This is a genomic window from Staphylococcus sp. HMSC072H03, assembly GCF_001809305.1.
Classification (GTDB): domain Bacteria; phylum Bacillota; class Bacilli; order Staphylococcales; family Staphylococcaceae; genus Staphylococcus; species Staphylococcus hominis.
Window position 1 is genome coordinate 72,242 of record NZ_KV796900.1, and the last position, 57,671, is coordinate 129,912.

General features: G+C 32.0%; 57 protein-coding genes, 3 pseudogenes, 1 riboswitch and 1 other annotated feature (1 of these 62 cut by a window edge). Of the genes and pseudogenes, 38 read left to right on the forward strand and 22 right to left on the reverse strand.

Annotation, left to right across the window (positions count from 1 at the left end):
* From HMPREF2578_RS08295 to HMPREF2578_RS08320, 6 genes are all read left to right on the forward strand, one after another.
* On the forward strand, positions 1-375 hold a 375-nt coding region (locus HMPREF2578_RS08295), incomplete at its 5' end, for a GNAT family N-acetyltransferase (RefSeq protein WP_070492145.1).
* Positions 376-952: 577 nt separating this feature from the next.
* Positions 953-2,065: a glycerol dehydrogenase gene (locus tag HMPREF2578_RS08300; RefSeq protein ID WP_017175656.1), complete on the forward strand. Its 1,113-nt coding sequence runs from the start codon at positions 953-955 to the stop codon at positions 2,063-2,065.
* Positions 2,066-2,259: 194 nt separating this feature from the next.
* Positions 2,260-3,222 carry a dihydroxyacetone kinase subunit DhaK gene (gene dhaK / locus HMPREF2578_RS08305; protein WP_017175657.1) on the forward strand — a complete coding sequence of 321 codons (963 nt, stop codon included), beginning with the start codon at positions 2,260-2,262 and terminating at the stop codon, positions 3,220-3,222.
* Between the two features lie 31 nt (positions 3,223-3,253).
* Entirely contained in the window at positions 3,254-3,835 is a 582-nt protein-coding gene (gene dhaL, locus HMPREF2578_RS08310; protein WP_017175658.1) for a dihydroxyacetone kinase subunit DhaL, read from the forward strand.
* Positions 3,832-4,206: a dihydroxyacetone kinase phosphoryl donor subunit DhaM gene (dhaM, locus tag HMPREF2578_RS08315; protein WP_017175659.1), complete on the forward strand. Its 375-nt coding sequence runs from the start codon at positions 3,832-3,834 to the stop codon at positions 4,204-4,206. The genes dhaL and dhaM overlap by 4 nt, the downstream gene beginning before the upstream one ends.
* A gap of 200 nt (positions 4,207-4,406) precedes the next feature.
* On the forward strand, positions 4,407-4,736 hold the full coding sequence (locus HMPREF2578_RS08320; protein WP_017175660.1) for a hypothetical protein: 330 nt from the start codon (positions 4,407-4,409) through the stop codon (positions 4,734-4,736).
* Positions 4,737-4,811: 75 nt separating this feature from the next.
* Here the strand turns inward: HMPREF2578_RS08320 and HMPREF2578_RS08325 are convergent, their stop codons facing one another.
* On the reverse strand, positions 4,812-5,171 hold the full coding sequence (locus tag HMPREF2578_RS08325) for a magnetosome magnetite crystal formation protein family (RefSeq protein WP_029376801.1): 360 nt from the start codon (positions 5,169-5,171) through the stop codon (positions 4,812-4,814).
* 306 nt (positions 5,172-5,477) lie between these two features.
* Between HMPREF2578_RS08325 and HMPREF2578_RS08330 the strand changes: the two genes are divergently transcribed.
* From HMPREF2578_RS08330 to HMPREF2578_RS11240, 3 genes and pseudogenes are all read left to right on the forward strand, one after another.
* Positions 5,478-7,073 (forward strand): xylulokinase, encoded by a 1,596-nt coding sequence (locus HMPREF2578_RS08330; RefSeq protein WP_017175662.1) that lies wholly within the window; start codon positions 5,478-5,480, stop codon positions 7,071-7,073.
* Positions 7,074-7,112: 39 nt separating this feature from the next.
* Positions 7,113-7,435: pseudogene (locus HMPREF2578_RS08335) on the forward strand (MFS transporter); the annotation flags it as partial.
* 33 nt (positions 7,436-7,468) lie between these two features.
* Positions 7,469-7,579, forward strand: a pseudogene (locus tag HMPREF2578_RS11240) (RimJ/RimL family protein N-acetyltransferase); the annotation flags it as partial.
* A 109-nt stretch (positions 7,580-7,688) separates the two neighbouring features.
* Here HMPREF2578_RS11240 and HMPREF2578_RS08340 read toward each other — a convergent pair.
* The 5 genes from HMPREF2578_RS08340 to HMPREF2578_RS08360 all read right to left on the reverse strand — a co-directional run bounded on the left by HMPREF2578_RS08340 (position 7,689) and on the right by HMPREF2578_RS08360 (position 14,824).
* Entirely contained in the window at positions 7,689-8,435 is a 747-nt protein-coding gene (locus HMPREF2578_RS08340) for a cyclase family protein (protein WP_017175665.1), read from the reverse strand.
* A gap of 78 nt (positions 8,436-8,513) precedes the next feature.
* Entirely contained in the window at positions 8,514-10,760 is a 2,247-nt protein-coding gene (gene metE, locus HMPREF2578_RS08345; RefSeq protein WP_017175666.1) for a 5-methyltetrahydropteroyltriglutamate--homocysteine S-methyltransferase, read from the reverse strand.
* Positions 10,757-12,595 (reverse strand): bifunctional homocysteine S-methyltransferase/methylenetetrahydrofolate reductase, encoded by a 1,839-nt coding sequence (locus HMPREF2578_RS08350; RefSeq protein WP_002454538.1) that lies wholly within the window; start codon positions 12,593-12,595, stop codon positions 10,757-10,759. Before HMPREF2578_RS08350 ends, metE begins: the two co-directional genes overlap by 4 nt.
* Complete coding sequence (metC, locus tag HMPREF2578_RS08355; protein ID WP_017175667.1) at positions 12,549-13,724, reverse strand: cystathionine beta-lyase MetC; 1,176 nt, start codon at positions 13,722-13,724, stop codon at positions 12,549-12,551. The genes HMPREF2578_RS08350 and metC overlap by 47 nt, the downstream gene beginning before the upstream one ends.
* Positions 13,721-14,824 (reverse strand): PLP-dependent transferase, encoded by a 1,104-nt coding sequence (locus HMPREF2578_RS08360; protein ID WP_017175668.1) that lies wholly within the window; start codon positions 14,822-14,824, stop codon positions 13,721-13,723. The genes metC and HMPREF2578_RS08360 overlap by 4 nt, the downstream gene beginning before the upstream one ends.
* A gap of 67 nt (positions 14,825-14,891) precedes the next feature.
* Positions 14,892-15,282, reverse strand: a binding site (T-box leader).
* 225 nt (positions 15,283-15,507) lie between these two features.
* On the opposite strand from HMPREF2578_RS08360, the gene HMPREF2578_RS08365 reads away from it, so the two are divergent.
* From HMPREF2578_RS08365 to ychF, 4 genes are all read left to right on the forward strand, one after another.
* Positions 15,508-16,332: a ParB/RepB/Spo0J family partition protein gene (locus HMPREF2578_RS08365; RefSeq protein ID WP_017175669.1), complete on the forward strand. Its 825-nt coding sequence runs from the start codon at positions 15,508-15,510 to the stop codon at positions 16,330-16,332.
* Positions 16,333-16,461: 129 nt separating this feature from the next.
* Complete coding sequence (locus tag HMPREF2578_RS08370; protein WP_017175670.1) at positions 16,462-17,340, forward strand: mechanosensitive ion channel family protein; 879 nt, start codon at positions 16,462-16,464, stop codon at positions 17,338-17,340.
* A 20-nt stretch (positions 17,341-17,360) separates the two neighbouring features.
* Complete coding sequence (locus HMPREF2578_RS08375; RefSeq protein ID WP_002448008.1) at positions 17,361-17,564, forward strand: DUF951 domain-containing protein; 204 nt, start codon at positions 17,361-17,363, stop codon at positions 17,562-17,564.
* An 11-nt stretch (positions 17,565-17,575) separates the two neighbouring features.
* Positions 17,576-18,673 carry a redox-regulated ATPase YchF gene (ychF, locus tag HMPREF2578_RS08380; RefSeq protein ID WP_019834710.1) on the forward strand — a complete coding sequence of 366 codons (1,098 nt, stop codon included), beginning with the start codon at positions 17,576-17,578 and terminating at the stop codon, positions 18,671-18,673.
* A gap of 69 nt (positions 18,674-18,742) precedes the next feature.
* Here ychF and HMPREF2578_RS08385 read toward each other — a convergent pair whose 3' ends face one another.
* Positions 18,743-18,934 (reverse strand): hypothetical protein, encoded by a 192-nt coding sequence (locus HMPREF2578_RS08385; protein WP_017175672.1) that lies wholly within the window; start codon positions 18,932-18,934, stop codon positions 18,743-18,745.
* A gap of 247 nt (positions 18,935-19,181) precedes the next feature.
* On the opposite strand from HMPREF2578_RS08385, the gene rpsF reads away from it, so the two are divergent.
* From rpsF to HMPREF2578_RS08405, 4 genes are all read left to right on the forward strand, one after another.
* Positions 19,182-19,478 carry a 30S ribosomal protein S6 gene (gene rpsF, locus HMPREF2578_RS08390; RefSeq protein WP_017175673.1) on the forward strand — a complete coding sequence of 99 codons (297 nt, stop codon included), beginning with the start codon at positions 19,182-19,184 and terminating at the stop codon, positions 19,476-19,478.
* A gap of 21 nt (positions 19,479-19,499) precedes the next feature.
* Complete coding sequence (gene ssb, locus HMPREF2578_RS08395) at positions 19,500-20,012, forward strand: single-stranded DNA-binding protein (RefSeq protein ID WP_017175674.1); 513 nt, start codon at positions 19,500-19,502, stop codon at positions 20,010-20,012.
* Between the two features lie 41 nt (positions 20,013-20,053).
* Positions 20,054-20,296, forward strand: coding sequence for a 30S ribosomal protein S18 (gene rpsR, locus HMPREF2578_RS08400; RefSeq protein ID WP_002447994.1), 243 nt, complete (start codon positions 20,054-20,056; stop codon positions 20,294-20,296).
* A 182-nt stretch (positions 20,297-20,478) separates the two neighbouring features.
* The gene (locus HMPREF2578_RS08405) at positions 20,479-21,423 is read left to right on the forward strand and encodes a hypothetical protein (protein ID WP_017175675.1); all 945 of its coding nucleotides are present in this window, start codon (positions 20,479-20,481) and stop codon (positions 21,421-21,423) included.
* A gap of 58 nt (positions 21,424-21,481) precedes the next feature.
* On the opposite strand, the gene HMPREF2578_RS08410 is transcribed toward HMPREF2578_RS08405, so the two are convergent.
* Complete coding sequence (locus HMPREF2578_RS08410) at positions 21,482-21,739, reverse strand: helix-turn-helix domain-containing protein (protein ID WP_017175676.1); 258 nt, start codon at positions 21,737-21,739, stop codon at positions 21,482-21,484.
* 320 nt (positions 21,740-22,059) lie between these two features.
* Here HMPREF2578_RS08410 and HMPREF2578_RS08415 point away from each other — a divergent pair, with 320 nt between their 5' ends.
* Together HMPREF2578_RS08415 and HMPREF2578_RS08420 are read left to right on the forward strand one after the other, a co-directional pair.
* Positions 22,060-22,308: a GlsB/YeaQ/YmgE family stress response membrane protein gene (locus HMPREF2578_RS08415; RefSeq protein WP_002447983.1), complete on the forward strand. Its 249-nt coding sequence runs from the start codon at positions 22,060-22,062 to the stop codon at positions 22,306-22,308.
* 277 nt (positions 22,309-22,585) lie between these two features.
* Positions 22,586-23,164: a histidine phosphatase family protein gene (locus HMPREF2578_RS08420; RefSeq protein WP_017175677.1), complete on the forward strand. Its 579-nt coding sequence runs from the start codon at positions 22,586-22,588 to the stop codon at positions 23,162-23,164.
* Between the two features lie 96 nt (positions 23,165-23,260).
* On the opposite strand, the gene HMPREF2578_RS08425 is transcribed toward HMPREF2578_RS08420, so the two are convergent.
* From HMPREF2578_RS08425 to HMPREF2578_RS08440, 4 genes are all read right to left on the reverse strand, one after another.
* The gene (locus tag HMPREF2578_RS08425) at positions 23,261-23,890 is read right to left on the reverse strand and encodes an NDxxF motif lipoprotein (protein ID WP_017175678.1); all 630 of its coding nucleotides are present in this window, start codon (positions 23,888-23,890) and stop codon (positions 23,261-23,263) included.
* 248 nt (positions 23,891-24,138) lie between these two features.
* Positions 24,139-25,662 carry an alkyl hydroperoxide reductase subunit F gene (gene ahpF, locus HMPREF2578_RS08430; protein WP_017175679.1) on the reverse strand — a complete coding sequence of 508 codons (1,524 nt, stop codon included), beginning with the start codon at positions 25,660-25,662 and terminating at the stop codon, positions 24,139-24,141.
* Between the two features lie 14 nt (positions 25,663-25,676).
* The gene (gene ahpC / locus HMPREF2578_RS08435; RefSeq protein WP_002447989.1) at positions 25,677-26,246 is read right to left on the reverse strand and encodes an alkyl hydroperoxide reductase subunit C; all 570 of its coding nucleotides are present in this window, start codon (positions 26,244-26,246) and stop codon (positions 25,677-25,679) included.
* 402 nt (positions 26,247-26,648) lie between these two features.
* On the reverse strand, positions 26,649-27,428 hold the full coding sequence (locus HMPREF2578_RS08440) for a 2-keto-4-pentenoate hydratase (RefSeq protein ID WP_017175680.1): 780 nt from the start codon (positions 27,426-27,428) through the stop codon (positions 26,649-26,651).
* 155 nt (positions 27,429-27,583) lie between these two features.
* Here HMPREF2578_RS08440 and HMPREF2578_RS08445 point away from each other — a divergent pair, with 155 nt between their 5' ends.
* A complete protein-coding gene (locus HMPREF2578_RS08445) occupies positions 27,584-28,339 on the forward strand; it encodes an NADPH-dependent oxidoreductase (RefSeq protein ID WP_048762491.1) in 756 nt (251 codons plus the stop codon).
* Between the two features lie 56 nt (positions 28,340-28,395).
* On the opposite strand, the gene HMPREF2578_RS08450 is transcribed toward HMPREF2578_RS08445, so the two are convergent.
* The 4 genes and pseudogenes from HMPREF2578_RS08450 to HMPREF2578_RS08465 form a co-directional block, all read right to left on the reverse strand.
* A complete protein-coding gene (locus HMPREF2578_RS08450) occupies positions 28,396-29,787 on the reverse strand; it encodes an L-cystine transporter (protein WP_017175682.1) in 1,392 nt (463 codons plus the stop codon).
* A 356-nt stretch (positions 29,788-30,143) separates the two neighbouring features.
* Positions 30,144-30,642: pseudogene (locus tag HMPREF2578_RS08455) on the reverse strand (DNA-binding protein); the annotation flags it as partial.
* Positions 30,643-30,770: 128 nt separating this feature from the next.
* Complete coding sequence (locus tag HMPREF2578_RS08460; RefSeq protein ID WP_037541624.1) at positions 30,771-31,430, reverse strand: hypothetical protein; 660 nt, start codon at positions 31,428-31,430, stop codon at positions 30,771-30,773.
* A 215-nt stretch (positions 31,431-31,645) separates the two neighbouring features.
* On the reverse strand, positions 31,646-32,053 hold the full coding sequence (locus tag HMPREF2578_RS08465; RefSeq protein ID WP_017175179.1) for a YflT domain-containing protein: 408 nt from the start codon (positions 32,051-32,053) through the stop codon (positions 31,646-31,648).
* A gap of 213 nt (positions 32,054-32,266) precedes the next feature.
* Positions 32,267-32,369, forward strand: a riboswitch (purine riboswitch).
* Between the two features lie 207 nt (positions 32,370-32,576).
* On the opposite strand from HMPREF2578_RS08465, the gene xpt reads away from it, so the two are divergent.
* The 4 genes from xpt to guaA all read left to right on the forward strand — a co-directional run bounded on the left by xpt (position 32,577) and on the right by guaA (position 37,616).
* Positions 32,577-33,158: a xanthine phosphoribosyltransferase gene (xpt, locus tag HMPREF2578_RS08470; protein ID WP_017175180.1), complete on the forward strand. Its 582-nt coding sequence runs from the start codon at positions 32,577-32,579 to the stop codon at positions 33,156-33,158.
* Positions 33,155-34,423, forward strand: coding sequence for a xanthine permease PbuX (pbuX, locus tag HMPREF2578_RS08475; RefSeq protein ID WP_017175181.1), 1,269 nt, complete (start codon positions 33,155-33,157; stop codon positions 34,421-34,423). Before xpt ends, pbuX begins: the two co-directional genes overlap by 4 nt.
* A gap of 38 nt (positions 34,424-34,461) precedes the next feature.
* Complete coding sequence (guaB, locus tag HMPREF2578_RS08480) at positions 34,462-35,928, forward strand: IMP dehydrogenase (protein WP_017175182.1); 1,467 nt, start codon at positions 34,462-34,464, stop codon at positions 35,926-35,928.
* A gap of 146 nt (positions 35,929-36,074) precedes the next feature.
* Positions 36,075-37,616: a glutamine-hydrolyzing GMP synthase gene (gene guaA, locus HMPREF2578_RS08485; RefSeq protein WP_017175183.1), complete on the forward strand. Its 1,542-nt coding sequence runs from the start codon at positions 36,075-36,077 to the stop codon at positions 37,614-37,616.
* 100 nt (positions 37,617-37,716) lie between these two features.
* Here guaA and HMPREF2578_RS08490 read toward each other — a convergent pair whose 3' ends face one another.
* Positions 37,717-38,244 (reverse strand): phosphatase PAP2 family protein, encoded by a 528-nt coding sequence (locus tag HMPREF2578_RS08490; protein WP_228451900.1) that lies wholly within the window; start codon positions 38,242-38,244, stop codon positions 37,717-37,719.
* A gap of 788 nt (positions 38,245-39,032) precedes the next feature.
* Here HMPREF2578_RS08490 and HMPREF2578_RS08495 point away from each other — a divergent pair.
* From HMPREF2578_RS08495 to HMPREF2578_RS08525, 7 genes are all read left to right on the forward strand, one after another.
* On the forward strand, positions 39,033-40,532 hold the full coding sequence (locus tag HMPREF2578_RS08495) for an NADH dehydrogenase subunit 5 (protein WP_017175185.1): 1,500 nt from the start codon (positions 39,033-39,035) through the stop codon (positions 40,530-40,532).
* Between the two features lie 15 nt (positions 40,533-40,547).
* Entirely contained in the window at positions 40,548-43,109 is a 2,562-nt protein-coding gene (locus HMPREF2578_RS08500) for a DUF2309 domain-containing protein (protein ID WP_017175186.1), read from the forward strand.
* A gap of 68 nt (positions 43,110-43,177) precedes the next feature.
* Positions 43,178-43,540 (forward strand): Na-translocating system protein MpsC family protein, encoded by a 363-nt coding sequence (locus tag HMPREF2578_RS08505; RefSeq protein WP_002447992.1) that lies wholly within the window; start codon positions 43,178-43,180, stop codon positions 43,538-43,540.
* A 363-nt stretch (positions 43,541-43,903) separates the two neighbouring features.
* Positions 43,904-44,575 carry a phosphatase PAP2 family protein gene (locus HMPREF2578_RS08510; RefSeq protein ID WP_017175187.1) on the forward strand — a complete coding sequence of 224 codons (672 nt, stop codon included), beginning with the start codon at positions 43,904-43,906 and terminating at the stop codon, positions 44,573-44,575.
* Positions 44,576-44,619: 44 nt separating this feature from the next.
* A complete protein-coding gene (locus HMPREF2578_RS08515; RefSeq protein ID WP_017175188.1) occupies positions 44,620-45,351 on the forward strand; it encodes an alpha/beta hydrolase in 732 nt (243 codons plus the stop codon).
* A gap of 12 nt (positions 45,352-45,363) precedes the next feature.
* Positions 45,364-45,612: a hypothetical protein gene (locus tag HMPREF2578_RS08520; RefSeq protein ID WP_017175189.1), complete on the forward strand. Its 249-nt coding sequence runs from the start codon at positions 45,364-45,366 to the stop codon at positions 45,610-45,612.
* A gap of 163 nt (positions 45,613-45,775) precedes the next feature.
* The gene (locus HMPREF2578_RS08525; RefSeq protein ID WP_037541620.1) at positions 45,776-47,104 is read left to right on the forward strand and encodes a sodium-dependent transporter; all 1,329 of its coding nucleotides are present in this window, start codon (positions 45,776-45,778) and stop codon (positions 47,102-47,104) included.
* Positions 47,105-47,178: 74 nt separating this feature from the next.
* On the opposite strand, the gene HMPREF2578_RS08530 is transcribed toward HMPREF2578_RS08525, so the two are convergent.
* Positions 47,179-47,709: a pentapeptide repeat-containing protein gene (locus tag HMPREF2578_RS08530; protein WP_017175191.1), complete on the reverse strand. Its 531-nt coding sequence runs from the start codon at positions 47,707-47,709 to the stop codon at positions 47,179-47,181.
* A gap of 255 nt (positions 47,710-47,964) precedes the next feature.
* On the opposite strand from HMPREF2578_RS08530, the gene HMPREF2578_RS08535 reads away from it, so the two are divergent.
* The 6 genes from HMPREF2578_RS08535 (at position 47,965) to HMPREF2578_RS08560 (ending at position 54,264) form a co-directional block, all read left to right on the forward strand.
* A complete protein-coding gene (locus HMPREF2578_RS08535; protein WP_017175192.1) occupies positions 47,965-48,861 on the forward strand; it encodes a PLP-dependent cysteine synthase family protein in 897 nt (298 codons plus the stop codon).
* Between the two features lie 2 nt (positions 48,862-48,863).
* The gene (locus tag HMPREF2578_RS08540; protein WP_017175193.1) at positions 48,864-50,012 is read left to right on the forward strand and encodes a bifunctional cystathionine gamma-lyase/homocysteine desulfhydrase; all 1,149 of its coding nucleotides are present in this window, start codon (positions 48,864-48,866) and stop codon (positions 50,010-50,012) included.
* 219 nt (positions 50,013-50,231) lie between these two features.
* A complete protein-coding gene (locus tag HMPREF2578_RS08545; protein ID WP_070508387.1) occupies positions 50,232-51,254 on the forward strand; it encodes a methionine ABC transporter ATP-binding protein in 1,023 nt (340 codons plus the stop codon).
* Positions 51,255-51,914 carry a methionine ABC transporter permease gene (locus HMPREF2578_RS08550; protein ID WP_017175194.1) on the forward strand — a complete coding sequence of 220 codons (660 nt, stop codon included), beginning with the start codon at positions 51,255-51,257 and terminating at the stop codon, positions 51,912-51,914.
* A 41-nt stretch (positions 51,915-51,955) separates the two neighbouring features.
* Entirely contained in the window at positions 51,956-52,798 is an 843-nt protein-coding gene (gene gmpC / locus HMPREF2578_RS08555) for a dipeptide ABC transporter glycylmethionine-binding lipoprotein (RefSeq protein WP_002448016.1), read from the forward strand.
* A 476-nt stretch (positions 52,799-53,274) separates the two neighbouring features.
* Positions 53,275-54,264: a LysM peptidoglycan-binding domain-containing protein gene (locus HMPREF2578_RS08560; RefSeq protein WP_017175195.1), complete on the forward strand. Its 990-nt coding sequence runs from the start codon at positions 53,275-53,277 to the stop codon at positions 54,262-54,264.
* A 229-nt stretch (positions 54,265-54,493) separates the two neighbouring features.
* Here the strand turns inward: HMPREF2578_RS08560 and HMPREF2578_RS08565 are convergent, their stop codons facing one another.
* Positions 54,494-54,763 carry a hypothetical protein gene (locus HMPREF2578_RS08565; protein ID WP_029376773.1) on the reverse strand — a complete coding sequence of 90 codons (270 nt, stop codon included), beginning with the start codon at positions 54,761-54,763 and terminating at the stop codon, positions 54,494-54,496.
* Positions 54,764-54,913: 150 nt separating this feature from the next.
* On the opposite strand from HMPREF2578_RS08565, the gene HMPREF2578_RS08570 reads away from it, so the two are divergent.
* Positions 54,914-55,297, forward strand: coding sequence for an NUDIX hydrolase (locus tag HMPREF2578_RS08570; RefSeq protein ID WP_017175197.1), 384 nt, complete (start codon positions 54,914-54,916; stop codon positions 55,295-55,297).
* A gap of 66 nt (positions 55,298-55,363) precedes the next feature.
* Here HMPREF2578_RS08570 and HMPREF2578_RS08575 read toward each other — a convergent pair whose 3' ends face one another.
* From HMPREF2578_RS08575 to gltC, 3 genes are all read right to left on the reverse strand, one after another.
* A complete protein-coding gene (locus HMPREF2578_RS08575) occupies positions 55,364-56,170 on the reverse strand; it encodes a YibE/F family protein (RefSeq protein WP_017175198.1) in 807 nt (268 codons plus the stop codon).
* Positions 56,167-57,288: a YibE/F family protein gene (locus HMPREF2578_RS08580; protein WP_017175199.1), complete on the reverse strand. Its 1,122-nt coding sequence runs from the start codon at positions 57,286-57,288 to the stop codon at positions 56,167-56,169. Before HMPREF2578_RS08580 ends, HMPREF2578_RS08575 begins: the two co-directional genes overlap by 4 nt.
* Positions 57,289-57,404: 116 nt before the next feature.
* On the reverse strand, positions 57,405-57,671 hold the end of the coding sequence (gene gltC / locus HMPREF2578_RS08585) for a glutamate biosynthesis transcriptional regulator GltC (RefSeq protein WP_017175200.1). The gene runs 630 nt beyond the window's last position; 267 of the gene's 897 nt are visible here — the last part of the coding sequence; its start codon lies off the right edge, out of view; it ends in the stop codon at positions 57,405-57,407.

Sequence of the window (57,671 nt, forward strand, 5' to 3'; positions counted from 1 at the left end):
GCCTTACAACAATTTGCGCGTGGAGATGGATTCCATTGTGGCATTTGGTATGACCAAAAACTTGTAGGAGTCATTGGCTTACATTATTTAGACTTGGTTAACAAACGCACGTCGATTGGTTATTATTTAGCTGAAGATTTCCAAAAGAAAGGCATCATGACTAGATGCACTAAAGCACTTATTCAATATGTATATGAAGAATATGATATTAATCGAATCGAAATACGAATGTCTACTAAAAATAAGAAAAGTCGAGCTATACCAATAAGACTTGGATTCACACAAGAAGGTATATTGAGAAGTGATGAACGTGTACAAGGGAAATTCTCAAATAGTTATGTGTATAGTTTGCTTAGAGAAGAATATGATGATTAATTCTATTGTAAATACACATTCAAATTTATCTTCAAGACGATTTTATAATTATTTTTTAAGTAATCAATAAACGTATGATATCCACTTATAGATTCATTCCGAACATAATAGAGAATAGAATCATCTCTTTCTATTTTAAGCTTATTGTTTAGTAAACCTATATATAATAAATTAAAAAAACCACTTTCAATTTACGCTCCAGAATAAATTGAAAGTGGTTAAAATTTTTATGTTAGATTAAGAGTAATACAAGCATAGGATAACACAATAAAACCTATTGTAAAGATAGAGTCAATTATAGGTTATAAATTATAATATTACAATATTTAAGTTTTAAAGTGATAATTTAATGAAGTTTTAGCTAATATGTGGACAATTATATTTAATAGATTAATAATGGAAGTGTAGAGAGAAATCAATTTTTTAAGCAACTTAATCTTTCTTTTGATTCTTATTTTTCGTATTGTAATGGTAAATACGCTAATATGTATTTTCTATATCATATATTTGTGAGCGTAATTTACTGAAGAGTTATTAAATGATGCAGTATAAATATTTATTATGGAGGGAAAGCTCTATGGCAAAAATTATTTATCAATCTCCAGGAAGATATGTACAAGGAAAAGGAGTTATCGAATCTATCGCAGATGAAACACAACGTTTAGGTTCACATGCATTAATAATCTCAGATGAAGTTGTTTGGAATATAACTAAAGATCAAATTGATCAAAGTTTTTCAAATAATTCAGAAGTTAATTATGATTACGAAACATTTAAAGGCGAATCTTCAGAAAATGAAATTAATCGTATCGTTGATGAAGCTAAGACAAAAGGCATAGATGTAGTCATTGGTTTAGGTGGTGGAAAGGCACTTGATACAGGTAAAGCAGTAGCCAATGCTTTAAATGCAAGTGTTATCGATTTCGCTTCTACTGCATCAATGGATGCACCTACGGCAGCCGTATCTGTTATTTATGATGATAATGGCGTATTTAGTGGTTATGAATTTTACCCTAAGAATCCTGATACAGTAATGGTGGATTCACAAATTGTTGCGCAAGCGCCTGTACGTTTATTTGCTTCAGGGATGAGTGATGGATTAGCTACTTTAGTTGAGGTAGAATCTACGTTACGTAGACAAGGAAAAAATATGTTTAGTGGAAAACCATCATTAGCTAGCTTAGCGATTGCGCAGAAATGTGAAGAAGTAATTTTTGAATATGGACATAGTGCATATGAAGCAATTAAAAATCATATTGTATCTCCACAAGTTGAAGCAGTGATTGAAGCGAACACATTACTTTCAGGTTTAGGATTTGAAAATGGAGGACTTGCAGCTGCTCATGCAATTCATAATGGTTTTACAGCACTTGAAGGCGATATTCATCATTTAACGCATGGTGAAAAAGTGGCCTATGGTATTTTAGTCCAATTAGTATTGGAAAATGCGCCAACAGAAAAATTTGTAAAATATCAACAATTTTTAAGTAGTATCCATATGCCAACGACTTTAGAAGAACTCCACATTGCCGATAAAAGTTATGAAGATTTGGTTCGCGTAGGTGAGCGTGCTTTAGAACCAAATGATACTTTTGCAAATTTAAGTGATAAGTTAAATGCAGATGACATTGCAGACGCTATTTTAACAGTAAGTGAATTATCTAAAAGTACGTTGAATTCCAAAGGTTAATTTTCGTAAAGAAGATAACTAAGAATAGATAAGTAATTAGAAGGATAAAGATAAAACTTATGTCTTTATCCTTTTTTGAAAGAGTATTTTTATATTTACTAATATGAAAATTCCAAGTTTAAATAAAGAAAATGATGTTGATATTTAATCTTAGATAAACTTACTTTGAATATGCCAAAAGGAGTCGCTTTTTGATGAAAAAATTAATTAAAGAAAAAAATAATATTTTAACAGACATGTTAGAGGGTCTCGCTTTAACGAATGATAATATTGAAATTATTTCAGAAACAGTTGTTGTTAAAAAAAATAAAAAAAATTCAGGAGTTGCCTTGGTATCAGGCGGTGGTAGTGGTCATGAACCAGCACATGCGGGTTATGTAGCTAATGGTATGCTTGATGCGGCAGTATGTGGTGAAGTTTTTACATCTCCGACTCCAGATAAAATTTTAGATGCTATTAAAGCAGTCGATACAGGCGACGGTGTATTATTAATCGTTAAAAATTATGCTGGAGACGTTATGAACTTTGAGATGGCTCAAGAAATGGCACAAATGGAAGATATTAAAGTTGAACGTGTCATTGTGAATGATGATATTGCTGTTTCAGATGTAGAAAAACGTCGTGGCGTGGCTGGTACGGTATTCATTCATAAATATGCAGGTTATTTAGCGGACCAAGGCCTATCTTTAAAAGATATTAAAAACAAAATTGAAGCGTTTATTCCTAAAATTAAAAGTATTGGGATGGCGCTTACTTCACCAATGGTGCCAACAACTGGGAAATATAGTTTCGATATTGATGATAATGAAATGGAAATAGGTATCGGCATTCATGGTGAAAAAGGGTTACACCGTGAAGCGATTCAATCGGTTGATGTTATTATTGAGCGTTTACTAGATGAGTTGTTAAAAGAAGTGAAAGATCAATCATTAATTGTTATGGTAAATGGTATGGGAGGCACGCCTTTATCTGAATTAAGTATTGTGGCGAAGTATTTAAATCAACAATTCCAAGAACATGACATAGCTGCTAAACAATGGTTTGTTGGTGATTATATGACATCACTTGATATGCAAGGTTTCTCCATTACAGTGGTTCCTTATAGTGAAGAAATAGAAAAAGGTCTTTTAGCTCCAACAACAAGTCGTTATTTTTAAATAAAAATAGAGATAATGAGGTGACTTTTCAATGAATGTACAAGACATGAAAACAAGACTACTTAGTTTAGTTGAAACTTTTAAAGAAAAAGAAAGTGAATTAACTGATTTAGATCGTGCCATTGGTGATGGCGACCATGGAGTGAATATGGTCAGAGGATTTGAAGCGTTAGAACAAGGTCTGGATGACACAGATATGAAGTCATTATTTAAATCAACAGGAATGACATTAATGTCTAAAGTGGGCGGTGCCTCAGGTCCTTTATACGGTTTTAGCTTTGTTAAAATGGCAAATGTCGTTAAAGATGATATTGACAAAGAAAATTTAAAAGAGATGATTGCTGCTTTTTCAGAAGCCGTTAAACAACGTGGAAAAGTAGAATTAAATGAAAAAACGATGTATGACGTAATTGAACGTACAAGAGAAGCATTAGATAATGATGAAAACATTGATTTTAACACATTACAATCATATGCTGATGAAACTAAAAACATGATAGCTACGAAAGGACGAGCATCATATTTTAAAGAAGATTCAAAAGGTTATATCGATCCAGGTGCTCAAAGTAGTGTTTACATTTTAAATGCGATGATAGGAGGAGAGGTAGAATGACTTCAATAGTAATTGTGAGTCACAGTTATAAAATTGCTGAAGGTGTCAAAGATTTAAATTTACAAATGACAGATAATGACGTCAATATTATTGATGTTGGTGGCTTAGATGATAAAGGGATTGGCACATCTTTCGATCGTATTCTTTCAGTCATAAATGAATTAGATGATGATGCAATATGTTTTTATGATATAGGGTCTGCTGGGATGAACCTTGATATGGCAATCGAAATGTATGAAGGCTCTCATCGTATTGAAAAAATGGAGGCGCCCGTCGTAGAAGGTAGTTTTATCGCGAGTGTGGCACTTAAATCGAATATGACGATGGATGAAACTATCGCAGAAGTCAAAGAACAATTAAAAAATGATTAAGTGAATATATTATGAGGTCAAAGATGTGTAGAGGTCTTTGTCCTCTTTTTTTATTAATTTAAACTGCAGTGATTGAATGTCAATGTTCATAGTGGTTTTATATAATAAATAAATTATCTTTCAAGTTTTTTGAAATACACATTATAAATGAAAACTAAAATAAAAATTACTATAATATAGCAATAGAAAGGATTAAAAAGATGGCTAGAAAATATAATGCGATTAAATACGTCATTAAGAAAAATAATGACGATCTTGAATTATATGGATTAAGATTGTATGAGTTTAATATAAAGGATGGAAAAGCTATAAATATTAGCCAACCGATTTTTGTGAATAGAGATATTTTAATTGATAAAATACAAGATGGTGAAGCATTTACTCGTGCCTTTAGAGTAAGTCAAAATGATTATTATGCAGGCCAATCGATTGCTCTATCGGTTAATAAGCATGGATATATTAATAATAATTTTGAGGTTTCGCGAGATGTGATTAGAAACGTTGAAGAAAGTATCTTAGATTATAAATAAAGTCATCAGTTATAGAAAAGCGTTAAATTAAAAAGGAAGTATAGTACTCCCTTTTTAATTTAATATATAAGTGACTTATTTTTTTAATAAAATTTTAATTCCTCTGATAATGTTGAGGATATATAATATTAAAGCAATTAAAAAGAACACAATAGCAATGATTAAAGCAATAACAAATATTAATAATTGATGATCGAATGGTTTATCAAAGACCTCTTTTGAAAAAATAAATGCCGCTCTACCTATAAAAAAACTGATCCACGTTATAACATGGTTCCCTAATGCTTTTTTACCATGCTCAGACGTTGGCTCTTCCGCAAGTATCCATACCAATAAAGGTAAAATGATAGGTGCAAAAAAGATACTTAAATAACTCAATGCTGATAAAACATAACTATTGTCATTTTTATGCATTTTACTATTTGTATTTTCCACTTTTTTCACCTTCTTTCTCTTTACTTATTATAAAAACATCAATAATAAAATATTACAACAATTAATAGATAAACTTACAACACTGTAAGTATTGAGAAAAGAAAAATATCGTTTGTATACTTTTTCTAAATAAATAACTAATAAGTTTGTATTTAGGATTTTATATAACTAAAAGTATCAATTGTGTATTTATAAATATTAAAATTAATAAAATATTATATTTGAAAATTACTTGTTTGCTATATAAAGTTTTGATAGCATTAAATAAGTAAGCGTTTTCACTAATTTTATAGGGAGGTGCATAAAATGAATAATTCCTCAATAAAACAATTTATTGAAGCGGGTAATTTAACAATTGGTATTGAATTTGGTTCAACTAGAATTAAAACGGTAGCAATTGATGACAACTGTAAAACATTAGCTACAGGAACGTTTGGATGGGAAAATACATATCAAGACGGATATTGGACATATTCTATGAACGATGCATGGATAGGTCTACAAAAAAGTTATAGTGAAATGACTAAAGTTATAAAAGAACAGTATGGAACTACAGTGAAAAAAATTAAATCATTAGGCATTAGTGGGATGATGCATGGTTATTTAGTATTTGATCAACAAGAAGATTTGCTCGTTCCATTTCGAACTTGGCGTAATAACAATGCTAATCAGGCGGCTAAGATTTTAAGAGAATCATTTCAAGTAAATATTCCAGAAAGATGGAGCATAGCTCAATTATATCAATCAGCTATAAATAATGAGTCTCATGTTGCTAAAGTAGATTACATGACAACACTTGCTGGTTATATTCATTGGTACTTAACAGATGAAAAAGTATTAGGTATAGGCGATGCCTCAGGCATGTTTCCCGTTGATGTAGAAACTAAAGAGTATCGACAAGATATTGCTAAAACATTTAATCAGCTTTTTTCTGAAATGGGATATCATCAAGATATTTTAGAAGTATTACCAAAAGTTGTGGTAGCAGGTGAAAATGCAGGTTATTTAACAGAAACAGGAGCAAAACTTATTGATCCAAATGGTCAATTAGAAGCAGGCTGTCCTATGTGTGCTCCAGAAGCTGATGCTGCAACTGGAATGGTAGCTACAAATAGCGTAGCACCAAAGACTGGTAATATATCTGCAGGAACAAGTATCTTTTCAATGATTGTATTAGACAAATCTTTAAAAAATATTTATCCAGAAGTGGATATTGTCACAACACCAGATGGCTATGAAGTAGCCATGATACATGCGAATAATTGCACATCTGATATTAATGCATGGGTTGATTTATTTGGAGAAGTATTAGAAGTAATGGGTGTCAAATATGAAAAAAGTGAACTTTTTACAAAATTATTCGAAAACGCTTTAAATGGTGATGATAAACTTGGGAAATTACTTTCATATGGATATATATCTGGAGAATTTATTACAGAGGTTCAACAGGGTTACCCTATGTTAGTACGATCGATAGATAGTTCATTCAATTTAGCTAATGTAATGAAGACTCATATATATAGTGCATTTAGTACATTAAAAATTGGTATTGATTTATTAAAAGAAAATGAAGATATTGAAATTCATTCAATATATGGGCACGGAGGTATATTCAAAACCAAAAAAGTTGCTCAAACATTTTTAGCAGCAGCAATGCAAAGTCCTGTTAGTGTTATGCAAACAGCTGGTGAAGGTGGAGCATGGGGGATTGCTGTTTTAGCTAGGTATCTTATAGCAGAAAACGATGTAAATTTATCTAGTTATCTTAATGAAATTGCTTTTAAAGATACTGAGTCCATCAAAATTGAACCAAATGAAAAAGAAATAGAAAGCTTTAATCGTTATATTGAACGTTTTAAAAAAGGTCTTCCTATAGAACGTCTTGCTAATGAACAACTTTAAAGAAATCACAAATAAGCAAAGGGAGAAAGTGGAATTATTGTGACTAATGATTTAACTAAACAAAATCGTCAGCTTTTAGGATTACCTAGAGTATTAATTGGGGTTATGTAGCGGTAGCTATATTTATGACAGGTGATAGATTTGAACAAGCGTTTTTGTCTAAGTATATTATCGATCTTGGATATAGTGATTCACAAGCAGGTAGAGTGATAGCTATATATGGATTAATAGTAGCACTGGCTTCATGGATGTCTGGAGTACTAGCAGAAGTATTTAGTCCACGTCGACTGATGACTTTAGCATTTATAATATGGATTATTTTTCATGTTGGATTTTTAACTTTAGGTTTAGCTCAACAAAATTAAGCAATGATGATAATTATGTATGGTATTCGTGGATTCACACAAGAGGGTATATTGAGAAGTGATGAACGTGTAGAAGGGAAATCCTCAGATAGTTATGTGTATAGTGTGTTGAGAGAAGAATATGAAAATGAATATAAATAACAACACATCCTGATACTTCGTCTTGCTCAAGTACTTTAGTATCAGGATGTTATATATTATATAGGAAAGTGATAAATTTGATCGCTCATTATCAACATATCACTTATATTTAAGATGGTTTGATAGCAAATGCACGGACAGGGAAACCTGGCGCATCTTTCGGTTTGGGACTAATTGCATAAATGACTGCGCCACGCGTAGGCAATTGGTCTAGGTTTGTTAAGAGTTCAAGTTGGAAGGTATCTTGTCCAAGTATATAACGTTCTCCAACAATATCGCCATTTTTAGCTGTATCTACTGATGCATCTGTATCGAATGTTTCATGACCAATCGATTTTACACCGCGTTCTTCAATTAAGAATTTTAAAGCATCTAGTCCCCAACCTGGTAAATGTTGGTTACCATCAGCATCTCTATTTTCGAATTGTTCAATATCTGGCCAACGTTTTGACCAATCTGTACGTAAAGCAACAAAGGTACCTTCTTCAATGCGCCCATTCTCCGCTTCCCACTGTTCTAAATGTTGGCGTGTCACGATAAAGTCATCATTATTTTTTACTTCTTTTGAATAATCTAACACGATAAGTGGTAAGACTAATTCTTTTAAATCAAGATCCTCAAGATAACGTTTATTCTCTACAAAATGTATCGGTGCGTCAATGTGTGTGCCGTATTGTGTAACGATATTCCAACGTTGTACATAAAAGCCATGTTCTTTGACTGTAAATAATGTGGATACTTGGCCTTTTTCAAATTCACTAAATCGTGGAATGTCTGGATCGAAAGTATGGGTTAAATCTACCCACTCTGCTGTTTTTAATTGTTGTAATTGGTCCCACAATGGATAATTTGTCATATGTTTCACCTCGAAAGTCTAATATAAGAATAAAAGAGGGAGAAAACTCAATTTCTCCCTCACATGTTTATCTGTATCTTATGCGACAGGTTTATTTTTTTCTTCACGTTTTTTACGAACAGTATTTACAAGTACTGTTAAGGCATCTTTCACTTCGTCTTCTTTACGTGTTTTTAGACCACAGTCAGGGTTAACCCAGAATAAAGAACGGTCGATTTGTTGTAAAGAACGATCAATTGCTGTTGCAATTTCTTCTTCAGTAGGAATACGTGGACTATGAATATCATATACACCTAATCCAATACCTAAATCATAGTTAATATCTTCAAAGTCTTTGATTAAATCACCATGGCTACGTGATGTTTCAATTGAAATAACATCTGCATCTAAGTCATGAATTGCATGAATGATTTGACCAAATTGAGAATAACACATATGCGTATGAATTTGTGTTTCATCTTGGACTGAAGATGTTGCAAGTTTAAATGAATTTACCGCATCAGCAAGGTATTGTTCATGGTATTCAGAACGTAATGGTAAACCTTCACGTAATGCTGGTTCATCTACTTGAATGACGCTAATACCTGCTTCTTCAAGTGCTAATACTTCTTCGTCAATAGCTAAGGCAATTTGATCTTGAACGACTTTACGAGGAACATCTACACGTTCGAATGACCAGTTTAAGATAGTGACTGGACCAGTTAACATACCTTTAACAGGTTTATCAGTTAAGCTTTGTGCATAAACAGTTTCTTTAACTGTTAAAGGTGCAGTCCATTTTACATCTCCATAAATGACTGGTGGTTTTACAGCACGTGAACCATAAGATTGAACCCATCCAAATTTTGTGACTAAGAAACCTTGAAGTTTTTCACCGAAGAATTCAACCATGTCATTACGTTCGAATTCACCGTGTACAAGTACATCTAAGCCAATCTCTTCTTGGATTTTAATCCAACGTGCGATTTCATTTTCTAAGAAGTTGTTATATTCTTCGTCTGAAATTCGATTATTTTTCCAGTCTGCACGGTATTTACGTACTTCTCTTGTTTGAGGGAATGAGCCGATCGTTGTTGTTGGTAAATCTGGTAAATGTAAACGAGCGTCTTGTGCTTTTTTACGGTCTTTAAAATCAGATTTACGACTGGTTGGTACGCTATCAAAATCATATTCAAGGTTTTTGAATGATTGACTTTGGAATCGTTCATAGCGTGCTTTTAACTCATCATATTTTTTATTATCATTATTATTAAATAATCGACGTAATGCATCTAACTCATCTAATTTTTCAGTAGCAAAGCTTAAGCCTTCTTCAATTGATGTATCTAATGTTTCATCATCTAATGATACCGGAACGTGTAATAATGAAGAGGAAGGTTGAATTACAATTGCTTTAGTATAAGGTTGTAAAGTTTCGATTAATTCTTTTTTCGCTTCAATATCTGCAGCCCAAACATTACGACCGTCAATAATACCAGCATATAATGTTTTAGATTTATCGAAATCTCCTGCTTTAATTTGTTCTAAGTTATAACCGTGATCATGAACAAAATCTAAACCAAGACCAGCCACTGGTAAACGGCTTAAGAATTTTACATTAACACGTTCAAAATAGGTTTGTATGACTAATTTTTCTCCTAAACCAGCATCAGCAAAGTAGTCATAAGCCTCTTTAGTAATATTTTCATAATTTTCACTTTCATCTGTTACAAGAACAGGTTCATCGACTTGAATGTATTCAGCACCTGCATCTACTAAAGATTGTAATACTTCTTTATATAGTGGAAGTAATGTTTGAACTTTTTCTTCAAAAGATTGATTACCACCTTTAGAAAGTTTCACAAAAGTGATTGGACCAACAATGACAGGATGTGCATTTACATTAATTGATTTAGCATAGTTAAAACGGTCTAATAATACATTGCGATTCACCTTAGGTTCAACATTATCCCATTCAGGAACAATATAGTGATAGTTTGTGTTAAACCATTTAATTAATGCACTTGCAACATGTTCTTTATTACCACGTGCAATATCAAACAATAAATCATCATCTACTATACGTCCTTGGAAACGTTCAGGAATAATGTTGAAAAGTAATGATGTATCAAGAATATGGTCATATAATGAGAAATCACCAACAGGTACACTGTCTAAATTATAATTCTTTTGAAGTAATAAATTTTCTTTATGTAAGTCTGTTAATGTTTGATCTAATTCAGTTTTATCGATTTTTTTAGCCCAATAGCTTTCGATTGCTTTTTTCCATTCTCTTTTTCTACCTAATCTTGGGAATCCTAAGTTTGAAGTTTTAATTGTTGTCATGATATTGCCTCCTTGTTTTGGGTAATTGCTTTAGAATATGCTGCGAGCTCTAATGAATAATCAATACGTTGGAAAGGTGTAATGAGATATAAACCATTAAAGTATTCATGTACCGTATCGATTAATTCTTTAGACAGTCTCAAACTTAATTCTTTTGTTTTTTCTTTATCATCTTTTACTGCTTTAAATTGATTTAATACATCTTCTGACATTTTAATTCCAGGCACTTCGTTATGTAAGAAAAGTGCGTTATTGTAGCTTGCAATAGGCATGATACCGATAAAAAGTGGGGTATCAAGATGTTTAGTTGCTTCATATACCTCTTTGATTTTTTCTTTACTATATACAGGTTGGGTAATAAAGTAACTCATACCTGCCGCTACTTTTTTCTCAAGACGTTTAACTGCTCCGTCTAATTTACGAACGTTTGGATCGAACGCTCCGGCGATGTTAAAGTTGGTATGTTTCTTCAGCGCATCACCATCAACATTAATACCTTGATTAAATCGTAGTGCAAGTTCTGTTAGGCCTTTTGAGTTAACATCATACACATTTGTTGCGCCTGGTAGATGACCTACTTTTGAAGGGTCTCCTGTAATAGCTAAAATTTCACTCACACCGATGAGTGAAAGGCCAAGTAGATGAGATTGTAAACCAATTAGATTCCGATCTCGACATGTGATATGAACAAGAGGTTCAATCTCGTATCGTTGTTTGATTAAACTTGCAGCAGCAATGTTGCTGACTCTTACAGTAGCGAGAGAGTTATCTGCGAGTGTTACTGCATCAATATTTGCTTCATCTAGCTTACCTATATTCTCAAAGAACAATTCTGTATCGAGATGTTTTGGAGTGTCTAATTCAACAATCACAGTAGGTCTTTGTTTTACTTTTGATGTTAAATTTTGTTTTAATGTACGTTTTGCATTTGTATTAATTGTTCGATGAATTGGAATAACTTTTTTAGTTTTAATTGGTTTTAAATGTTTTACAGATTCTTTAATGTAAGAGATATGTTCCGGTGTAGTACCACAACAACCACCAATTAAACGAACGCCTTCGTTAATTAATTCTTGTGCAACATCACCAAAATATTTAGCATTGTTACTATATTTAAATTCACTATTTTCAATATCGAGTAGACTCGCATTAGGATAACATGAGAGATAGGCATGTTCTGGTAGTTCGATATGTGAAAATGAGCGTTGCATGTGATGTGGGCCATGGTGACAATTTAAGCCCACCACATTTGCGCCACATTCAATGAGATGTTTTAACGCCTCGTTAATTTCTGTACCGTCAACGAGATAATTCGTATTGGAAGCGGTCAGTTGTGCGATAATTGGAATATCGTACTTTTGACGTGTCGCTGTTATCACACTCGTTAATTCATCTAAATCGTAGTAGGTTTCAAATAGTAAACCATCTACACCTTCTTCAATTAAAGTATCAATTTGATTGTCTGTATGATATTGAATAGTAGAAAGCGATAAGTCTTCTTGTTTTATTCCTCTGAAGCCACCCACCGTTCCTAAGATAAATGTCTCTTTATTGGCTGCGCGTTTTGCAATTTGTACAGCGGCTTTATGAATTTCTTTTACTTTATGCTCTAAGCCAAATACTTTTAATTTTTCAAAGTTAGCGCCATACGTATTTGTCTGAATGACATCAGCTCCTGCTTCTATATATGAACGATGAATACGTTCAACTTTATTGGGATGTGTAAGATTATATGCTTCAGGACAAGTATCTAGGCCCTCGGAATAGAGGATTGTTCCCATTGCGCCATCAGCTACTAAAACGTTGTTCTTCAAATGGTTCAATAATCGACTCATTAAATGCCTCCTTCAATGCGTAGTCAATATCAGCTATGAGTTCTTCAGGTTGTTCAAGACCTACGCTTAGACGGAATAGACCAAATGTAATGCCACGTTCGTTTCTCACTTCTTCTGGAACAGCTGCATGAGACATTGTGGCTGGATGTGAGAGAATCGTTTCTACTCCTCCTAAACTTACAGATACAAGTGGTAAAGTTAGCGCATCTACAAATGCTTGAGCTTTTGTTTCATCTTTTAGACGAAAGCCAATGACTGCACCGCCACTTTTAGCTTGTGATAAATGTAAATTACTATTTCCCGGATAATACACTTCAGCAACTTCATCTCTTTGACTTAGAAAGTCTACAAGCTTTTCAGCATTCGATGTAGATTGTCTAAAACGAACAGGTAATGTTTTTAAATGTTTGGCTAAAGTCCAACTATCATGTGCAGATAGGGCAGTTCCTGTTCCATTTTGGAGTAGATAAAGTGCCTCAGCGACGTCTTTGCGATTTGTAATAGCAGCGCCAGCAATAATATCACTATGTCCACCTAAGAATTTTGTTGCAGAATGAACCACTATATCAGCACCAAGTGAAAGTGGAGATTGACCTAATGGAGTCATAAATGTATTATCTACTGCTAAAAGTAGATCATGCTTTTTAGCGATATGAGCAACTGCTTTAATATCAGTGATTTTAAAGCATGGGTTCGATGGTGTTTCTATATAAATTAATTTTGTATTAGGTTGAATGGCTTGTTCAATTTCTTCAGGATGAGTCGCATTTACCGTCGTAAATTTAATATTAAAACGATTTAAAATACGTTCAGTTAGTCTAAATGTTCCGCCATACACATCATCTGGTAAAATGACATGATCTTCAGCTTGTAATGTGAGTAATACGGCTGATATTGCTGCAATACCTGAAGCATAAGCAAATCCATATTGGCCGCCTTCAAGTTTAGCTAATTTTTCTTCTAATAATTGACGATTAGGATTACCACTTCTGGCATAATCAAATTTTGCGTTACCACCAAGTACTTTTTGATGGAAAGTTGAAGAATCATATAATGGTGGGTTTGCTGAATCGTAATCTACACCTCTATGTTCATCAAATATCACTTCTGTTTCTTTAGATAAGCTCATGAAATCACTCCTACTTTAGAATTTTCTAATGCTTGAATAATATCTGCTTCAACATCCTTATAATCTTCAATACCAATGGATAAGCGAATTAAATGTTCATCAATACCGCGTTTGTCTTTTTCATCATCTGGCATGTCGACGTGTGTTTGTGTATATGGGAAAGTAATAAAGGTTTCAGTTCCTCCTAAACTTTCTGCAAAAATACAAATTTCTAAATTTTCTAAAAATTTAGCTACGCTATAAGCCTTATTAAGACGTAAACTTAGCATACCTGTTTTTCCACTATAGAGTACTTCATCAATAGAATCGGATGTTTCACAACGTTTTGCGAGACGACGTGCATTGTCTTGAGATCGTTCTATTCTGAGATGTAGTGTTTTCAAACCTCTTTGAAGTAAGTAACAATCAAGTGGAGACAATGTGGCGCCAATCATATTGTGAAATTGACCTAATTGTTCAGCAAGTGTGTCATCTTTAACTGTCACTACACCTGCAAGTACATCATTATGACCACCTATATACTTTGTAGCTGAGTGTAAAACAATGTCAGCACCTTGTTCTAAAGGTGTTGATAAGTATGGAGTTAAAAACGTGTTGTCGATAATGGTTAATAGATGATGTTTTTTACTTAGAACATAATATGGTTCTACATCAATTTGAATCATTTGAGGATTCGAAATTGGTTCGATAAAGAGTGCTTTCGTGTGTTTATTTATACTATTTTCGACTTCTTCATAATTTAAAAAATCAACGTATTTAAAATGAATACCATATTGTTGTTCATAATAATCAAATAATCTAAATGTTCCTCCATATAAATCAAAAGCTACTAAAATTTCATCACCAGGTTTAAATAAGTTACAAATAAGTTGAACTGCTGCCATACCACTTGAAGTTGCAAATGAAGCTGTACCACCTTCTAATTTGGCAAATGCTTCTTCAAATGAAGAGCGCGTTGGATTTTTCGTTCGTGTGTAATCATATCCTGTAGACTGACCTAGGTGAGGATGTTGATATGCCGTCGATAAGTAAATTGGATTAGCAATTGCGCCAGTCAAATCCTTTGTTAATGAAATTTGTGCTAATTGAGTATCTTTCATTTCAAATCCTCCTATCATTTTCTAAATAAAAAAAGCTTCCGTCCTTTAAACCCGATATGTATCGGATGTAAAGGACGAAAGCTTGTTTCGTGGTACCACCTTTGTTTGCTACTTTATTGCTAAAGTAACCTCAAACAGTACGCCATCATGTTTTAGGAGTACTTGAAAAAGTGACACACATTATCGTAAAATATCAGATATATCTGTAATAAAAAAACTCATTTAACTTTTAATGATAAATGAGTATTAACGATAATTTAGTGACGTCGGTGATTCCAGTACGCCATTAAACAATAAATGTTAATACTGTATCGCTATAACGGGCGAACCCGTTGATACCTCATATTGGCATCAACACTCAAAGGCCATTTTCAAACTTTCTTTCAATGTCTCTTCTCAGCTTACAAGACTCTCTGTATCTGCAGTGTAAGTTTTACTTTCCTTATTACCGTGTGTAATTTGTGTTTTTTTAAGTTAATTCATAGCTTACAGACATAAATTACATTTGTCAACAACTTTTCTGAAAATTATGATTAAATAATAAATTCAGAAAGCGGTTGAATGATTGATATATATACTTTCTACCTAGTAAAATTTTTCTTAAAAAAGTTTATAAGACTTGTAGATATAACACGCTTTTTTTAAAATTAAGTAATGACTTTAAAGATAAGGGAGGACTATGAGTGGACCATATTGAAGATCAACGTATTCAATTAAATAATGATGAACACGTACAACATATTAAAATTTCAAGTATTAAAGTTAATCCCTATCAACCTAGAAAAACATTTGATGAGGAGAAACTTCAAGATTTAGCAGATTCTATAACAACTCATGGTATACTTCAACCTATTGTTTTAAGAAAAACGATCAATGGATATTATATCGTTGTAGGAGAACGACGTTTTCGAGCTTCTAAATTAGCTGGGTTAGAGGAAGTTCCTGCAATTGTAAAATCCCTTTCTGATTCTGACATGATGGAATTAGCCATTATAGAAAACTTACAAAGAGAAGATTTGAATGCAATTGAAGAAGCTGAAAGTTATCAACGATTAATGAACGATCTTGGTCTGACACAACAAAAAGTTGCTGAAAGGTTAGGAAAATCACGTCCTTACATTGCTAATATGCTAAGATTACTAAATTTACCCTCTGATATTGCTAAGCTTGTAAGAGAGCATCGCATGTCAGGTGCCCATGGACGTACTTTACTTGCATTAAAAGATGTAAATACGATGAAACGTATAGGTAAACAAGCAATCAAAGAGGGGTGGAGTGTACGTTATTTAGAGAAAGTTGTTTCTGAAATTCAAGACGGTGGGCAGTCTAAAAAAGAAAAATTAAATACTCCAAGTAAACCCAAATTCATACAGAAACAAGAACGTGCGCTTAAGGAAAAATTTGGAACTCATATAGATATATCTGTATCTAAAAATGTTGGGAAAATTGTGTTTGAGTTTAAATCCGAGGCTGAGTTTAGACGTATTATAGATAAACTTAATAAATAGTATCCTATTAATAAAATAAAAAAGAAAATGATAAATCAAAAGACTGATACAATTTTAGAAGAATTTTTGTATAATAAATAAATTGGAATACAAATTTAATGTGGACTAAATGGAAAAGGAGGGGGCTATATGAATCAGTTGAAGAACGTGTTAACATCGCTATTTCAACCATTAACAGAACCCGAAGTATATACAAATTTAGCAACTAAATTAGCAATGGTTATTATTTATATTTTAGTAGGCTTAATTGTAATTGGAATTATTAATAAAGCGATAGAAGAAGCATTTAAATTTCAAAATAAAAGTAATAGAGGAAATAAAAAACGCTCTAAAACGCTCGTGTCCCTTATCAAAAATGTTGTAAGATACATTGTGTGGTTTATCGTGCTCACAACAGTATTAAGTAAATTTGGAATTAGCGTAAACGGAATTATCGCCAGCGCCGGTGTTGTAGGTATCGCTGTTGGTTTTGGAGCCCAGACTATAGTCAAAGATATTATTACTGGATTTTTCATTATTTTTGAAAATCAGTTTGATGTAGGTGATTATGTTAAAATTAATAGCGGTGGTACTACAGTTGCTGAAGGAACAGTAAAATCTATAGGATTGAGATCAACGCGTATTAATACCATCACTGGGGAGTTAACTATTTTACCAAATGGTAGTATGGGTGAGATTACTAACTATTCTATTACTAATGGTACGTCAATTGTAGAAATTCCAGTCTCAGTTGATGAAAATTTAGATAAAGTTGAAAAGAAATTAAATAAATTATTTACAGCAATGCGTAGTAAATACTACTTATTCATTACTGATCCAGTTGTTTTAGGAATTGATGGGTTAGATGAAACAAAAGTTATCATAAGAATATCAGCAGAAACTATTCCTGGAGAAGGTGCTTCAGGTTCTAGAATTTTACGCAAAGAAATTCAAAAAATGTTTGTACAAGAAGGTATTAAATTGCCACAACCCATGTACGTAAGAAATACCGATAAACAAGACGCTTAATAAATGTTGGGGGTAATGTTGTGACACCAAAATATGGTATAAATGATATAGTAGAAATGAAAAAACAACATGCTTGTGGAACAAATCGATTTAAAATTATTCGCATGGGTGCAGATATACGAATTAAATGTGAAAATTGTCAAAGAAGTATTATGATTCCACGACAAGTGTTTGATAAAAAAATAAAAAAAATATTAGTATCTCATCAAGATACAGAAAGTTAGGAGAATGATTCATGGCTTTAACAGCAGGTATCGTAGGTTTGCCTAATGTTGGTAAATCTACTCTATTTAATGCAATTACAAAAGCAGGTGCGCTCGCTGCGAACTATCCCTTCGCTACGATTGACCCGAATGTCGGGATTGTAGAAGTACCAGATACACGTTTGAATAAATTAACAGAAATGGTAGAACCTAAGAAAACGATTCCTACCACTTTCGAATTCACAGATATTGCAGGTATTGTTAAAGGTGCTTCAAAAGGTGAAGGTTTAGGAAATAAATTCTTATCACATATTCGTGAAGTAGACGCTATTTGTCAGGTAGTACGTGCTTTCGATGATGAAAATGTGACACACGTCGCTGGCCGTGTAAATCCATTAGATGATATTGAAGTCATTAATATGGAACTTGTTTTAGCTGATTTAGAATCAGTAGAGAAACGTTTGCCTCGAATTGAAAAAATGGCACGTCAAAAAGATAAAACAGCCGAAATGGAGTTCCGCATTTTATCTAGAATAAAAGAAGCGTTAGAAGAAGGAAATCCAGTTCGTAGTTTAGATTTTAACGAAGAAGATCAAAAATATGTAAATCAAGCTCAATTATTAACATCTAAAAAAATGTTATATATTGCAAACGTTGGCGAAGATGAAATTGGTGACGATGAAAATGATAAAGTGAAAACCATTCGTGAGTACGCAGCAAAAGAAGATTCTGAAGTTATCGTCATTAGCGCAAAAATCGAGGAAGAAATTGCAACACTTGATGATGAAGATAAAGAAATGTTTTTAGAAGACTTAGGTATTGAAGAACCAGGCCTCGATCGTCTTATCAGAACAACATATGATTTGTTAGGATTATCTACTTACTTTACAGCAGGTGTTCAAGAAGTACGTGCTTGGACATTTAGACAAGGGATGACGGCACCACAATGTGCAGGTATCATTCATACAGACTTCGAACGTGGTTTCATTCGTGCCGAAGTAACAAGTTATGACGACTATGTTGAGCATGGTGGTGAGCAAGGTGCGAAAGAAGCAGGTAAACAACGTTTAGAAGGTAAAGATTATATTATGCAAGACGGAGATATTGTTCACTTCCGATTTAATGTATAGGAATATAAAAAAGCGCGACATCTATTTATTATAGACGTCGCGCTTTAGTTATATCATTATGGTTATATCTTAAAAAAACGGTATAACTTTACTTGCTTTAACAATATCTTTGGTGCTAAAAAACTGTTTACCTTCTCCAGTATAAGCTGGCTCAAGAATCATATTGGCTTTTGCACAGTATAGCCACTCTGGAGTGATACCGCAATTTAAGATTTCTTGAAACTCTTGAAAATCTTTATTCCAATCTAAATCTAATTGCATAGTTACACCTCAAGGACATTATAGAATATCAGTTCTCTTTTGAAAAGATATGTTTAAAGTTTGAATATAAATTTATAGGCCAATACGATAAATCTTATCCACTTTCAGACAAAATATTTCAAATAATATTTATTGTAAAAAGTAATCACCTATGCTATAATTCTTGATTGTGAGTAATGAAAATTATTCCTTGCCTATGGATAGGATTCGATAGGCCGCATAGACCACAAGGAGGTGCAATTATAAAATGAGAACATATGAAATTATGTATGTCGTACGTCCTAACATTGAAGAAGATGCTAAAAAAGCAGTTGTTGAACGCTTTAACGGTATCTTAGCTTCAGAAGGATCAGAAGTTTTAGAAGAAAAAGACTGGGGTAAACGCCGTCTTGCTTACGAAATTGAAGATTTCAAAGAAGGCTTCTACTTCATCGTACGCATTAAAACAGATAATAACAAAGCTACAGACGAATTCCAACGTTTAGCTAAAATCAATGACGATATTATCCGTTATATCGTTATCCGTGAAGACCAAGATAAGTAATAATTAAATGGGGGCGTTGAAATGATAAATCGAGTTGTATTAGTAGGTCGTTTAACTAAGGATCCAGAATACAGAAGTACTCCCTCAGGCGTAAGTGTAGCGACATTTACTCTAGCAGTTAATCGTACTTTCACGAATGCTCAAGGGGAACGCGAAGCTGACTTTATTAACGTTGTTGTATTTAGAAGACAAGCAGAAAACGTAAATAACTATCTTTCAAAAGGTAGTTTAGCTGGCGTTGATGGTCGCATACAATCACGCAGTTATGAAAATCAAGAAGGTCGTCGTATATTTGTCACTGAAGTTGTAGCGGATAGTGTTCAATTCCTTGAACCTAAAAATGCACAAGGTGGACAACGTCATCAAGGAAATAATGATTTCCAAGATTATGGCCAAGGATTTGGTGGTTCACAATCAGGACAAAATACATCTTATAATAATAACAATCGTGCATCAAACAATAATCAATCAGATAACCCATTTGCAAATGCGAATGGTCCAATTGATATTAGTGATGATGACTTACCATTCTAACGAAAGAATGAGATTAAAAATATAAAAGGAGGTAATTAACCATGGCAGGTGGACCAAGAAGAGGCGGACGTCGTCGTAAAAAAGTATGCTATTTCACAGCAAATGGTATTACACATATTGATTATAAAGACACTGAATTATTAAAACGTTTTATCTCAGAACGCGGTAAAATTTTACCACGTCGTGTAACTGGTACTTCAGCTAAATATCAACGTATGTTGACTACAGCTATTAAACGTGCTCGTCATATGGCTTTATTACCATATGTTAAAGACGAAAACTAATATATAATTAGGGTTAAACCCCGTAAGCTCAAGGCTTGCGGGGTTATTTTTATGTCGAGTAATAAAAAATGAGCAGATTATACATATTAAGTTGATTTTAAAATGTATTGGGTAATATCTTTAAGGGATGCAATATAAAATGTTATCATTAAAAGAGATATACATAAGGAGTTTTGATGATAATGAGAGGAAAATATTTATTAGCAGGTATTGTTGCATCTACTTTACTTTTGGGTGCTTGTGATTTAAATATTCATTTACCAGGCGGAAATAATGATAGTTCAGAGGATAAACAAAAAACTGAGAAGAGTGATAATAATAACAAAACGCCTAATAGTTCAAATAAAAATAATAATACTAATAATGAGAAGAATATAGATTCATCAGATACACAACAAAATGATAATGATGAAAATACTAATTATAATCAAACTGAAGATATTCAACCAAATGATAATAATAGTATTCAGTCATCCGAACAGAATACTCAAAACCAATCTGAAAACGGAATCAATGGAAATAATGAAACGACTACAAATGAAAGTCATTCAACTAGTGACAATCAATCAAACGATTCTTCGAATAAAGAACTTACACCTCAGCAAGCAGAGGATGTTGTCTATGATTGGTATAAAAATCAAGGATTTGGACATCGTTTAAGAAATGAATTTAATTACAATCCTAGTAAAAGTACTGACGATATGTATTATATAGATTATGCAGCAAGTGACGCTTATGGTACTGGTACACCTTATGTAGCTATTGTAGATAAACATACAGGTAGTATTGTTGATAATTATAATAATATGACAGATGAAGAAAAAGCTAAAAGAAAACAAATGAATGAAAGTAAATTAGAACAAAGTAACCGACAACGAAATAATGATGTACAAAATAATGAAACAAAGAATAATAATGAAACGCAACATACATCATCTAATGAAGAAAATCAAAATAGCGCGCAATCTGAAACTCAAAATGATGTCCAGACATCGAATCAATCCGAGAACAATCATTCAACTTCAACAGACGCTTCTACACAAACTAAAGAAGAACCCACAACTTCTCAAATGGATCGTAATGAACAAGCACAACCAAATCATCAAAGTACAAATACCGAAGAATAAAAACAAAGGAACAAGACATTATATTCAACATGAATATGTTTTGTTCCTTTAAAGTTGTTTATAGTCGAATATCAACATCATCAAATTGTTGTTGATATTCTTTATATTTACTTTCAACTAGAACTTGATAAGATGTATTGAAATAATCTGCCAGAATCATTGCATCTTTGAACTTTGGTTCATGTTGATGATTTTCCCATTCGTATAATTGATGTGGTTCGTAATGTGTGCCATACTTTTTGTTTAGGATTTCAGTTAATTCATTAATTTCAAGATGTCTTTTTTTTCTTAAGTTATACAGTGCATGTGAACTCATAATACATAACCTCCTAAGTATCAATTTTGTATATAAACAAAATTTTATTATATGAAAATTTATTAAGTATTTTATATATTTTATTATAATATGCTTGTTCATAATGTTTAGCAAGTATTTTATATAAAAATAGTTGCTATTTTTAGGAGCCTTATATTTTTAATCATTAATTGAATAAATACTAATAAAATATGTGGGTGTTATTATTTAGTTGTTTTTGTTATAAAAAATAAATTATTTTAATAATGATGTTTATAAAATTGAAATAGGTGGTATGAATAAGAAGTAAATAAAATAAAACTATAAGGAGTAATCTAACTATGGGCTTTATTATTATGATAATAGTTGGTGGATTAATCGGTTGGATTGCTGGCATGATCATGGGTAAAGATATCCCTGGTGGTATCTTAGGTAATATCATTGCTGGTTTAATCGGTTCATTCATCGGAAGTAAATTGTTAGGTACTTGGGGTCCTGTTTGGGGCGGAGTACCAATCTTCCCAGCATTAATCGGTGCAATTATTCTTATTTTTATTGTTTCTTTAATTTTAAAAGCAATCAAAAAATAAGTATAGTATTTAAAGAGGACTACGTTATGTAGTGCTCTTTTTTTATTTATTAAACTAAAAAAAGAGGATGACGTCGGGTTAAGACGTCATCCAGGAGTATTATGTTCATGAATATAAAAGACTTGTAGTTATTAAATAACTACAAGTTAATAGTATCATGCAATATAAATATTGACAATCATAAAAACTTATATTATTTAAAAATATATAATTTGTATTATTAGTAGACTTCATTCAATTATTATTTAATATAATAAATTGAAATAGGAGGTAAAACATGAATTTATATCTTATTCGACATGGTGAATCACAGTCTAATTACGATAATAAGTACAATCGAGCATATTATTGTGGTCAGTTAGACGTTCCTTTAACTGAAAGGGGCATTGAAAGTGCAAAAAACTTAAAGACGTATTTTTATAATATAAAAATTGATGATGTGTATGTATCTGATTTAACAAGAACAAAAGAAACATATCAATATATCTTCCCTTACGATATCCCAACTACAGTTACCTCATTATTACGTGAACGTTCATTGGGTCTATTTGAAGGTCAATTTAAGGATAAACTTATGAAAAATAATAAGTATCATCGCTATTTTCATGATTCAAATTATAAAGATTTTCGACATAGCTTTATTCAAAAAGCGCCTGAGGGGGAAAGTTATAATGATGTTTATCATAGAGTGAAACAGTTTTTCGAAACGATCCATATTCAAGATAATCACACGATAGTCATTATTGCACATCAAGTTGTGATACGTTGTATTATGGTTTACTTTGGCTATATAAATAAAGAAGAAGCATTAACTAAAGTAATTGAAAATTGTAAGCCATATCTTATTGAGTTATAAAAAAATCTGAGACATCATTCATCGTCTCAGATTTTTTATATATTAGACGTCACCATTAATGGATTGAATAACATATTCAAACGGATACTACCTATTCTATTTATCAAAAACGTCTGTTTTGATATCTTTCTTATTTAAGAAAGATTTGATTTTATTTTGTTGGTTTCCATTTACATCTCCAGCATAATGAGTAGGAACATCTACAACGTTAATTGTATTTTGAGGTTGGTAATTCAGTTGTTCGATACTTTCATCAACATTTGCAATTGTACTATTCAAAGCATGAAAGTATTTAATAATACGATTTACATGATCTTTATAGCCGTCTGGCAATGTGTTATTTTCAACATATTTTTTAAAGTGTAAGTCATTTTTAACAGCAATATTAGATAAATTACTAAGTTTTGTAGCTTGTTTATCAGTGATTTTTGTTTGTCCTGAACTTTGACGGTCGATTTGACTTTGCATTATATATTTATTATCTAAAATATCACTATTAACATCTAGATATTTTTTGATTGCTTGGTTCATTTCATCTTCAGTAAGCTTTTGATGTGATTTATTTGATGTAAAAATATCATTTTCAGTTAAGTTTTTAGCATGTTTCGGTGCATTAACACCGTTACTTTGATTATGATTGTCTTCATTATTATCATTATTAGGTGCACAAGCACTTAATATTAATAACAATGCTAAAAAACTACTAATAATCATACTCTTTTTCATAGATTTCAATAATCTCCTTTATTAGTAAACGTTTCTATTTAAGCATAATAATAGAGTATCATTTATAGAAACAGAATTGAATGTTTAAGACCTAAAATTAATATAAATCTATGAACAAATTGTGGCAATATCAGTAAAAAAATAAATTAAAAAAGCAGAGCCATTAATAAAATGACTCTGCTTAAAATGAAGATATTTGATAGGTTAAGTTCTAAGTCTTACTTTCATGTAGAAAGTTAAACTGTAAATTAATTTCTAATAATATAATCAAATGCACTCAATGCTGCGTTAGCACCTGAACCCATTGATATAATGATTTGTTTATATTTTTGGTCAGTAACGTCACCAGCAGCAAAAATACCAGGAACGTTTGTGTTATTTTCACGATCCACAACGACTTCTCCACGGTTATTTAACTCTACTGCGTCACCAATCCATTTTGTATTTGGCACAAGGCCAATTTGTACAAAGATACCATCTAAGCTTAATTCTTTCATTTCACCAGATGACATATCTTCATAGCTTAAACCAGTAACATGATCTTCACCTAGAACTTCAGCAGTTCTAGCATTTGTGTGAATATCAACATTAGGGAAAGAACGTAAACGTTCTTGTAACACTGTATCCGCTTTTAGTTCTGGAGCGAATTCAAATAGTGTCACATGTTTAACTATTCCTGCTAAATCGATAGCTGCTTCAACACCAGAGTTACCACCACCGATAACTGCAACGTTTTTATTTTCAAATAAAGGTCCGTCACAGTGAGGGCAGAAAGCAACACCTTTATTGATTAAGCGATCTTCACCAGGAATGTTTAATTTACGCCAGCTTGCACCAGTCGAAATAATAGCAGTTTTACTTTCAAGAACTGCATCATTTTCTAAAGTTACTCGGATAGCTTTATCAGTTTTTTCAATTTTAGTTGCACGAATACCAGTCATAGCATCAATATCATACTCTTCGATATGTGCAGCTAAATTAGAAGAGAATTCTGATCCAGTGGTTTGTTTAACAGTAATAAAGTTTTCAATACCAGCTGTATCGTTAACTTGACCACCAATTCTATCTGCAACAATACCAGTGCGTAAACCTTTACGCGCAGTATAAATTGCAGCACTACCACTTGCTGGCCCACCACCGATGATTAATACATCGTATGGATCTTTATCTTCGTATTCTGAAGCATCTTGTGTACTGCCAAGTTTAGATAAAATATCAGAAATTGTCATACGACCATTACCGAATTCTTCACCATCTAAAAATACAGCAGGGACTGCCATGATATCCTTAGATTCTTCACGGAATACAGCACCATCAATCATTGTATGAGTGATATTTGGATTAATTACACTCATTAAGTTTAATGCTTGAACTACATCTGGACATTTTTGACAAGTTAAACTTACATAAGTTTCAAAATTGTAGTTACCTTCAAGACCTTTAATTTGATCAATGATTGATTGTTTTTCTTTAGGCGCACGACCACTTACTTGTAAAATGGCAAGCACAAGTGAATTAAACTCATGACCTAAAGGAATACCAGCAAATGTGATACCAGTATCTTCTTCAGGTTTACTTACTTGAAAACTTGGTGTGCGTTTTAATTCTTTTTCAACGATTGTAATATAATCTGTCATCTCAGCGATTTCATCTAATAAATCTTTTAATTCTTTAGATTTATCATCAGAGCCGATACTTGCTCTAAATTCTACATCGCCTTCCATAAGTTGTAATAATTGTTGTAATTGTTGTTTTAAATCAGCATTAAGCATACTTAAATGCCTCCTTAAATTTTACCTACTAAGTCTAATCCTGGTTGTAATGATTCAGAACCTTCTTCCCATTTTGCTGGGCAAACTTCACCTGGATGTTGACGTACGTATTGTGCGGCTTTGATTTTATTTACTAATGTACTTGCATCACGGCCAATACCATCTGCATTAATTTCTGCTGCTTGAACTACACCATCAGGGTCAACGATAAATGTACCACGTTGTGCCAAACCTGCTTCTTCATCTAATACATCGAAGTTACGAGTGATGATTTGAGAAGGGTCACCAATCATAGTGTATTGGATTTTGCTGATTGCGTCTGAATGATCGTGCCAAGCTTTGTGTACGAAATGAGTATCAGTTGAAACTGAGAATACATTAACACCTAAATCTTGTAATTGGCTATATTGGTTTTGTAAATCTTCTAATTCAGTTGGACATACGAAAGAGAAGTCAGCTGGATAGAAGCAAACAACGCTCCAAGAACCTTTTAAATCATCTTGGCTTACTTCTTTGAATTCATCATTTTTAGGATCATATGCTTGAGCTGTGAAAGGTAAGATTTCTTTATTAATTAAAGACATAACTTAAATTCCTCCTGATTTATCGAATATTAATTAGAACTACATAATAATTATTGCTTATTTATAATAATTCTAATCTCTTGATTAATATTATTACATGTAGATTTTATTTCGTCAACATAATATACTTAAAAGTAAGAAAAACATTATAAAGCACTGATATAATAAGGTTTATATAAAAAATATTAACTTTTTTAAGATATTGTGAGGTTTATTTTTCCTAATTAAAAAATGTAAATTGTAAATACAAATACATCTTTTCGCTTAAATCTATTCTCAACTAAAGGAAAGTATTTGATAATGGAAATCAAAAATAATAGATGAAAACTCTCTTCAAGTTACGCTATGAAACATATAAATCTGAAGAGAGTATCAAGTATTTTCAATATTATTTTATTAAAATCAGTCTTTGACTTCTACTTTTACGCTTCCTACTTTCTCGTATTCAGCAATATAAATACCTTTTTCTAAATGTAGTGGTGAAATAAATGTACCTGAAGAAATAAATTGACCTTTTTCTAAACGTTTTCCATGTGAATGTAATTTTTTATTTAACCATTTTATAGATTCAATAGGATTTCCTAGTACGTCACTAGAATGTCCTGTTTCAATTTCTTGATCGTTTTTAAATAACTTTAAGTTAATATCAGCAAACGATTTGTAATCAAGAGGTGTTACTCTTTTTCCAACCACAATTAAACCTGTTGCAGTATTATCTGAAATTAAATCTGATAAAGCAAAGTTAGGGAACCAATCTTTATAACGTGCGTCAGGAATTTCAATACCTGGAGCTACTTTTACACTTTCTAAGATGGTTTGAACATCTGCATTCTCTGGTAAATCTGCAGTTAATTCAAAGATAAGTTCAGGTTCAAGTAATGGATCAAATAATGTTGATAATGAGATAGAGTTACCACCTTCGACTACTTGAGTAGATAAAATAGTACCGTACGCAGGCTCATTTGTATTGGCAATGGCTTGAGTGGCGGCACTTGTCATACTTACTTTGTAACCTTTAATTTCTGATTTTTGCTTATTTTTTAATTGATTAATGAGATCATCTTGTGTGTGATAGGCTTCTAACTCATTTAGTTCAAAAGAGGAACTGATAAAATCAATCGGTTTTTTTGATGTAAAAGCTTGATATAAGGCTGTTGAAACTTCTTTGTTAGCGTGAGTCATAGTATCTCTCCTTTGATATCTGAAAATTGTCATTATTATGATAACTTTAATTAGTTTAGCATGCAAATCTTAATTTAAAATAAAGGGCAATTTAGAAGAAAAATAAAATATAAATTGTTAACATATATTCAGTAATTAAAAAAGGAGTGGACTTAATGTCAGATTATGTTTACGAATTAGCTAAAAAACATCATTCAGTTCGAAAATTTAAAGATCAACCTTTAAGTGAAGACGTTGTTAGAAAGTTAGTTGAAGCTGGGCAAAGTGCTTCAACATCTAGTTATTTACAAACGTATTCAATTATTGGAGTAGAAGACCCAGAAATTAAAGCAGAACTCAAAGAAGTATCAGGACAACATTATGTGGTAGATAATGGCTATTTATTCGTATTTGTTTTAGATTATTATCGTCATAGTCTTATTAATGAAGATGTAGAACAACACATGGAGACGTCATTTGAGTCAGCTGAGGGCTTATTAGTTGGTGCCATTGATGTTGCATTAGTATCAGAAAATATTGCTTTAGCAGCTGAAGATATGGGCTATGGCATTGTATACTTAGGTTCGCTTCGCAATGATGTCGGACGTGTACGTGAGATTTTAGACTTACCTGAATATGCCTTCCCTCTATTTGGTATGGCTATAGGGGAGCCAGCTGAGGATGAAAATGGATCACCAAAACCACGTTTACCTTTTGGACATGTCTTCCATAAAAATGTCTATAATAGTAATAAAGCACAACAAAAAGAAACATTAAACGCTTATGATCAAATGGTTAGTAAATACTATCAAGACCGTACAAATGGTGTGAGAAATGAAACCTGGTCTCAACAAGTTGCTGGATTTTTAAGTGGAAAAGCACGATTGGATATGTTAGAGCAATTAAATAAATCTGGATTAATGAAAAGATAAAATAAAACCGAAAAAAGAGAGGCAGAATTTGTTCGAAATTCTGCCTCTCTTGTTATTTATGATTCTGTGGATAATTCTCCATAATGATTAGAATTAAATTTTTCTTTATCTAAGTTACCTGTTAAATGTGCTGTACCAGTACCTGCTAATATAGAATCATTGACATTTAGAGCAGTACGACCCATATCAATAATTGGTTCGATAGAAATTAATACACCCGCTAATGCAACTGGTAAGTTTAAAGTTGATAATACAAGAATTGAAGCGAAAGTTGCACCGCCACCAACGCCAGCTACACCAAATGAACTAATAACTACAACAGCAATTAGTGTAAGAATGAATGGTATATCTATGTCAACATGAGCAACAGGAGCAACCATAATAGCAAGCATTGCTGGATAAATACCAGCACATCCATTTTGGCCAATAGACAAGCCGAATGAAGCTGAGAAGTTTGCAATACCTTCAGGTACTCCTAAACGTTGCGTTTGAGTTTGCACATTTAAAGGAAGCGCTCCTGCACTTGAACGTGATGTAAATGCAAAAATCAGTACTTCAAGTGTTTTTTTGACATAACGAATAGGGTTGATTCCCATAATCGCTAAAATAATTAAATGAATAACATACATTGTAAGTAAAGCTGCATAAGATGCAATCATGAATTTACCTAATGTCCAAATTGCTGCAAAATCACTTGTAGCAATTGTAGAAGCCATAATTGCGATAATTCCATAAGGAGTTAATCTTAAAACAAAGGTAACAATTGACATGATGAGAGCATAAACAGCATCAATACCACGTTTTAATAAGCTACCATTATCAGGTTGTTTACGTGCAACACGTAAGTATGCAAATCCTACAAAAATGGCAAATATTACTACTGCAATAGTTGAAGTTGTTCTCTGACCAGTAAAATCTAAGAACGGATTGCTTGGTAATAATTCAAGAATTTGTTGTGGTAGTGTATTCGCTGTAAGTTGCTTCGCCTCACTACTAATTTCATTTCCTCGTGCATGTTCTGCACTACCTAAATCGATACTTGAAGCATCAAGGCCAAATACAATGGCATAAAAAATACCTACAACGGCTGCAATAGCGACAGTACCAATTAAAAACATAAAAATATAAGAACCTATCTTAGCAAATTTATCGCCAATTTGTATCTTACTAAATGCTGAAACAATAGAAATAAAAATAAGAGGCATAACAATCATTTGTAATAATGTCACATAGCCATCTCCAACGATGCTAAACCAATCAGTTGTAGTTTCAAGCACTTTAGAATTAACACCATAAATAAGGTGTAAAATAATACCATATACAATTCCTAATCCTAGAGCGGTAAAGACTCGTTTAGGGAATGATACATGTTTTTTAGCCATAATGAATAAGCCGATAATGAAAATCAACATTATGACAATATTAATAATTGAAAATAATGTTCCCATATAATGATTCTCCTTTTATTAGTTAAATCCGACACATTTCATAAGAATAGTATTAAATATATAATAATTCAATACTTTAAATAACATAAATTACTAAATATTTTTACAAATTAATTATAAATAGACACTAAATGAGTATTAAAACAAAAAAACAGGATCGAAATCTTTTTAATTTCAATCCTGTTTTAGTAAATAGCACTATATACAATTGTTACATTAAAGATTAAATAGTCTAGCTAAGAATCCTTTTTTCTCATTTGAAGATGAAACATAAGTTTGATGTTCTTTTAAATTATCAATCGCTTGTTGATTGTTATCATTAATTTCTTTAACTAAGTTATTTTTAGTATAATCAGATTGTTCTTTTTGAGCAGTTTGAATGGCTTGTTGTGATGTTTGGATGGCAGCTAATGACTCATTATTTGCTTTCAATTTTTCAGTAATTTGACTTTGTAATTCTTTAAGTTCATTTTGCTGTTGATGAACTTGAGTAATCATCTGACCTAACATTTGACGTTCTTCACGCATTTTTTGTATTTCCGTACGTAAGTCTTCTACCAATTGTGTGACGCCTTGATCAGCTGGTAACTGTTGTTGGTCTTCTTTAACGATAACTTGTAAAAAATCTTTTTCTTTTTCTAATTCTTCGAAAGCTAAATCATAGCTATTTGTTTGTTTTACCTTTTCTGCAATATCTTGGAAAAGTTCAATATCTTCTTCTTTAAAGTCTGTAGCCTCACGACCACGATATTCAGTCTTACTAAGTTGATATCCTCGTTCTTCTAAATGTTGGACGATTTTGCGGACTTGTTTTTCACTTAGTTTGACACGTTGAGCGAATTCTTTAGTTAACATAATTTGAAGTCCTTTCGTATCTATAGAATATTGTTCATTTACACTGACGTTTGTCTTCGGTTAGTGACACGTCAGTCTAACCTCGCATATTAGTTTAACCTTTTATATCGCGCTTTTCAAGTGTTCTATCAAGGTAAACGTAAATTCATCTTTTCTAAAAGGGGGTATATAATATCTCTAGAAATTCCATTCGCAAATACATATTTGAGAATATAATTAGATTTCACACTAGCAGGATAGATGTCTTTTGTAAGTTCAATGTTAGATTTAATAAATAAGTCAGTACGTATAGGTGTTTCTTCAAACGTATAGTTAGGATGCAAATAATCAATGTCATATTGTTGTTCAAAGTCATTTTCTAATAAGGTATGATGACGTCGTTTAATTAATTGATTATCTAATATACTATTATCAAGTTTCGGGACTTCAATCATTAAAAAGTTAATATCTCTAGCATGTACTTTATTAGATAATATATTTAGGTGAGTTTCAACTTCATTTAAAGTTTGAGATATGATTTCATCATAGTTTGAATCAACTACAGCTAATAAGTGGACTAAAAAGGCTGAATTTGTTGTTGCCTCGTAGTGCGCTGTAGCCAAACTGATTATATTTTCTTTCTCAATACCAACAATCAAAACATAATCATTTTCTGTTTTATTATTCTGTAAGGACCGTTTTGTGATAATGCTGTCTTCAAAAAAATCAACATCTAATTGTTTATTATAAAACTCGACGGCTTTTTGATAATAAGCGTCTTCTAAAGAATGAATAGTGTGAAATTTCATAGCGATCTCCCCGCATCATATTTTTTTAAGTATAGCACATTTGTAAAGTAGCACATCATAATACAAAATATATTAAAAAACTTCTTTCAAAGTTATAAATGATTCACACTTTACTTTGAAAGAAGCATATATTAATTTTTGACTGTTAATTTGTAAGAAATTATATTCATTTAACAATCGACATGAATAAATACAATGAATGGTTAAACTTATTTTTAAGATTTTGGACCCTTAGACTCATTAGCGTAATGAGTGATATCAACTTCTTCATAAGCTGCGTTGTTTTTTTCAACTTCATTATGTGAAGAAGCGTCTTTTCTAGCGATTACTAAAAATTTGCCATCAAGCATATCTTTTTTATATTGTTCTGCTTGGTTATCAGATAGTTTGAAATTATTCAATACAGCTTCTTCACCATCTTCACCGGTTAATAAGCGTGACATGCGATCACTGAATGAACCACTTGTTGCTATAAGTGTTACTTGAGAATTATGTAAATCATCTAAATGTAATTTAGATTTACTGATAACAAATATCTCATTTTCTGAATATCCTTCTGCTTTTTTCTTTTCAATCACATTGTAAATTTGATTTTCATTATCTATAACTGTAATATCTGGCATATTCATCGTCCTCCATCATTTCATGCTACTTTTAAATACTTATACCCTAATGAATAGATATAAAACGTTTCTATATAATTATATAATTAAACATATGTGTTTTACAAATACAGTTTTTTTATATGATATTAAACGCTTACATTTATAAGTAGTGTGATTACAAGGATAAACTCTCCATCAGTTATTGAAAATAAGCTTAAAATTTGCTATTATCATTAAATAATTTATATTGCTCATATAATCTGAAGAATATGGCTTTAGAAGTTTCTACCGTGTTGCCATAAACAACGCGACTATGAGTTCAAGTACAAAGGTAAGGAAGTTAATGAGAAGTTTGAGGATTGGCTAAGATGTCTTATACTATATTATCATTTGTATAATGTAAAGTAGTGTTTATCATCTATAAATCTAAATTATTTACTTCTAAGTTACAAATGAATGTGTATCGTACTTGTTCACTTATAGATCCTGAAACTAGATAAAAGTTTCGGGTTTTTTTATATAAAGTTTAGGAGGTTTTGAAGTGGAAGCGCTCGAACAAAAAGTCAAGGAAGATGGCGTAGTCATTGATGAAAAAATATTAAAAGTTGATGGATTTTTAAATCATCAAATTGATGCCAAATTAATGTATGAAGTGGGTCAAACATTTTATAAACAATTTAAGGATAAAGGGATTACGAAAATTTTAACTATTGAGGCTTCCGGTATTGCTCCTGCAATCATGGCTGCATTACATTTCGATGTGCCATGCTTATTTGCAAAAAAAGCAAAGCCAAGTACTTTAAAAGATGGATTTTACAGTACTGATATCCATTCATTTACTAAAAATAAAACAAGTACAGTGATTGTATCAGAAGAATTTTTAGGGTCTGAAGATAAAGTATTAATTATTGATGATTTCTTAGCAAATGGTGATGCTTCACTTGGATTGTACGACATTGCACAACAAGCTAAAGCAGAAACAGTAGGCATAGGAATTGTTGTAGAAAAAAGTTTCCAAGATGGACGACAAAGATTGGAAGAGGCTGGTTTAACTGTTTCTTCATTATGTAAAGTTGCTTCCTTAACAGGGAATAAAGTGACTTTACTAGGTGAAGATGAATGAAAAATTTAATTTTAAGTGTACAACATTTATTAGCAATGTATGCAGGTGCTATTTTAGTACCTATCATTGTAGGAACAAGTTTAAAATTCTCACCTGAAGAGATTGCTTATTTAATTACAGTAGATATTTTTATGTGTGGAGTAGCTACATTTTTACAAGCAAATAAGATTACTGGTACAGGGCTACCTATTGTTTTAGGATGTACATTTACTGCTGTAGCACCTATGATTTTAATTGGACAGACTAAAGGTTTAGACGTGTTATATGGATCATTGTTCCTATCAGGTATCTTAGTTGTGATCATTGCTCCATTCTTTTCTTATTTAGTTAAATTTTTCCCACCTGTTGTTACAGGTAGTGTAGTTACAATTATCGGAATTAACTTAATGCCCGTTGCTATGAATTATCTTGCTGGTGGTCAAGGCGCTAAAGATTATGGTAACCCTAAAAATCTAATTTTAGGTGGAGTGACACTTATTGTTATCTTACTATTACAACGATTTACAACGGGATTCTTAAAATCTATTGCAATTTTGATTGGTTTAGTTATAGGCACTATATTGGCTAGTATCTTTGGATTAGTTAATATTAGCCAAGTTGGTGACGCACATTGGCTCGGTATTCCACGACCATTCCGTTTCTCAGGATTTGGCTTTGATTTCGGTGCAACATTAGTGTTTACAATTGTAGCAATTGTAAGTCTGATTGAATCAACTGGTGTATATCATGCATTAAGTGAAATCACTGGTCGTAAGCTAGAACGTAAAGATTTTCGTAAAGGTTACACTGCGGAAGGTCTAGCCATCATTTTAGGATCAATCTTTAATTCTTTCCCTTATACAGCTTATTCGCAAAATGTAGGACTTGTTTCACTTTCTGGAGCTAAGAAAAATAAAGTCATATACGGAATGGTAGTCTTACTTTTAATAAGTGGTTGTATACCTAAACTAGGTGCTCTGGCTAATATTATTCCTTTACCTGTATTAGGCGGTGCAATGATTGCTATGTTTGGTATGGTAATGGCTTATGGGGTAAGTATTTTAGGAAATATTGATTTCAAAAATCAAAATAATTTATTAATTATTGCTGTATCAGTCGGACTTGGTACAGGAATTAGTGCTGTACCTCAAGCATTTAAAGCTTTAGGAGAACAGTTCGCTTGGTTAACTCAAAATGGTATTGTTTTAGGAGCAATCTCTGCTATTATTCTTAATTTCTTTTTTAACGGTATAAAGTATAAACAAAACGACGAAAATGTGAAATAATAAGATTAACTATATAAAAAATGGAGGCTGTGTTATAAATGTGGGAAAATAAGTTTGCTAAAGAATCATTAACTTTTGACGATGTTTTGTTAATTCCAGCTGCATCAGACGTATTACCAAATGATGTTGATTTAAGCGTAGAATTATCAGATAAAATTAAATTAAATATTCCAGTTATTTCTGCTGGTATGGATACAGTAACTGAATCTAAAATGGCTATTGCTATGGCACGTCAAGGTGGTTTAGGTGTCATCCATAAAAACATGGGCATTGAAGAGCAAGCTGATGAAGTACAAAAAGTAAAACGTTCAGAAAATGGTGTTATTACGAATCCATTCTTCTTAACACCAGATGAAAGTGTTTATGAAGCAGAAGCATTAATGGGTAAATATCGTATTTCAGGTGTGCCTATTGTAAAAGATGAAGAATCAAGAACACTCGTTGGTATTATTACAAACCGTGACTTACGTTTTATTGAAGATTTCTCAATTAAAATTTCAGATGTGATGACTAAAGAAAATTTAATTACAGCTCCAGTTGGTACAACATTAGATGAAGCAGAAGCAATCCTTCAAAAGCATAAAATTGAAAAATTACCATTAGTAGAAAATGGTCGTTTAGAAGGTCTCATCACAATTAAAGATATAGAAAAAGTACTTGAATTCCCTCATGCAGCGAAAGATGAGCATGGCCGTTTACTTGCAGCAGCAGCTATCGGTACATCTAAAGATACTGAAATTCGTGCACAAAAACTTGTAGAAGCAGGAGTAGATGCGTTAATTATTGATACAGCGCATGGACATTCTAAAGGTGTGATTGAGCAAGTCAAAAAAATGAAAGATAAATATCCTGACCTTACAATTATTGCAGGAAATGTTGCAACTGCTGAAGCGACACGCGCTTTATTTGAAGCAGGTGCAGACGTGGTTAAAGTAGGTATTGGACCAGGATCAATCTGTACAACACGTGTCGTTGCAGGTGTAGGTGTACCACAAATTACTGCAGTATATGACTGTGCTACTGAAGCACGTAAACATGGTAAAGCGATTATTGCTGACGGTGGTATTAAATTCTCTGGTGATATTATTAAAGCATTAGCGGCTGGTGGTCATGCTGTTATGTTAGGTAGCTTATTAGCTGGTACTGAAGAAAGCCCAGGCGCTACTGAAGTCTTCCAAGGTAGACAATATAAAGTATATCGTGGAATGGGTTCTCTTGGAGCCATGGAAAAAGGGTCAAATGATCGTTACTTCCAAGAAGATAAATCTCCTAGAAAATTTGTTCCAGAAGGTATTGAAGGTCGCACAGCTTATAAAGGACCATTACAAGATACCATTTATCAACTTATGGGTGGAGTAAGAGCTGGTATGGGTTATACTGGTTCACCAAACTTAAAAGTATTGCGTGAAGAAGCACAATTCACACGTATGGGCCCTGCAGGTTTAGCGGAAAGTCATCCACATAACATACAAATTACTAAAGAATCACCAAACTATTCATTTTAATGTAAGGTGAGCAAGAAGCGATTAAATTAAGAAAGTACGCTTTTCTATAAATTGTTTATAGAGGTTGAAATTATTTATTGTCTTTATAAATATGAAAAGCGTCTTTCTATTGTTTACATAAATTAATTTAAAGGAGATTTACTATTATGGAAATGGCTAAAGAACAAGAGTTAATTCTTGTCTTAGATTTCGGTAGTCAATATAACCAGTTAATTACACGTCGTATTCGTGAAATGGGCGTTTACAGTGAATTACACGATCATGAAATTTCTATAGATGAAATTAAACGTATGAATCCTAAAGGTATTATTCTTTCAGGAGGTCCAAATTCTGTTTATGAAGAAGGTTCATTTACGATTGATCCTGAAATTTATAATTTAGGTATTCCAGTGTTAGGTATTTGTTACGGTATGCAACTTACAACCAAACTATTAGGCGGTAAAGTTGAACGTGCAAATGAACGTGAATATGGTAAAGCAATTATTAAAGCAAAATCTGATGAGTTATTCTTTGGTTTACCAGAAGAACAAACAGTGTGGATGAGTCATTCAGATAAAGTCATTGAAATTCCTGAAGGTTTTGAAGTTATTGCTGATAGCCCAAGTACAAATTATGCTGCTATCGAAGATAAAAAACGTCGTATTTATGGTGTGCAATTCCACCCAGAAGTACGTCATACAGAATACGGTAATGATTTACTAAGAAATTTTGTCCGTCGTGTATGTAATTGTACAGGTGAATGGACAATGGAAAACTTCATTGAAATTGAAATCGAAAAAATTCGTGAACGTGTAGGCAATCGTAAAGTATTATGTGCCATGAGCGGTGGTGTAGATTCATCAGTTGTTGCAGTATTATTGCATAAGGCCATTGGTGATCAATTAACATGTATTTTTGTAGACCATGGTTTACTTCGTAAAGGCGAAGGCGATATGGTAATGGAACAATTCGGTGAAGGCTTTGATATGAATATTATTCGTGTAAATGCCAAAGAACGTTTTATGGAAAAACTAAAAGGCGTTTCTGATCCAGAAAAAAAACGTAAAATCATTGGTAATGAATTTGTATATGTGTTTGATGATGAAGCGGCTAAATTAACAGATGTTGATTTCTTAGCACAAGGTACACTTTACACAGATGTGATTGAATCAGGTACAAAAACAGCGCAAACAATTAAATCTCATCATAATGTAGGTGGATTACCTGAAGACATGGAATTTGAATTGATTGAACCTATTAATACATTATTTAAAGATGAAGTTCGTGCCTTAGGTATTGAATTAGGTATCCCTGAACATTTAGTATGGAGACAACCATTCCCAGGTCCTGGTTTAGGTATTCGTGTGTTAGGTGAAATTACGGAAGATAAATTAGAAATCGTTCGTGAATCTGATGCGATTTTACGTGAAGTGATTCGAGAAGAAGGTCTTGAAAGAGAGATTTGGCAATACTTCACAGTACTACCAGGTATTCAATCTGTAGGTGTTATGGGTGATTATCGTACGTATGATCATACAGTAGGTATTCGTGCTGTAACATCAATTGATGGTATGACAAGTGATTTTGCACGTATCGATTGGGAAGTATTACAAAAAATTTCTAGTCGTATAGTTAATGAAGTAGACCATGTAAACCGTGTCGTCTATGACATTACTTCTAAGCCACCAAGCACTATAGAATGGGAGTAGCCCATTAAAAAAAGCGAGCATTTTCGTGAGAAATGCTCGCTTTTTTTTATTAAATTCAATAATTTGGACGTTTATGCTAATTTCTTTTTGATTGAAATGATTATCGTCTTTGTTGTAATGATGTTCTATGGTGTACTTTTTGAAGAATATATTGATACACCATCAATGATATGAATAACCATGAAAAACTAAAAAATATGCCGCCAACTACGTCAGTGAGATAGTGAGCATGGAAGTATAATCTTGAAAATAAAATACCTAACCATACTACAATTAACACCGTATTTATTATGCGTTTTACCCAGATAGTTCCTAATTTAGGGATAAGTACAAAAATAAGAGCAAAAATAACAATCGTACTTGTTAAAGCATGTCCGCTTGGGAATGAAAATCCTGCATCAATTGTTAAGTGATCATAAGGTCTTGAATGATGAATGATGTCTTTTAACGCAATACCTATGATACCTGCTGAAGCTACTGTTGTCGGTAACCATATTGCTAATAAGAAGCGTCGCTTAATTAAAACAATAGTTGCGATGATAAGGGTCAGGGTAATAAAGGTTGCAATATCACCGTATGATGCTAGAAACGTCATAAAGTCATTGAACCAATTACCTTTGAAATTCATTTTTGGTTCGCCAAATGTGTTTAAGAACCAATAGAATGATTGTAAATCTAATATATGTGTCCATAACGACTTAGTAAAAACCGAAAAAATAGTTATTAAAAAAATGAGACTACTTATTATAAATGAAATGGTTAATGTATATTGTTTATTTTGCATCAGTACTATACCTTTCTTTATTTTAATCTAGTTTAACTTGTTAAAGCGCTAAAGTTATCGATACAAAGAATGATTTAATATTAAAATAAATTTAAAGACAAAAAAGCTAAGGTAATCACAAAAATATGATAGTCATCCTTCATTATTCAAAAAAAGCAAATAAAATATTAAAAAACTTTACAAAAAAATTAAGCGTTTTCACAGAATTGTTACATGAATATTGAACAAAATATGTTATTTTATAAGTAATGAAGTAAATTCATTTTATCCGTGAGAGTTTGGGACATACTTTATCGTCTCAAACTCTTTTTATATATTAGAAATTTGACTTTTAGTTGATATTTTCATATATTGTATTTAATATGCATTAAATTATACATAGGTTTATATCAAGCAATGAGGCAAAAAGTATCATTTACTTTATTGTTTAATTGAAGGGTAAAACTAATGTACTTAAATCTAAATTATAGGTTGCTTAAAGAGCATTAATAAATATATTGAATGAGCATAAAAGAAGCCTACAATAGATAGTCGTCCTTTTTAATAGGATAAAACTAAACTATTGTAGGTGTTTTATTATATTATAAGCAATAGTTATATATAGGTTACAGTTTAAAAGTGGAGGAATGATAATGTTAAGTATGAGTAGTTTACTTATATTATTTTTTATAACGCTTATTATGGCAGCGTTAAGTGGGTTGATTGTTTTAATCCCCTCAGTTCCAGTTAAATACATAAGATTTCACTTAGCTTTACTTCTATTGCCAGTTATTGTAGGTATTGTAGGGTTAGTGACTATAAATGAAAGAGAAGTTATTGGCATATTTGCCTTAGATAAACTTGCTTGGTTAGTAGGTGCTTTTGTTTTAGCGTTAGGTTTTATTATTCAAAAGTTTTCAACGCGTTATTTATTAGGAGATCACAATTATCGTAAGTATTTTCCTTTATATACATTTATAACTGTTTTTGCTTCACTAGGATGGTTAAGCAATGACTTACGTTTAATGACTTTATGCTGGGGATTAACGTTATTTTGTTTAACGCAACTAATTAGATTGAATAAAACTTGGAAAGTTCCAGCGGAGGCAGCAAAAGTTTCTGCACGTTCCTTTATTATTGGATGGTTAGCGCTATTAATTGCGGTTATTTTGCTATACATAGGAACAGGAGAATGGACAATCGATCCTTCTCAAAATTATGACTATGCTCTAAATCATGGTCTAAAATTAGTTATTGATTTATTGCTTGTTGTTGCTGTTATTATTCCAGCTGCGCAATATCCATTTCAGAGTTGGTTAATTGAATCAGTTGTTGCGCCTACACCTGTATCAGCTATTATGCATGCCGGTATAGTTAATGCGGGGGGCATTATTTTAACGCGTTTTTCACCGATATTTGATAATTCTATTGCTCTTACAATATTATTAATTATTTCTAGTATTTCAGTATTGATTGGTTCGGGCATTAGTTTAGTACATGTTGATTATAAACGACAACTTGTTGGATCAACGATGAGTCAAATGGGTTTTATGCTCGTTCAATGTGCAATGGGTGTTTATTCAGCTGCGATTATCCATTTAATATTGCATGGTATATTTAAAGCTACATTATTCTTACAATCAGGCTCAGTTGTCAGACGATTTAATATACCAACTCCACCTAATATTAAGAAATCATATGGATGGATAATACTTGGAAGAGCTCTTGCATTGATTATTGCAATTGTATTTTTTATGACAAGTAACCATAGCCCATATATTTTGATTAGTGCATTTATCTTAGCTTGGTCTATCTCTGTATCATGGAATCAACTTGTAGCATTAAATAAAGGAGTAATGGGACGCTTTATAGGTATTACAATGATTGTAGTTGTTGCAATGGTTTATATTATGACTCATCAAGTATTTGTTAATATACTCCATCATGTATATATGGCTCCTGCCCATCCACCGTTAATTAGTATTATCATTAGTATTGCAATTTTAGTGCTAGGTAGTATTTTTAGTATTTGGGTCGCTCGCCATCGTACATCTACAGCCTTTGCTAAAGTTTACTTATGGTTAATTAAAATTGGAGAAGCTAAATTTAAATCTGTAGAAAGCCATCCAAATTATTTAAAGAAATATTTATAAGAGGTGAACATTTACATGACTATTAATATAGAAGACGTTGTTCAATCTGCACGTCGTGTGATTACGCCACTTTCACCAATTTCAATCTTTGCAGCACGTAATCCATGGGAAGAACTTGAGTATCAAACCTTTGATCAAGTTGCACAATGGTTTAAACATGTGCGTGATATTGATTTATATCCAAGCCATGCTTCTGTAATGACGGCGCTTGAAAATGGTGAGATTGATAAACATATCGTTGAAGAAGAAGTACAACAAGCTATTCAATCTTATAAGACGGATATTCCTAAGACTCATGTGGATACGTACTGCAAAAATGCTATGAATATTAAAGATATTCCGAGAGATTTAATTACTAAAGAAGCCTATCTGAAATTAGAAGTCTCAAAACTCAAAAAAGTATTCGAAAATGAGTCATTTGCTTATGCACGTTCAAAAAGTGCAAATGCATTTAATGCTAAAGGCGAATCTTTAATGGATGAGTTAAATACTCATATTATTAAATGGTCAAAATTATATTTAGATACTTTCCAATCAAGTTGGACAATGCCTAAACGCGAAGAAGGGTTCTATGTAGCCTGGTTACATTTAGCGAAATATGATCCAATGTTGACTAAAACTCAACGTAAAATGATTAAGATGTTGCCACACAACTATGAAGACGCATTAATCATGGCACTTAATCATCTAGATATTGCTGAAGATGAATATGAATTTTATTTAACTGGACATCTTTTATCGTTACCAGGTTGGGCAGGTATGATGTATTATCGTGCTGAAAAACATGAACATGAAAAAGACTTATTAACTCAATATCTTGCAATACGCCTTACAATGGAATGTATTCTATTAGATACTGAAAAAATGAGCCGTCCGGCAGTCTTAAATGTTGAAAAAAGAATAAAAGAACTTGTGAGTAAATGGTTATATTATGGTGAAATGACGATTGATGAATGGGCTGAGATGTCTATTGAGGGTCAAATTGAACACTTGAAGTTTGCTCATGATTTTAATCCATTATACTTCAAGAAATTATGGTTAGAAGCTTGGGAAGAAACTCACGAACGCAAACTTGTTGAGATGATTTACGATAAATCGGTCAAGCGTGACAAACAACCTACAAAAGTACAACTTGCATTTTGTATCGATGTACGTTCTGAACCATTTCGTCGTCATTTAGAAAATCAAGGGCCATTTGAAACTATAGGAATTGCAGGTTTCTTTGGTTTACCTATACGAAAAAAAGCATTAGATGAACAGTTTAGTCATGATTCTTTACCAGTGATGGTACCTCCTGCATATACTATTAAAGAATATGCAGAGCGACATGCATTAAATACGTATAATCAACAGCAACATTCCATTACATCCATGTTTTATACTTTTAAATTAATGAAAAATAATGTGCTACCTAGTTTATTATTGCCAGAATTAAGTGGGCCATTTTTAAGTTTAAATACACTTGCAAGTACATTAATGCCAAAGAAAACAGGCGTATTTATTCGTAAATTGACTAAAAATTGGTTAAAAAAACCGAATGCTAAGCTAACGATTGATAGAGATCATCATGTACATAGTGATTTGCCTGTTGGATTTACTGAAGAAGAACAAATTGCTTTTACGAAACAAGCGTTACAATTAATGGATTTAACTACAAATTTTGCGCCATTAGTAGTACTTGGAGGGCATGGAAGCGAAACAAACAATAATCCCTACCATGCATCATTAGAATGTGGTGCTTGTGGAGGAGCTTCAAGTGGATTTAATGCGAAATTACTTGCCATGATGTGCAATTTACCTTTAGTACGTCAAGGGTTAGCCGCTGAAGGCATTCATATTCCGGATGAGACAGTATTTGTTGCTGCAGAACATAAAACATCAATTGATGAATTAGAATGGATTTACGTTCCCTCATTAACATCAGAAGCAAAGAAAGCATTTGATATTTTAGAAGAAGCCATGCCACGTGTAAGTTATCATGCAAATTTAGAACGTCTTGCTCAATTACCTCGTTTAAGCGATAGAGAATTGAAACATCCAATTGCGGAAGCACATCGCTTTGCAAATGATTGGAGCGAAATCCGTCCAGAATGGGGCTTAGCACGTAATGCAGAATTTATTATTGGGCAACGAAGTATTACAGAAGGTAGTAATTTAGAAGGACGTGCATTTTTACATAATTATGATTATGCGAAAGATCCTGATGGTCAATTACTAAATACAATTATTTCTGGTCCAGCACTCGTTGCACAGTGGATTAACCTACAGTATTATGCCTCTACAGTGGCACCACATTTTTATGGTAGCGGTAATAAAACAACACAATCTGTCACTTCTGGTGTTGGCGTTATGCAAGGGAATTCAAGTGATTTATTAGCTGGATTGCCATGGCAGTCTGTGATGGCAGGGGACAATAAAATTTATCATGCTCCAATTCGATTATTAGTCGTGATTCAAGCACCAGATCGTTATATACAACGTTTACTTAATGATAATATTAAGTTTAAACAAAAAGTCGATCATCAATGGGTACGTCTTGCAAGTATTGATGAAAAGGGTAGTTTTAAAGATTGGTAAGCTATTCGATTTTAATTTAAAAAATGATACACTAATGTTAATTAAACATTAGGAGATTTGTTATAGCAATGACGAAATCGAAAGGTATGTATGAAGCAGAAATTAGTAAAGCAATTACGCAATGGGAAAAAGATTTTCTTGGACGTGGTTCGTTGTCAGTAAAGACAGATATTCTACGAGATATGATTATCGTCAACTTACAAGGTATTTTGACGCCTGCGGAGTATCGTGTATGTGAAACTCAAGAGGGATTACTTAACATTAAACGTACACGCTCAGAACTGGTGGAATCTGGACAAGATGATTTAATGCAACTTGTTTTCAAAATCACAGGTACTGAAGTTAAAAGCTTCCATAGTGATTTAAGTACAATTACTGGTGAACGTATTATTGTTTTTAAATTAGATAAGAACCTTGAAAAATCACTTTAAAATAAAATGTTATAAGTACGAGAAGAGATTAGGAAATGTTATATAAAAAATAATTCCTAATCTCTTTTTTTACAAGCGAATTTTTATCATTTATTGTAAAATCTAACTAACATTAAAAGAGAGATAGAGATGCGAACGAATCAATTCAATCAGAACCTCTTACTCATTATCATTTGTCCGACTATTCTGATGCTAGAGGTATAAAAGGGCAATACGATCAATGAGTTAAGTTAAGTAGTCAACATATTGATGAATGAATTGTGTGATACATCTTCAAACTTTAATGAATATGAAGAACGGATATATTATTTGAAAGAGTTTTCATAAAATATTAGTATCAAATGTAGTAAAGGAAAAACAAATATGAAAAATAAATTAGAAGTATCGCCAACTAAAACTATTTCTATGTTTGTTGTTGGATTAATTATTTTTATAATAACGGCAATGAATGTCATTTATCATACCACACTAATGCAAAAATTAGATTTAAACTCATTACATGAGTTGACCAACTATTTTGGTAAACCTAGAAGACACTATGACGGTACAATTTGGCATAAAATGATGACGTTTTGTGCTAATTTTGGAGAAGTAAAATCCATTCTCTACATAACGTTATTTTTAGCACTTATCTTAATTTTTAAAAATTATAAACTTTCATTGTGGTTATTAGTTACGATTTATACAGGAACTTATGTTAATTTTTTAATTAAACAAATAATAGCTCGTCCTCGTCCGTATAACCATCTTTTAGTAGACCATGGATATTCATTTCCAAGTGGTCATTCAAATGCCAGTACATTATTTGCTTTAGCTATACTCTTAGTTGTTATTCCACTTATTAAAAACAAAGCGATACGATATAGTATTGCTATAGTTGTCGTTATATTTTGGATAGGCGTATTAAGTTGTAGGTTATATTTCCACGCTCACTATCTAACTGATGTCATTGGTGGTTTTTCGTTAGGAATGATTTGGGTTGCTTTATTTTCAATGACGTTACCACTCTTTAATATTAAATTAAGAAAGAAGTAAAGCTTAAGTTTCATAACATAAGTATTTTAAAAGGGGAGAATACTATGAAAATCAAATCACCACATCCGATTTATTTAGAAGGTTCAAGAAAAGAAGCGATATTATTACTTCACTCATTTACAGGAACTGTTCGTGATGTAAAACCATTAGCTAAGGCGCTTAATGAAGAAAACTTCACATGCTTTGCACCAAATTATCAGGGACATGGCTTACCTTTAGACCAATTTACTCAATTTACGATTCAGGATTGGTGGAATGATGTATTAGAAGGGTATCAATTTTTAAAAAATAAAGGGTTTGACACTATTTTTGTAACGGGGATCTCACTAGGGGGACTATTTACATTAAAGTTAGCTGAGTTATTTGATGTTTCTAAAATAGCAGTGATGTCTGCACCAAGTGAAAAAGAAGAAAAAAGTATTGCGTGGCGTATGGAACGTTATGGTCAGCGCATGAATCAATTATTGAAATTTGATGAAACTACTTCACAACAACAACTTGGAACAATTCAAGACTATCAACCACATATCGCAGAATTTAAAGCATTTATTGAGATAATTTCTAATGAATTAGAACGTATACATGTTCCCGCTCGTATTTTGTATGGTGGTAATGATGATGCCTTTTATCAAAATAGTGCCCATTATATTTTTAATCATATTGATAGTAATAACAAAGATTTAACATGTCATCCGTTAAGTCGTCATTTAATGACTTATGGAGATGGACATGAAGACGTTATCACTCAAGTTGTAACTTTTTTTAAATCTGAATAAAGGAGTAATAAGATGAAACGTACATTCTTACTTATATATACAACGGTTTCTGGAACTACTTATAAAGAATTTAAAACGTTCCAAGATGGTCCAGACTATGACACATGCATACAGCGTATTATTGATGAATTTGATGAATTGGCCTATTTATTTCTAAAAGATGACTCACAAGTTCATTACATTAATGTTGATCATATCGAAAGTTTGAATATTCAAGAAGTAGATGAAGGTCAATCCATAATATATGATTTTGAAAAATAAATGTAACAGTAAGTTTAAACGATAAGAATAGTTGAGAGATGTCATTTACATCTATTCTTATCTTTTTAATACTCATTTATATGCATATTGCACTATTTAGTCAGACATGTTAGAGTAGAACTTAATCGCACACATGCTTTAACGCGTTAAAGGGAGATAGAAAATGAGTAATCAATCACAATGGAAAACATCAACCGGATTTATTCTAGCAAGTGCTGGTTCTGCTATAGGATTAGGCGCAATGTGGAAGTTTCCATATATGGCTGGCATTTATGGTGGTGGCGCTTTTTTATTTTTATTTTTAATCTTTACTATTTTTGTAGGATTACCGTTACTGATTATGGAATTTACGGTAGGAATAATGGGGCGCACTTATACGACTCGAATTTATAGTAAATTAACAGGAAAAAAATGGTTAAATATTATTGGGTGGAATGGAAATTTAGCTGTTTTTATTTTATTCGGCTTTTATAGTGTTATCGGTGGCTGGATTGTTATATATATTGGGAATGTGTTTTTACAATTATTATCTGTTGAACATACGTCATTAACTCAAATTAAATTTGAAAAAATAATTAGTAACCCGTGGTTAACTGTGTTGGGACAGGGTATTTTTATTCTTTTAACAATGATTATCGTTATGCTAGGTGTAGAAAAAGGTTTAGAGAAAGCTTCTAAAATGATGATGCCCTTATTATTTGTTTTTCTAATTATTGTTGTTGCTAAATCATTGACATTAGACGGAGCATTAGAGGGCGTTCGCTATATATTACAACCGAGAATAGAAGATATTTCAGTTAAGGGTGTCTTATTTGCATTAGGTCAATCGTTCTTTACACTATCCTTAGGCACGACAGGTATGATTACATATGCGAGTTATGCGCCTAAGGAAATGACGATTAAATCTTCCGCCATTTCAATTGTTATTATGAATATTTTAGTTTCTGTATTAGCAGGACTTGCAATATTCCCAGCTTTAAAAACATTTGGTTATGCACCTCAAGAAGGACCAGGACTCTTATTTAAAGTGTTACCGTTAGTATTTAATCAAATGGGCTTTGGTATTGTATTTTATTTAATTTTCTTAATTCTATTTTTATTTGCGGCATTAACGTCTTCTATTTCTTTATTGGAATTAAATGTCTCAAATTTCACTAAAAATGATAATACTAAACGAAAAGCTATATCAGTTATTGCAAGTATATTAGTATTTATTATTAGTATCCCAGCAACACTATCATTTAGCAGTTTAAGTGGAATTAAGTTTGGAGCGGGTACAATTTTTGATAATATGGATTTTATCGTATCGAATATCTTGATGCCATTAGGAGCATTAGGAACGACATTAGTTGTAGGTCAATTATTAGATAAACAAGCATTAAAAGAGAGCTTTGGGAAAGATAAATTTAAACTTTTTGTTCCATGGTATATTTTAATTAAATATATGATGCCCATTATTATTATATTAGTTTTTATTGTTCAATTATTTTAACATTAACAAAAATAAACAGAGTCTAGAATACAAATCGTTGTTCTAGACTCTGTTTAGCATAAAGATAATTTGAATTACATATTTTCAAACGTAACATCTTGTTTATGTAATTCTTTTAATATTTTTTCAGGAATTGAAGAATTATTAATAGTGACATGTTTAAATATACAATCTTTTATTTTTACATTTTCAAAATGACACAAATCCATAGTGACATTTTCAAAAATCACTTTTTTAAACGTGACGTTATCAAATTTTACATTACGTATATTGCTATTTTTAAAAATAGAATGTTCAATCGTTAATGTATTAAAATGATTTTCATCAAATGAGGTAACAGTTAAATTTGATTTACTAATCAGCGTCTTGAAAAAATTTACATTTTCAAAGATACTTTTATCAAAATTACAATTGATCATTTTTGAATTTGAAATAGTGCTTACATTCCTAAAAATACCTTCGCTAAAATCACAATGTTTAAAGTGACTTTTATTTACTTCAATTTCGTCGTACATTGAGTTTCTAAATGTACTATTTTTATAATTTAAATTTTTATAATCATCCTTAGTAAAGACGGATAAAGATAAGTCTGCTTTAGATGTCATCATCGATTCTCCTTTGTACGTTGATTCATCGTAAAATTTAATTCATTTCCAGTAGTTCACTTTTATCATAATATGAGTACTTAAACGCAATAACTAATTACATTTTACATAAAGAATCTAGCTTTTTGCAATAAGATATAAGTTAGCGTATAATTCGTAGCGGTTGAGTAAGAATTAAAATTAAATATTGGAAATGAATATGATTATAGAAAGTAGGTATGTTCAGACATTACATGAGTGTATTGAACGAAAGATATGATTACTTATGATTTAATAGGACAAACGCCACTAGTATTATTAGAAAGTTTTAGCGATGAACATGTACAAATTTATGCGAAGTTAGAACAATTTAATCCTGGTGGAAGTATTAAAGATCGACTAGGGAAATATCTTGTAGAAACTGCGCTAAAAGAAAAACGTATTGTAAAAGGAGATACCATCGTTGAAGCTACAGCTGGTAATACAGGAATTGGATTAGCAATGGCCGCTAATCGTTATCATTTAAAGTGTGTGATTTTTGCCCCAGAAGGATTTTCAGAAGAAAAAATTTCAATTATGCGAGTATTGGGTGCTGAAATCAAACGAACACCTAAAAATAAGGGAATGATTGGTGCACAAAAAGAAGCGCGTCATTATGCTGACAAATACGATGCAGTATATATGAACCAGTTTGAAACTGAACATAATCCAGAAGCCTATACGCATACACTTGGAAAAGAAATTACAGAGGCATTACCACACATTGATTATTTTGTAGCTGGTGCTGGATCTGGAGGAACGTTTACCGGTGTAGCTAAACATTTACAACAATTTAATGTTAAAAATATTATTGTTGAACCTGAAGGCTCAGTCTTGAATGGTGGCAAAGCACATGCTCATGATATTGAAGGTATTGGCTCTGAAAAATGGCCGGTATTTTTAGAAAAATCTATCGTTGATGATATTATTACAGTTAGTGATAATCAAGGATTTGAAAATGTAAAACGATTAGCTAAACAAGAAGGACTACTTGTTGGTAGCTCATCTGGTGCAGCATTACAAGGTGCTTTAGATATTAAACGTCGTATTGATAAAGGTATTATTGTAACAATTTTTCCAGATGGCAGTGATCGTTATATGTCAAAAAAAATATTTGAATACAAAGGAGAATAATAATGAAGAAAAAAACACAAATGATTCATGGTGGACATACGACGGATGATTTTACTGGAGCAGTAACGACACCAATTTATCAAACAAGTACTTATTTGCAAGATGATATTGGTGATTTAAGACAGGGTTATGAATATTCACGTACTGCAAACCCAACACGTGCTTCTATTGAAAGCGTCATTGCGAATTTAGAAAATGGTAAACATGGATTTGCATTTGGTTCAGGTATGGCTGCGATTAGCGCTGTTATAATGTTATTAGATAAAGGTGATCATTTAATTTTAAATTCTGATGTGTATGGTGGAACTTATCGTGCTTTAACAAAAGTCTTTACACGATTTGGTATTGATGTTGATTTCGTTGATACTACAAATATTGAAAACGTAAAAGATTATATTAAACCAGAAACAAAAATGTTATATATCGAAACGCCGTCTAATCCTTTATTACGTGTGACAGATATTCGACGTGCAGCAGAAATTGCGAAAGAAAATCAACTCATTTCTGTAGTCGATAACACATTTATGACACCGTACTATCAAAATCCGTTAGATTTTGGAATCGATATTGTATTACATTCAGCAACAAAATATATTGGTGGACACAGTGATGTTGTTGCAGGTTTAGTCGCTACATCTAATGATGAATTAGGTGAACGCTTAGCATTTATTTCTAACTCTACAGGTGGTGTATTAGGACCACAAGATAGTTATTTATTAATTCGAGGAATTAAAACACTGGGGTTACGTATGGAACAAATCAATCGTAACGTAGAAGGTATTGTGAAAATGTTACAAGAACATCCATCAGTACAACAAGTGTTCCATCCTAGTATTGAAAGTCATCTTAATCATGATATTCATATCGCTCAAGCAAGTGGTCATACTGGCGTTGTTGCATTTGAAGTCAAAGATACAGAAGCAGCTAAACAATTAATTCGTGAAACACACTATTTCACCCTTGCTGAAAGCTTAGGTGCGGTGGAAAGCTTAATTTCTGTACCTGCTTTGATGACACATGCATCTATTCCAGCAGATGTGCGTGCTAAAGAAGGAATTACAGATGGTTTAGTTCGATTATCAATCGGTATTGAAGACACTGAAGATTTAGTACAAGATTTAAAACAAGCCATAGATACGCTAAATAAATAGAATATAGTGAAAGTATTAATGCAAGAGTGCAATAGAAATTGAAACGATATTTATTGTACTCTTGTATTTTTATTATGATATTTGGAACTAAAAGAGTAATTCAATACTAAAAATATCTGAAATTTTCAATTTTTTAAAAAACTATATTGACGCATCCTTAACTTTTGCCTATACTTCATATCATACGAATTTAATCAGAATTAGATAAGGGTGAACATAGTGATTGAATTTCAGGGTGTAAATAAAGTATTTCGAAAGAAACGAGAAACCATCCACGCTTTAAAAGATGTTTCTTTTAAAATTGATGCGCGTGATGTGTTTGGTGTGATTGGTTATAGTGGTGCTGGTAAAAGTACACTAGTACGTTTAGTTAACCAATTAGAACAAGCTACAGAGGGCCATGTTATTGTAGATGGACATGATATTAATACATATAGTGAAAAAGAACTTCGCAACGTAAAAAAAGATATAGGAATGATTTTCCAACATTTTAATCTTTTAAATTCTAAAACCGTTTTTAAAAATGTAGCAATGCCATTGATACTGAGTCACAAAAGTAATTCTGAGATTAAAGAGAAAGTTGAAGAAATGCTAGAGTTTGTGGGACTTGCAGATAAGAAAAATCAATTTCCAGATGAGCTTTCCGGAGGACAAAAACAACGTGTTGCAATTGCAAGAGCACTTGTAACAAATCCTAAAATATTATTGTGCGATGAAGCGACAAGTGCATTAGACCCTGCGACAACAAGTTTTATTCTTCAATTACTTAAAAATGTGAATGAAACATTTGGGGTTACGATTATGATGATTACTCACGAAATGAGCGTGATTCAAAAAATCTGTAATCGTGTAGCTGTAATGGAACACGGGGAAGTTGTAGAAATTGGTACAGTAAAAGATGTGTTTAGTCATCCGAAAACGAAAACAGCACAAAATTTTGTATCAACAGTTATTAGTACAGAGCCTTCTAAAGCATTACGTGCCTCATTTGAAAGAGCAGATAATCATTATACAGATTACAGACTTTTCTTAGATAAAAAGCAAATTGATTATCCATTAATGAACGAGTTAATAAACCAATATGGTTTTAATGTAAATATTCTATTCTCGTCTATGTCAGATATTCAAGATGAAACGATTTGTTATTTATGGTTACGCTTTGAACACGATGCACAATTTAGTCGTGACACGGTAGAATCATATTTTAATGAGCGACATATTCATTATGAGGAGGTGCGTTAAATGTTTGGTTCAAGCATAGAGTCATCTCAATTAATGCAAGCATTGTATGAAACACTTTATATGGTAACAGTATCATTAATTATTGGTGCATTGATTGGTATCCCATTAGGTATTTTACTTGTAGTCACTCGAAAACATGGAATCTGGCCTAATGTCGTTATTCACCAAATTCTTAATCCAATTATTAATATTTTAAGATCTATTCCATTCATCATTTTATTAATCGCAATTGTACCTTTTACTAAATTAGTTGCAGGTACGTCAATCGGTACGACAGCTGCAATTGTTCCACTTACAGTATATGTAGCACCATATATTGCGCGTTTAGTAGAAAATTCACTTTTAGAAGTAGATGATGGCATTATTGAAGCAGCAAAAGCTATGGGAGCATCACCACTTCAAATTATTCGTCATTTTTTATTGCCTGAAGCATTAGGTTCACTTGTACTAGCTATTACTACAGCGATTATTGGTTTAATTGGTAGTACAGCTATGGCCGGTGCTGTAGGTGGCGGTGGTATTGGAGATTTAGCGCTTGTTTATGGTTACCAACGCTTTGATACATTGGTCATTATTATTACAGTTGTCGTTCTAGTTATTATCGTACAAATTATTCAGTCATTAGGTAACTTTATTTCTAGAATAATTCGCAGAAATTAGTTATTTAAATAAATTATTTTAATATTGGGAGGCAGTTTTTAATGAAGAGAATAATCGGTTTATTATTAGCATCTATTATTGTCCTTGCGGCATGTTCAGGCGGAGGAAATAGTAAGAAAGTAACAGTTGGCGTAGCATCAAATGATACTGCTGCTTGGGAAAAAGTAAAAGAATTAGCAAAAAAAGATGATATTGATTTAGAAATTAAGCACTTTTCAGATTATAACGTACCTAATAAAGCATTAAGTGATGGAGATATCGATATGAATGCATTCCAACACTTTGCTTTCTTAAATGAATATAAAAAAGCACATAAAGATGCAAAAATTGAAGCAATTAGTACAACCGTATTAGCACCTTTAGGCATCTATTCTAAAAAAGTAAAAGATATTAAAGATGTTAAAGATGGCGCGCAAGTGATGATTCCAAATGATGTTTCTAACCAAGCGCGTGCTTTAAAATTATTAGAATCAGCAGGACTTATTAAATTAAAAGATAACTTTGGTTTAAGTGGTACAACAAAAGATATTAAAGATAACCCTAAACATTTAAAAATTAAAGAAGTAGATGCTCAACAAACTGCACGTGCATTAGATGATGTTGATATTTCAGTTATCAACAATGGTGTAGCAACGAAAGCAGGCTTAGATGCTAAGAAAGATCCAATTTATTTAGAAAGTTCTACTTCAGATGCAGTTAAACCATACATTAATTTAATTGCCGTTAACTCAAAAGATAAAGATAATAAAACATACAAAAAAATTGTAGATCTATATCATAGTAAAGAAGCACAAGAAGCATTGAAAAAAGACACTAAAGATGGCGAAAAAGCAGTCGATTTATCTCAAAAAGAAATTAAAGACATTGAAGATAGCTTAAAATAGTAAGTTAAAAATTGTAGAATATCAATCGTTGTTTAGTCGTTTAGCATGTATCGTAGGTTAATGAATTAAAAATACACATATATCAAGCTTTTTTCGACTCTTGGAGTGGGACAGCTAATTCAAACATGAATTCTGTCTCGCTCTTTTTTTATATCATTTTCAATAGTATCATAAATTTTTGATTAAATATAATCACATTAAAAAAATCCTTATTTGCGTTATGCAATAATTAGACTAAAGAAATTGATTTTTATAAAGTTTTAAATTTATAAGTATCGTACTAAAATTTCATCATTATGTAATCAAATTGAAATGGAATATTATGATGAAATATATTAATTTATATAAGTAGACTACTTGAGTAGAAAAAATTAAAGTTAAAGCACTAGAATTAACGTAATAAAACTAAGCGTTAATACAACAATTGTCATGAGGACATGTCAAAGATAAGCATAAAATTAAGGAGGCGCTTATTTATGAATAAAAAAGTTCTTGCAACAGCAATTATTGGAACTGGGGCATTTAGTACAATATTTGCACATCAAGCAGAAGCAGCAACAACTCACACCGTAAAAAGTGGAGAATCATTATGGTCTATTTCAAATCGCTATGGTATAACAATAGCTAAATTAAAATCATTAAATGGTTTGACATCAAATCTTATTTTTCCAAATCAAGTATTAACTGTTTCAGGCTCTAGTTCATCCCATTCTTATAGTAATAACTCAAGCAGTACATATACAGTAAAAAGTGGAGATAGTTTATCATCAATTGCTAGTCGCTATGGTACAACGTACCGCCATATTATGGAATTAAATGGACTTCATAGCTTTTTAATTTTTCCAGGTCAAACATTAAAAGTTTCAGGGACAGCACGTTCGAGTAGCCACACACAAAGTAGCTCAAATTCATCTAGTTCTTCAAGCTACTATACTGTGCGTTACGGTGATTCATTATCGGGCATCGCTTGGAAATATAATACGACATATCAAAATATTATGCGTTTAAATGGGTTAAATAATTTCTTTATTTACCCAGGTCAAACATTACGCGTAAGCGGCACAGCATCATCAAGTAGTAATACAAATAGTACAAGTTCATCATCAAATTATTATTATCATACACCGATTTTTAATCATAGAAATTTATATGATTGGGGTCAATGTACATGGCATGTCTTTAATCGTCGTGCTCAAATCGGTAAAGGTATTAGTACATATTGGTGGAATGCAAATAACTGGGATAATGCAGCTGAAAGAGATGGCTATAGAATTGATTATCATCCTACTGTAGGATCAATTGCTCAATCAGATGCTGGCTACTATGGTCATGTTGCATTTGTAGAACGCGTCAATAGTAATGGAAGTATTTTAGTATCTGAAATGAACTTTAGTGCAGGTCCAGGAATTTTAACATATCGTACAATTCCAGCCTATCAAGTTAGACAATATAAATTTATTCATTAGTAAAAAAATGAAGGAAATGGGACAGAATTCATTTTGAATCCGTCGTCCTACCTTGGCAACGTATCCCTAATTTGCGTTGGACATAGACTTTCTTATTGAAAGTCTTTATGTTGGGAATCCGGGACTAGAATTGAAAAAAGCTTGATACAAGCGTATTTTTACTTCAGTCATCGACTGCCAATATATTAAAAATGCCTAAGACAATTCATTATGTCTTAGGCTCGTTTTTTTATTCGAAATGATAATCTTCTTTCACTTTTCTAAAGCTTGAAGCTAAGCGTGTCACATTAACAATAAATGAGATAAATGATGTGAATTTACGTGGTGATCTCATAGAAACTATAAAATCGAACACAGTACCCGCTGTGCTAAGTGCTAGTGATAGATAAACTAAATTTTTATTTTTTGCACTATATTTAAGTCCATTATATCCATCCACAATAAATCCTGCTGTACTTACTAAACTAGATAAGCGTGAAAGTTTTGATTGTTTTGCCATCATACAAGACCTCCATAAAAATAAAAAACAAATCTGAATGTTATACCACTCATTAAGAATTTGTCCCAATGTTTGTTTTAATGTATGTTAATATCATACTAAATTAAATTATTTTTTTGAAGTGAGAATATTTTAATAAGGATGAATAGAATGATTAAATGTGTATGTTTAGTGGAAGAAACAGAGGACCAAATTTTACTGGTACAAGTGCGTCACAGAGAAAAATATTATTTTCCTGGTGGGAAAATTGATGAAGGTGAAACGCTCTTAGAAGCTATTCAAAGAGAAATTGAAGAAGAACTACAACTTCATTTTTCTCAAGATGATTTTACATATATTGGAAAAGTGATTGGTGAAGCCTATCCTCAACCAAATACTTTGACCGAATTAAATGGATTTAAGGTTAATCGAAGTATTAATTGGAATGAAGTTCAAATTGATAATGAAGTTACTGATATTCGTTGGTTCAATAAATTTGATACACAATATATCGCACCAGCTGTAATTAAGTGGATTGAAACATTTTCAACATAAGTATTGAATAAATAAAACAGTGACATTTGATGCTTTCAATCATTAAATGCCACTGTTTGGTCTTTACTATTTTATATCTTCGTTTAAGGATGAAGTAGTAATGTGGTGATCTGTTTGTTTAAGTTGATGATATTTAATCAACCGAGCACTAACCCAAGCCGTGATAGGAATACTTAACGCGACTGCAATGCCACCTAATAAGATTGAGATAAACTCTTGAGCAAAAATTTTAGAATTTAAAATATGCCCAAATGAATAATGAAGTTGAAAAAACCAAAAGAATAATGTTAATTGTCCACCAAAATAAGCTAAATAAATTGTATTAGCGGAAGTAGCAAGAATTTCTCTGCCCACACGCATACCAGATTGAAATAATTCTTTACGAGAAAGATTAGGATTGGTTTCATTCAACTCATACATTGGTGAACTTATTGTAATCGTTAAATCTATTACAGCAGCGATGACAGCCAACATAATAGTAAAAACAGAGAATTGTAGCATATTTATATCAATATTCATTGAAAATATATAGGTTTCATCTTGTTGTTCTGTAGCAAAACCTTGTAGATGACCAAATTTTACAGATAAATAGACGCCTATGATAAGAAGCACTGTTGTTACTATCGTTCCGATAAATGCGGCTTGTGTTTTGATATTGTAACTATTTAAAATAAAAAGGTTACAAGCAGCAGTCACAAGACAAAAAGTAAAGGCTATTAGGTAGATTGGCATGCCAAACAGAATGAAAACAATACTAATAATAAGAATAATAAAATTTAAAAATAAAGTGAGATAGGAAATGAGTCCTTTTTTACCGCCAAGCAAAACCATTAAAATAAAAAGTAATAGTGCGAGTAAAAAAATTGTAGTCATCGACTTACTCCTTTCCACTTAAATATAGTGACCATAAGTCCTATGGTTATAGGAATGGTCAATACAATACCGATACCACCAGTCAGTGCACGTGTCATTTCTAGAGACCAGTTCATAGATATTGTGTAAGTAAATGTATTCGCATTTTTTAAGTAAATTAATACCATAGCTAGACTACCTGATAAATATGAAAATAATAAGATATTGGTCATGGTACCCATAATATCTTGGCCAATATGACGTCCAGCTAAAACCCAACGAGCCATTGAAATGTGAGGCGTACGCTGGAGAATTTCGTACATTCCACTAGAAATTGTAATGGCTACATCCATCACCGCTCCTAATGTTCCTATAAGAACAGAAGACATAAAGACATCTTTTGGAGGTAGCGTTAAAAAACTCATTGTTTCATATTTGATGCCATTACCACCTGTAAACTGAATTAATAATTCAGTAATCCCTACACATAAAAACGTTCCAGATAAAGTAGCAACTATCGTAACCCAAGTTCGTTTTTGCCACCCAGTTACTAATACTAATGTAAGAATAGTTGATAAAATAATGGCTATACTCATTAATAAAAATAAATTTGTACCTGAAAAAGTATTATGAATGCCTATGGAAACAATAATAAACGCAGTGTTAAATAGTAGAGATAGAATTGATTGTAACCCTACATTTTTGCCTACAATTAAAAGTGTCACGATAAATATGCCTACAATCGCCACAGTAAGGCCATCGCGTTTTTTTTCTAGAATGGTAGCGTCAGATGGACCTTTTTGTATATGTAATAATACTTTTTCGTTTTTAGCAAATTGCTCTGAATCTGCTTGAGATTTTACAAAATGATTATTAACAGTTGTGATCTCGTTTTTATACTTACCGTTTAGAATGCGTATAGTTAATCGTTGATTATATTTTGTGTCAGTATTATGATGCTCGTCTGTGACTTTTTGACCATGACTTGTTTCGATATTTGTGATTTTACCAATAGGTATTTGATAAAATGAAGCATTAAAAAATGTAAAAATAAATAATCCAATCATTATGAAAGTAACAATAATAATTAGACGATGAGTGTTTTTAATTTTAGAAACATGAAGTGTCTTTATATTCATTAAACCTAAACCTCTTTTTAATTATATAATTTACCCCTTTATTGCAATAAAGTAAATATATGCGTGTTCAAAATGATATTCAATCACATGTTATGTGTTAGTGTTCGTTACAAGACCTAGTGATATGTTGAAACTTTATTTAGCAATGTTTGAATGAGATGAAATAGATTAAAGATATCTACTTTTTTATTGTCTTTTTTAAATACCACACAAAATGAACGTTTTAATTCTGTATGTGATAAAGAGATATCCTCTAATTGTTCAGATGAATGATCCAACGATATATAATCAGGTAAGAGTAGATGGCCACGACGTTGTTTTAATAGATACTGACCAAGAGACTTTGTACCTAGTGTATATATAGGTACTTTAATTACAGATTC

What these genes read in the sequence shown, in the direction of transcription:
- HMPREF2578_RS08300 (WP_017175656.1), top strand. Translation starts at nt 953, where the DNA reads ATGGCAAAAATTATTTATCAATCTCCAGGAAGATATGTACAAGGAAAA.
- dhaK (WP_017175657.1), top strand. Translation starts at nt 2,260, where the DNA reads ATGAAAAAATTAATTAAAGAAAAAAATAATATTTTAACAGACATGTTA.
- dhaL (WP_017175658.1), top strand. Translation starts at nt 3,254, where the DNA reads ATGAATGTACAAGACATGAAAACAAGACTACTTAGTTTAGTTGAAACT.
- dhaM (WP_017175659.1), top strand. Translation starts at nt 3,832, where the DNA reads ATGACTTCAATAGTAATTGTGAGTCACAGTTATAAAATTGCTGAAGGT.
- HMPREF2578_RS08320 (WP_017175660.1), top strand. Translation starts at nt 4,407, where the DNA reads ATGGCTAGAAAATATAATGCGATTAAATACGTCATTAAGAAAAATAAT.
- HMPREF2578_RS08330 (WP_017175662.1), top strand. Translation starts at nt 5,478, where the DNA reads ATGAATAATTCCTCAATAAAACAATTTATTGAAGCGGGTAATTTAACA.
- HMPREF2578_RS08340 (WP_017175665.1), bottom strand. Translation starts at nt 8,435, where the DNA reads ATGACAAATTATCCATTGTGGGACCAATTACAACAATTAAAAACAGCA.
- metE (WP_017175666.1), bottom strand. Translation starts at nt 10,760, where the DNA reads ATGACAACAATTAAAACTTCAAACTTAGGATTCCCAAGATTAGGTAGA.
- HMPREF2578_RS08350 (WP_002454538.1), bottom strand. Translation starts at nt 12,595, where the DNA reads ATGAGTCGATTATTGAACCATTTGAAGAACAACGTTTTAGTAGCTGAT.
- metC (WP_017175667.1), bottom strand. Translation starts at nt 13,724, where the DNA reads ATGAGCTTATCTAAAGAAACAGAAGTGATATTTGATGAACATAGAGGT.
- HMPREF2578_RS08360 (WP_017175668.1), bottom strand. Translation starts at nt 14,824, where the DNA reads ATGAAAGATACTCAATTAGCACAAATTTCATTAACAAAGGATTTGACT.
- HMPREF2578_RS08370 (WP_017175670.1), top strand. Translation starts at nt 16,462, where the DNA reads ATGAATCAGTTGAAGAACGTGTTAACATCGCTATTTCAACCATTAACA.
- ychF (WP_019834710.1), top strand. Translation starts at nt 17,576, where the DNA reads ATGGCTTTAACAGCAGGTATCGTAGGTTTGCCTAATGTTGGTAAATCT.
- HMPREF2578_RS08385 (WP_017175672.1), bottom strand. Translation starts at nt 18,934, where the DNA reads ATGCAATTAGATTTAGATTGGAATAAAGATTTTCAAGAGTTTCAAGAA.
- rpsF (WP_017175673.1), top strand. Translation starts at nt 19,182, where the DNA reads ATGAGAACATATGAAATTATGTATGTCGTACGTCCTAACATTGAAGAA.
- ssb (WP_017175674.1), top strand. Translation starts at nt 19,500, where the DNA reads ATGATAAATCGAGTTGTATTAGTAGGTCGTTTAACTAAGGATCCAGAA.
- rpsR (WP_002447994.1), top strand. Translation starts at nt 20,054, where the DNA reads ATGGCAGGTGGACCAAGAAGAGGCGGACGTCGTCGTAAAAAAGTATGC.
- HMPREF2578_RS08405 (WP_017175675.1), top strand. Translation starts at nt 20,479, where the DNA reads ATGAGAGGAAAATATTTATTAGCAGGTATTGTTGCATCTACTTTACTT.
- HMPREF2578_RS08410 (WP_017175676.1), bottom strand. Translation starts at nt 21,739, where the DNA reads ATGAGTTCACATGCACTGTATAACTTAAGAAAAAAAAGACATCTTGAA.
- HMPREF2578_RS08415 (WP_002447983.1), top strand. Translation starts at nt 22,060, where the DNA reads ATGGGCTTTATTATTATGATAATAGTTGGTGGATTAATCGGTTGGATT.
- HMPREF2578_RS08420 (WP_017175677.1), top strand. Translation starts at nt 22,586, where the DNA reads ATGAATTTATATCTTATTCGACATGGTGAATCACAGTCTAATTACGAT.
- HMPREF2578_RS08425 (WP_017175678.1), bottom strand. Translation starts at nt 23,890, where the DNA reads ATGAAAAAGAGTATGATTATTAGTAGTTTTTTAGCATTGTTATTAATA.
- ahpF (WP_017175679.1), bottom strand. Translation starts at nt 25,662, where the DNA reads ATGCTTAATGCTGATTTAAAACAACAATTACAACAATTATTACAACTT.
- ahpC (WP_002447989.1), bottom strand. Translation starts at nt 26,246, where the DNA reads ATGTCTTTAATTAATAAAGAAATCTTACCTTTCACAGCTCAAGCATAT.
- HMPREF2578_RS08440 (WP_017175680.1), bottom strand. Translation starts at nt 27,428, where the DNA reads ATGACTCACGCTAACAAAGAAGTTTCAACAGCCTTATATCAAGCTTTT.
- HMPREF2578_RS08445 (WP_048762491.1), top strand. Translation starts at nt 27,584, where the DNA reads ATGTCAGATTATGTTTACGAATTAGCTAAAAAACATCATTCAGTTCGA.
- HMPREF2578_RS08450 (WP_017175682.1), bottom strand. Translation starts at nt 29,787, where the DNA reads ATGGGAACATTATTTTCAATTATTAATATTGTCATAATGTTGATTTTC.
- HMPREF2578_RS08460 (WP_037541624.1), bottom strand. Translation starts at nt 31,430, where the DNA reads ATGAAATTTCACACTATTCATTCTTTAGAAGACGCTTATTATCAAAAA.
- HMPREF2578_RS08465 (WP_017175179.1), bottom strand. Translation starts at nt 32,053, where the DNA reads ATGCCAGATATTACAGTTATAGATAATGAAAATCAAATTTACAATGTG.
- pbuX (WP_017175181.1), top strand. Translation starts at nt 33,155, where the DNA reads ATGAAAAATTTAATTTTAAGTGTACAACATTTATTAGCAATGTATGCA.
- guaB (WP_017175182.1), top strand. Translation starts at nt 34,462, where the DNA reads ATGTGGGAAAATAAGTTTGCTAAAGAATCATTAACTTTTGACGATGTT.
- guaA (WP_017175183.1), top strand. Translation starts at nt 36,075, where the DNA reads ATGGAAATGGCTAAAGAACAAGAGTTAATTCTTGTCTTAGATTTCGGT.
- HMPREF2578_RS08490 (WP_228451900.1), bottom strand. Translation starts at nt 38,244, where the DNA reads ATGAATTTCAAAGGTAATTGGTTCAATGACTTTATGACGTTTCTAGCA.
- HMPREF2578_RS08495 (WP_017175185.1), top strand. Translation starts at nt 39,033, where the DNA reads ATGTTAAGTATGAGTAGTTTACTTATATTATTTTTTATAACGCTTATT.
- HMPREF2578_RS08500 (WP_017175186.1), top strand. Translation starts at nt 40,548, where the DNA reads ATGACTATTAATATAGAAGACGTTGTTCAATCTGCACGTCGTGTGATT.
- HMPREF2578_RS08505 (WP_002447992.1), top strand. Translation starts at nt 43,178, where the DNA reads ATGACGAAATCGAAAGGTATGTATGAAGCAGAAATTAGTAAAGCAATT.
- HMPREF2578_RS08510 (WP_017175187.1), top strand. Translation starts at nt 43,904, where the DNA reads ATGAAAAATAAATTAGAAGTATCGCCAACTAAAACTATTTCTATGTTT.
- HMPREF2578_RS08515 (WP_017175188.1), top strand. Translation starts at nt 44,620, where the DNA reads ATGAAAATCAAATCACCACATCCGATTTATTTAGAAGGTTCAAGAAAA.
- HMPREF2578_RS08520 (WP_017175189.1), top strand. Translation starts at nt 45,364, where the DNA reads ATGAAACGTACATTCTTACTTATATATACAACGGTTTCTGGAACTACT.
- HMPREF2578_RS08525 (WP_037541620.1), top strand. Translation starts at nt 45,776, where the DNA reads ATGAGTAATCAATCACAATGGAAAACATCAACCGGATTTATTCTAGCA.
- HMPREF2578_RS08530 (WP_017175191.1), bottom strand. Translation starts at nt 47,709, where the DNA reads ATGACATCTAAAGCAGACTTATCTTTATCCGTCTTTACTAAGGATGAT.
- HMPREF2578_RS08535 (WP_017175192.1), top strand. Translation starts at nt 47,965, where the DNA reads ATGATTACTTATGATTTAATAGGACAAACGCCACTAGTATTATTAGAA.
- HMPREF2578_RS08540 (WP_017175193.1), top strand. Translation starts at nt 48,864, where the DNA reads ATGAAGAAAAAAACACAAATGATTCATGGTGGACATACGACGGATGAT.
- HMPREF2578_RS08550 (WP_017175194.1), top strand. Translation starts at nt 51,255, where the DNA reads ATGTTTGGTTCAAGCATAGAGTCATCTCAATTAATGCAAGCATTGTAT.
- gmpC (WP_002448016.1), top strand. Translation starts at nt 51,956, where the DNA reads ATGAAGAGAATAATCGGTTTATTATTAGCATCTATTATTGTCCTTGCG.
- HMPREF2578_RS08560 (WP_017175195.1), top strand. Translation starts at nt 53,275, where the DNA reads ATGAATAAAAAAGTTCTTGCAACAGCAATTATTGGAACTGGGGCATTT.
- HMPREF2578_RS08565 (WP_029376773.1), bottom strand. Translation starts at nt 54,763, where the DNA reads ATGGCAAAACAATCAAAACTTTCACGCTTATCTAGTTTAGTAAGTACA.
- HMPREF2578_RS08570 (WP_017175197.1), top strand. Translation starts at nt 54,914, where the DNA reads ATGATTAAATGTGTATGTTTAGTGGAAGAAACAGAGGACCAAATTTTA.
- HMPREF2578_RS08575 (WP_017175198.1), bottom strand. Translation starts at nt 56,170, where the DNA reads ATGACTACAATTTTTTTACTCGCACTATTACTTTTTATTTTAATGGTT.
- HMPREF2578_RS08580 (WP_017175199.1), bottom strand. Translation starts at nt 57,288, where the DNA reads ATGAATATAAAGACACTTCATGTTTCTAAAATTAAAAACACTCATCGT.